Below are 53285 nucleotides of genomic sequence, written 5' to 3'. Positions count from 1 at the left end.
AAGCGGAAATACTCGCGTGCACTTGGGACCAGCCCGCCGGTCATGCGCTCGCGCTGCAGCCGCAGCATCATCACCGCGTCGACGCCGTCCAGCCCCTTGTCCATGTCGTGGAACACGGTGACGCCGAGCCGCTCGATCTCGGCCGGGATCAGCGTCGGCGGCCCGATCACCCGCACCTGGCTGCCCATCGCGGTCAGCAAATGGATGTTCGAGCGCGCCACCCGGGAGTGCGCCACGTCGCCGCAGATAGCCACGGTCAGACCCGCCAAACGGCCGCAGCGACGGCGGATGGTCAGCGCGTCAAGCAGCGCCTGGGTCGGGTGCTCGTGGGTGCCGTCGCCGGCATTGATCACGCTGGCCTCGACCTTCTGCGCCAGCAAGGCGGGCGCGCCGGACTGCGCGTGACGCACCACCAGCAGGTCCGTGCGCATGGCGTTCAGGGTGGCGGCGGTGTCGAGCAGGGTCTCGCCCTTGTTCACCGAGGAGGTGCTGACCGACATGTTGATGACGTCGGCGCCGAGCCGCTTGCCGGCCAGCTCGAAGCTGGTGCGGGTGCGGGTGCTGTCCTCGAAGAACAGGTTGATCAGGGTGCGGCCACGCAGCAGGTCGCGCTGCGTCTTGCGCTGCCGGTTCAGCAGCACGTAGCTCTCCGCCAGATCCAGGAACGGCTCGATGCGGGTCGGGTGCATGCCCTGCAACCCGAGCAGGTGCCGCTCCTCGCCGGTGGCGAACATGCGCTGGCCGTCAGGCATCGAGCATCATCCTAGAGCGGGTCCATCGCGCGCTTCCAATCCTCGTCCGCCGCCGAACTGTCCTTCTCCGACAGGGCAGCGCCAATGCGGGCCAGGGTCTCGTCGCGCCCCAGGGCGGCGATGGTGACGTCGATGCCCGGGCTCATCGAGCTGCCGGTGACCGCGGCCCGCAGCGGCTGGGCGATCTGTCCGAGCTTGCGGCCGTGGGTCTCGGCGAACCGGCGCAGGGCGGCCTCGATCTCGGCGGCGCTGAACGGCTCCAGCACCGACAGCTCGCCGATGAAGCCGCGCAGCAGCGCCCGCGCGTCCGGGGTCAGCAGCGAGCTCGCCTTGGCGTCGAACGGCAGCGGCACCGAGCGGGCCAGGAAGGCGCTCGCCTCGGCCAGCTCGACCAGCGTCTTGGCGCGCTCCTTCAGCCCGGGCATCAGCAGCCGGATGCGGGCGCGGGTGGTGTCGTCCAGCACCAGGCCGTCACGACCCGCCAGTCGGGCGAGCACGTCGCCGGTGAGCCGGTCGTCGTCGGCATCGCGCAGCCAGACGCCGTTCAGGTGGGTGAGCTTGACGTAGTCCATGCGGCTCGCCGAGCGCCCGACCCCGTCCAGGTCGAACAGCCGGATCTGCTCGTCGCGCGGCAGCACCTCGGCGTCGCCATGCCCCCAGCCGAGCCGCAGCAGGTAGTTGTTGAGCGCCTCGGGCAGGAAACCCTGCTCGCGGAACTCGACCACGCTCTGCGCGCCGTGCCGCTTGCTGAGCTTGGCGCCATCCGGCCCGTGGATCAGCGGCAGATGCGCGAACTCGGGCCGTTCCCAGCCCATCGCCGCGTAGATCTGCGACTGCCGGAAGGTGTTGGTCATGTGGTCCTCGCCACGGATCACGTGGGTGATCGCCATGTCGTGGTCGTCGCACACCACCGCGTGCAGGTAGGTCGGGCTGCCATCGCCGCGCAGGATGATCATGTCGTCCATCTCGACGTTGGCAACGCGGATCTCGCCCTGCACCAGGTCGTGCACGACGGTCTCACCCTCCTGCGGCGCCCGCAGCCGGATCGTGTAGGGCGCACCGGGCGGCGCCTCGGACGGATCGCGGTCGCGCCACATGCCGTTGTAGCGGGGCGGGCGGCCCTCGGCGACGGCCTGCTCGCGCATCAGCTTGAGCTCGTCGGCGGTGCAGTAGCAGCGATAGGCGTGCCCGGCCTCGAGCAGGGCCAGCGCCACCTCGGTATGCCGGGCCTGGCGGGCGGACTGGTACACCGGCGGCTCGTCCGGGTTCAGCCCCATCCAGTCGAGCCCGTCCAGGATCACGTCCACCGCATGCTGGGTGGAGCGCTCGCGGTCGGTATCCTCGATGCGGAGCAGAAACTGGCCGCCATGGTGGCGGGCGAACAGGAAGTTGAAGAGGGCGGCGCGGGCGTTGCCGATATGCAGCAACCCGGTCGGGCTGGGTGCGAAGCGCGTGCGGACGGTCATGAGGCGCTGCTCTAACACAACCGTTGCGGGGCTGTAGAGCGGCAAGCGGCTCGCCGGCTTCCGGAAGCGTCGAAGCTGCCGGCAGCAAGCCCGGAACGTGACCGCCAGCAACTCCAGACGCTACATGCCGCCGGAAGGCAGGAGGAAATGGATCTCCCCGGTTGGCACGTTCAAAGACTAAGCGGGCGGGGCGCCGGACGTTACCCACTCCGAATGGCGGCGAAATGGCGGATCACGTTTGGATGGGAGAACGGCAACGCGATCGCTCTCGACTTCGAGGATTATCATTAATCGACAAGCCGCTCCCAAGGGGCGGCCGCACGAGGACACCATGGACACCCTGATCGCCGCCTCGCCGCTTCCGGCGTTCGAACCGACGCATCCCGGCGCCGTCATCCGCGACGTGCTCGCCACCTGCCGCATCTCCGTCACCAAGGCGGCCGCCCGCATCCACGTGACGCCGCCGACCCTCAACAACGTCGTGCGCGGCACCGCGTCGATCAGTCCCGACATGGCGCTCCGGCTTGGCCGGCTGTGCGGCAACTCGCCCGAGATGTGGCTGCGCCTGCAGGAGCATTACGACCTCTGGCACCGCCAGCGCGCGCTGGCCGACGACCTGGCCACCATCCAGGCGCTGCAGTTCGAACCGGCCTGATCGTCCAGGCACGCCGGGAACGTATCGCTCTGGCAATGACCTCCGCCGGCGGCTATACCTCCGGATGTGGAACGACTTGCCGGTCCTGACGCTTTGGCCGGCCCCGACGCCGGTGCGATGCCGCCGGGCCCGTACCCATCGCCACGCCGCGGCGCCGAGACCGGTCAGGCATGGCTCCGCGCTGCACTTAAGGCGCTGGTTTGGGTGTGGCAGCACCTGCTGGCGGACTTCACCGCCGATCGTGATCGCCTGGTGCTGTGGCTGCCGGTGTGTCTGGGCGCTGGCATCGCGGTCTATTTCTCCCTGAGCACGGAGCCCGGCCTGGCAGTCGGGCTGGCGCTGACCGTCGCGTCGGCCGTGATGTTCGCCGCCGCCCGGCGGACGATGCCCCTTCGGGCGGTCACCGCGGCGCTGCTGCTGGCCTCGCTCGGCTTCCTGGTGTCCCAGCTCGAGACCCGGCACCTGCCGCCGATGCCCGAGCTGCCCCGCAAGGCCGTGCTGGCCACCGGTCGCGTCGCCGCCATCGACATCATGTCGGACGGGCGGCGGCGGATCACGCTGGCCGCGACAACGCTGGCGCCGGCACCACCCGTGAAGGGCAGGGGCAAGGCTGCCACCCTCCCGATCGACCAGGCGCCGGTTGCCGAGACGCAGACCACCCGGCGACTGCGCATCCGCCTGCGCGAAGACGATCCCGTGGTGCTGGCGACCGGCGACCTGGTGCGCATCCGGGCGCTACTGCATCCGCCATCGCCGCCGGACTATCCGGGCGGTCGCGATCCCCAGCGCGACGCCTTCTTTGCCGGCACCGCGGGGGCCGGCACCGCGCTGTCTCCGGTGGTGGTGCTGCCGCGCGTCGACACCCCGGGCTGGCTCTCGCTGTGGGGCTTCTCGCTGCGGGGCTTGCGCGAGGCGATCGCGCTCCGGATCGTGGCGGTGCTGCCGGGCCCGCGCGGTGCCGTCGCCACCACCCTGCTGACCGGGCTTACCAGCGCCATCCCGCAATCCGATCGCGACGCCTTCGCCGCCTCCGGCCTGGCGCATCTGCTGGCGGTCGCCGGGCTGCATCTGGGCATCGTCATGGGGCTGACGCTGGTGATCCTACGTGTTCTGCTGGCGACCTGGGAGTGGGGCTCGCTGCGGCTGCCGATGCGCCAGATCGCCGCACTCGGAGCGCTCCTCGCCGGGGCTGCCTACATGGCGCTGACCGGGCTGCACCTGCCGGGCATGCGCAGCCTGGCGATGGCGTCGATCGGCCTGCTCGGGCTGCTCGCCGGCCGCCGCGCGATGACGATGCGCACCCTGGCCGCAGCGGCGTTGCTGCTGCTGCTGATCGATCCGGCAACCCTGCTCGAAGTCGGCTACCAGATGAGCTTCGCCGCGGTGATGGCGCTGATCGCCGGCTACGAGGCGCTGCAGCCACTGATGCGCCGGATGCTCGGCTCGGGCGGCGGCCGTTGGCGCCGGAAGTTGGCGGTGCACGGCGTGCAGCTGTTCTTCACCAGCCTGATCGCGGGGTCCGCCTCGCTACCCTATGCAGCCTACCATTTCGGCCGGGTGCAGTTCTATTTCGTGCTGGCCAACCTGGTTGCGGTGCCGCTGACCGCGTTGTGGGTGATGCCGCAGGGGGTGCTGTCGCTGCTGCTGATGCCGTTCGGGCTGGAGTGGGTGACGTTGCGCCAGATGGGTGCCGGCATCGACCTGATCCTGTGGCTGGCGCGCACCGTGGCCGCATTCCCGGCCGCCAGCCTGGCGGTGCCGGCCGCACCGATGTGGGGGTTGCTGATGGCGAGCTTCGGGCTGCTCTGGCTCTGCCTGTGGCGGCGGCGCTGGCGTCTGCTCGCGGTGGTGCCGCTGACGGTCGGGTTGGCCTCGCCCTGGCTGATCCGCGCCCCCGACCTGCTGATGTCCGGCGACGGCCGCCTGATCGCCCTGCAAGATGGGGGTGCGATGCTGGTCCGGCAGGCAGCGTGGGCCGACCCGGTGACGATGGGCGATTGGCGCCGTGCCTGGGCGGTGACCACCCCGGCCGTCCCGCTCGGCGACACCACGACACCCGCCGGCGAGCGGAAATTCGATCCCGATGCGGCAATGGAGGTGGAGCCGGCACCCGTCCCGCACGCGACGGTCCCACATGCAACCGGCGCGATCGCCTGCGATGCCGTCTCCTGCCTGGTGACGCTGCATGGCCGGGGGGTGCGGGTGCTGTTGCGCGAGCTGACTGCGCCGTCCGAAACGCCGCCCACCTGGCAGGTGGCCGCCGTGGCCTTTCCGGCGACCCGGTGCGCCGGGCTGGCCCTGCTGGTGTCGGCATCGCCGCTGCACGGCGCCTGTCATGGGGTGCCGCAGATCGATCGGTTCAGCGTCTGGCGCGACGGGCCCGCGGCGGCGTGGATCGGACCGGCCGGGGTGCGGATCGAGACCGCGCGATCGTTGCGCGGCCAGCGACCCTGGGTGCCGCCGCCGCCAGTCGCCGGGGGGCGTCGCCCGACGCTGCCGATGGCCCTGGCGGAGTAGGCCCCCCGCCGGCCGGGGCTGGTTCAGGTTCCGCTCACCCAGGCGGCTGCAGCCGTTTCTCCGGGTAGTGGCACCACTCCCGCGCGACGCAGTGCCAGCATTCCGGGGCCCGCGCCTTGCACACGTAGCGCCCGTGCAGGATCAGCCAGTGATGCGCCGGCCGCAGCATCTCGGCCGGGATCCGCTTCACCAGCTGGTCCTCGACGGCGCGGGGGGTCTTGCCCGGGGCCAGGCCGGTGCGGTTGCCGAGCCGCAGGATGTGGGTGTCCACCGCCATGGTGCTCTCGCCGAACGCCACGTTCAGCACCACGTTCGCGGTCTTGCGGCCGACCCCAGGCAGCGCCTCGAGAGCCTCGCGATCGCCCGGCACCTGGCCGCCATGCTGTGCCAGGAGAGCCTGCGACAGCGCCACCACGTTGCGCGCCTTGGCCCGCCACAGCCCGATCGTGCGGATATGCCGTGCCACCCCCTCCTCGCCGAGCCGGACCATCGCGGCCGGGTCCGGTGCCTCGGCGAACAGCCCGACGGTCGCCTTGTTCACCGACAGGTCGGTCGCCTGCGCCGACAGCACGACCGACACCAGCAGGCTGTAGGCGTCCGTGAACACCAGTTCGCTCTCGGCGTTCGGGTTGGCCCGCGCCAGCGCCTCGATGAACCGGACGACCTCCTCGCGGGTCATCGGCCTGACGCGTTTCAGCTTCGCTCGTGGTTTGGTCGACACCAGCCGACGGGGCCGGTCGGACGTGTCCTGATCACTCATCCTGCACGCTTCAAGTTTCTGATTTTCACACCCAGGTTTAAGCGCATATGTCAACTCACATTTAAGTATTTACGGTAGCTTAACAAACGCGCAGGGTGCGGACGCTTGCTCGATGCTGCCTTGTAGGACAACCGAGGTGAACATGACGGCCTGGCTCCCCGAACAAGCCTCCCGCCTCGCCCGCGCAGCTTTCGTTTTGTTATCGAAATCCCGTGTTCGCAGGGGCAGCCGGCCCCTGCCTCGCCGGAGTGCCGACGAGATCGAGGCAGTCGCCATTGCCCGCCTGGGAGCCCTCTCATCCACTCCGGCGCACGCGGGTGTCGGTCGCATGGTGCACCGGCTGGCCACCCGGGCCGGCTCCGGACCCGACCAGGCGAACCTGCTGCAGGCGATCATGCCGGTGTGCAATATCGGCCGGCTTGCGGTTCCGGACGCGATCCTGAACCGGGCCGGTCCGCTCGACGAGGAAGAGCGCCGGATCATGCAGGCCCATCCCCGGATCGGCGCGCGCCTGCTTGCCGGCAGCGCCTCGCCGCTGGTCGCGCTGGCGGCCGAGGTGGCGCTCTGCCAGCACGAGCGCTGGGACGGCAGCGGCTATCCGGCCGGTCTGGTCGGGCAGCAGATCCCGCTCGGGGCCCGCATCGTCGCCATTGCCGAGAGTTTCGACGCGTCCCTGTCGGCCCCCTCGTGCGGACCCGGCCGGCGGCTCGGGCGCGCCGTCGAACACATGCGCCGCGACGCCGGCGCGCGCTTCGACCCGATGCTGACACGGGTGTTCCTCGACGATCTGCCCGCCATGATCCGGCTCCGTGAGCAGCCGGGCGCGCTGCAGCCGGGCGAGCCTGCCGGCCTCGGTCGCCGGGCTCGCCCGTCCGCACCCGCATCCAACCTGCCGGCACTGGCCAACCGGCTCCGGCTCGGCCTGCGCGCCGCCCTGCGTCCGGCCTGACGCCGGCATTCCGACCGCCCCGGGCATCCGGAGAATCATCACAGCCGCGTGTTCCGGTTCCATGCCGGGCCGATCCGCCCTAGATGCTGACGCTCCGATCGCGGCCGTGCGCAGAGCCGTAGCCGAAGGATCGACGTGAGCACCGAGCCAGACCCCGCAATCGCGCCCGAAGCGGCCGCGACGACGACCCCCGACGCTGCCATGGCGGTGCCCAGGCGCACCGGCCGCGGCGTGTTCATCGACGTGCTGCGGTTCCTGTTCCAGCGCTGGGCCGGCTCGCCGCGGCTGGTGCTGCTGGTCGGCGGCGGCATGGTGATCGCCACCCTCACCGACGTGGTGACCCCGGTGCTCGCCGGCCGGCTGGTCAACGACGTCACCCATCTGCCGGCACAGCTTCCCGGCAGCCTCGGGCCACGCGGTCCGGCCGCCCTCGCCGCCGGTCACGACACGCTGCTGATGCTGGGCGGGCTGACCCTGCTCGGCCTGGTCAGCGTGCTCGGCCGCCGGCTCGCCTTCATCTCGATCACCTACCTCACCACCCACATCATGAGCGGCATCGCCCGCACCGGGTTCGCCCGCATCCAGCGCTTCTCGACCGACTGGCACGCCAACCACTTCGCCGGATCGACGGTACGCAGGCTGACCCGCGGCATGTGGGCGGTCGACATCCTCAACGACACGCTGCTGCTGATGCTGCTGCCCGAGCTGTGCGTGCTGGCCGGCACCACGATCGTGCTGGGCCTGCGCTGGCCGCTGATGGGGCTGCTGCTGGGGCTCGCCTCGATCGCCTTCGGCACGATGTCGGTGCTGCTCACCCTGAACTACGTGGCGCCGTCCGCGCGGCTCGCCAACAGCTGGGACACCCGCATGGGTGCGGCGCTGGCGGACGCGATCACCTGCAACGCCGTGGTCAAGGCGTTCGGCGCCGAGAGCCGCGAGGACGGCCGCCTCGACCGCGTGCTGGATCGCTGGTCGCGGCGCACCCGGCGCACCTGGCTGCGCGGCACCAACAGCGGCAACGCGCAGAACCTGAGTCTGGTGAGCCTGCGCATCCTGATGGTCGGCTCGGTGCTGTGGCTCTGGTGGCACGGCCGCGCCGGCGCCGGCGACATCGCCTACGTGCTGACCATGGTGTTCCTGGTGCAGGGCTATCTCCGCGACATCGGCCAACAGATCAGCATGGTGCAGCGCTCGGTCAACGAGATGGAGGAGCTGGTGGCGCTCTATCGCGAGCCTGCCGGCGTGCAGGACCGGCCCGCGGCGCCTCCGATCCGCATCGACGAGGGCGGGATCCGCTTCGAGAACGTCGGCTTCCACTATGCCGGCCAGCCGACGCCGCTGTTCGAGCATTTGTCGATCGACATCCCCGCCGGCGGCCGGGTGGCGCTCGTCGGCCCGTCCGGCTCCGGCAAGACCACGCTCACCAAGCTGGTGCAGCGGCTGTACGACGTGACCTCCGGGCGCATCCTGATCGACGGACAGGACATCGCGTCGGTGTCGCAGGAGAGCCTGCGGGCGCAGATTGCCATCGTGCCGCAGGAGCCGGTGCTGTTCCATCGCAGCCTGGCCGAGAACATCGCCTACGCACGCCCCGGTGCCAGCATGGAGGAAGTCGCCGAGGCGGCGGCGCTGGCCAACGCCGACGGCTTCATCGCCCGGCTGCCGAAAGGTTACGCGACGCTGGTCGGCGAGCGCGGCGTCAAGCTGTCCGGCGGCGAGCGCCAGCGCATCGCCATCGCGCGCGCCTTCCTGGCAGGCTCGCGGGTACTGATCCTCGACGAGGCGACCTCGAGCCTGGATTCCGAGTCCGAGGCGCTGGTGCAGGAGGCGATGCAACGGCTGATGGTCGGGCGCACCGTGATCGTCATCGCGCACCGGCTGTCGACGGTGGTGGCACTGGACCGCATCCTGGTGTTCCAGCATGGCCGGCTGGTCGAGGACGGCTCGCACCACATGCTGCTCGCCAACGATAACGGCCTGTACCGCCGCCTGTTCGAGCGCCAGGCCCTCGGCCTCGCCGCCGAATGATGGAGAACCTGCGTCATGGAGAGATTGGCATGAGCCGCCTGTTCGAACCGCTGTCACTGGGCGGGTTGCAGCTGCCCAACCGCATCATCATCGCGCCGATGTGCCAGTATTCCGCGGAGGCCGGCTCGGCGAGCGACTGGCACATGATCCATCTCGGCCACCTGGCTTTGTCCGGCGCCGGCCTGCTGATCCTCGAGGCCACCGCCGTCTCGCCCGAGGCGCGGATCTCGCCCGGCGACCTCGGCCTCTACTCCGATGCGAACGAGCAGGCCCTCGCGCGCGTGCTCGGGGCGGTCCGCCGCTATTCCTCGATCCCGCTCGCGATCCAGCTCAACCATGCCGGGCGCAAGGCATCGAGCCGCGTGCCATGGGACGGTGGTGCGCAGATCCGCCCCGACGCGGCGGATGGCTGGCAGACCGAGGCGCCGTCCGCGGTGCCGCACAACCCGGGCGAGGTGGCGCCCACAGCACTCGATCGGGCCGGCCTCGATCGGATCCGATCGGATTTCGTGGCCACCGCGCGCCGCGCCGCCCGCCTCGGCCTCGACGGCATCGAGCTGCACGCGGCGCACGGTTACCTGCTGCACCAGTTCCTCTCGCCGCTCGCCAACCACCGCGACGACGACTACGGCGGCAGCCTCGAAAACCGGATGCGCTTCCCGCTCGAGGTGTTCGATGCCGTGCGTGCCGAATTCCCCGCGGGGCGCCCGGTCTGGGTGCGTGTGTCCGCCACCGACTGGGTGCCGGGCGGCTGGGATATAGACGGCACGGTGGCATTGTCGAAGGCCTTGGCGGGCCGCGGCTGTGCGGCGATGCATGTCAGCAGCGGCGGCGTCTCGCCCGCCCAGGAGATCCCGCTCGGGCCCGGCTACCAGGTGCAGTTCGCAGCCAGGGTGAAGGCGGAGGCCGGGCTTCCCACCATCGCCGTCGGGCTGATCACCGAGCCCGACCAGGCCGAGGCGATCATCGCGGGCGGCCAGGCGGACGCCATCGGGCTCGCCCGGGCGATGCTGTACGATCCGCGCTGGCCGTGGCACGCGGCGGCAAAGCTCGGGGCCCGCGTAAGTGCGCCGAAGCAGTACTGGCGCTCGCAGCCGCGCGGCCTCGCCGATCTCTTCTAGACAGCCTCGTTCGGACAGCGCTGAACGATAAACACCTGGCAGCATTGCGGGCTGCCGACGACAGCGCGACGCGCGGCTTCGCAAGCCCTGGGCCAGCACTCAGGCACCGCGAGCCGACCGCGCTCCCGGCGATGAAACCGCCGGCGTCGCACGCCTGTGTCGAAGGCGCTCGACGCGTCCCTGCAGCCTGACGCAATCGCATCGGTGCAAGCCGGTGGGCGCTGTGACATTCCTGCCGACAGCGCATGCAATGCGATGGCCGCGGCCGGGTGCCGTGGCCGGCAGGGACGCGCGAAGTGGCGCACCGGCAACCGACAACTGTGACTTTCCGCAAAGTTATCAGCGCATTGCGCCATGCCGGCAGCAGTCTGCTCCGCAAATTCGAGACTCTCTCCGTTAACGATCTGTTTACTTCGTTACGCTAGGAGATCATTCAGCGAACGCCAGTTTCACATCGGGACCGGAAGTCTCCGAACGGGAGTGCACATGCCGGCCAAGATCCAATCCCTGATGTCCCGCACGAGAAGCATCTGCATTGCTTCCAGCGTGGCCGTCATACTTTTCCTGCCGTTTCTCGCACCCGCCGCAACAGCAGCGACGATGTCGGCCAAGGATGCGCAGATCATCGCCAAGGCGATCGGCTTCCTGGATCCATCGCCATCGGGCGGTGTGGTCGCAGTCGCCTATGATGCGAGCAACCCGGCCTCGAAGACAGATGCCGACGCGATCGTCGGGCTGTTTGCGGGCGGTCTTGCCGAAGGCTCGAACTCGGTCACCGCAAAGGCCGTCGATGCCGGCACGCTTGGAGACGGCAGCGGCTACATCGCGGTGATCCTGGCGCAGTCGGCGAGTGCGGACAAGGTGATGGCGGCCGCGAAGGCGCATCACATCCCCTGCATCAGTGCGGAGGCATCGCAAGTGCAAGCTGGCACCTGCGTGATGTCGGTGTCGTCCGATCCGAAGGTCGACATCACCGTCAACCACGCGGCCGCACAGGCCACCGGTGTGTCGTTCCAGTCCGCCTTCCGCATGCTCATCCACGAAATCTGATCTTACACAGGACGTTATGAAAATGTTGAAACGCTCCCACGTAAGAACACTCCTCGCCAGCGTATCGATGCTGTCGATGAGCGTCGGATATGCCCGCGCGCAGTCGGTCGACTACAGCACCATGGAACAGATGTTCGGCGAACCGATCACCACGTCGGTCACCGGCAAGCCACAGCGTGCGTCGGACGCTCCCGGCGACCTGACCATCATCACCCAGGACGACATCCGCCACTCGGGTGCCGACAACATCCCGGACATCCTGCAGTTCATCCCCGGGATCGACGTCCGCCAGTACAGCTTCGGCGACACCCAGGTCGGCGTGCGTGGCTATGATACAGGCCTGAATCCGCGGCTGCTGGTGCTGGTGAACGGCCGCCAAGTCTATCTTGACGACCAGGGCTATGTCGCCTGGAACCTGATCCCGGTACAGCTCGACGAGATCCGCCAGATCGAGGTCCTGAAGGGCCCGAACTCTGCCTTGTTCGGCTTCAACGCCGCAAGCGGTGTCATCAACATCATCACCTACGATCCGGTGCTGGACACCGTGGACAAGGCGACCGCGCGTGGTGGAACCCAGGCTTACGGCGCCGGAGACGCAGTTGGAACCTGGCATATCAGCAAGACCGCTGGTGTGCGCGTTTCCATCGGCGGCTGGACAGCGAACAATTTCAGCCAGCCAGGCGAAGGCGTCGTCGGACCGTCTCCCCGCTACGCCAGCGTCAATATCGATGGACGCTGGCAGGTTACGTCCAACATCGAGCTGCGGGCATCCGGCGGTTATACGGACGCGCACACCTTGCGGTTCATCTCTGATGGATCGCTCTCCGAAGCGCAGAACCAGGTGAACTTCTATCGGATCGGTGGCGCCGACGTAACCCGAGCAGGGACCTTCGACCTGGACTTCTATCGCAACCAGTCCCTGAACAACTACGGCCTGATCTCGGACAACAATGACTACATCGTCAGGCTCACCGATCTCCTGAAGCTGGATCCGAGTAATACTATCCGTGTTGGCCTCGAATATCGAAATAATAGCATCAGCGGACAGCTCTATGGCGGCACGGTCGGATACTCGAACTACGCCATGAACGGGATGTGGGACTGGCAGATCTCTCCGACGCTCGATATGACGAACGCTGCGAGAATCGACTACCTGACGCTCGACTATGCCGGCGACCTCATCACCCTTCCCGGACGCACACTGGACGCCTATAACGACCGCACCATCACCGCGCCAAGTTTCAACTCAGGCCTGGTGTACAAGCCTAATGATGTCGACACGATCCGCCTTACTGCGGGACGCGGGCTTCAGATCCCTTCCTTGATCGCCTTCGGTATCCAGTTGAACAATCCACCGCTCCTGCTGGCTGGCTCGCCGAGCCTTGACCCGACTGCGGTCTGGAACGCTGAACTGGCCTATGACCGGACGATCGCTCTGATCGGCGCAACCGTGTCCACGTCGGTATTTTTTCAACGCAACACCAACCTGATAGCTCCTGCCGGCAATTCGCCCTTCAGCTTCTCGAACGGTTCGATCATCTCGGAGTCCAATAATGTCGGCTCAAGCAACGAGATCGGCTTCGAGGTCGGCCTGAAAGGCAAGACCAAGGGCGGCTTCCGGTGGAATGCCAGCTACCGATATGCCTCGATCACGCAGGACCTGACCGCCGGAGCGACGGCCGACGCCAATGCCTATACGAACTACGTTGACGGAACGCCAAAGCACGAGGTCGTCCTGGGGGGTGGCTATACGCTCGGCAAGATCGAGATGGATATGCAGGGGCGCTGGCAGTCCTCATACACGGACTACTCCTTCGGCACTCCTGCCTCCCTGCCGCTGGTTGTCGGCGACTATGTCAGCCTAAATGCCCGGATCGGCTACAAGGTGACGAAATACCTGACCGTCGCGGGTACCGCCGAGCAGTTCAACTTGGCCCAGCAGATCGAGTCCGCGGGTGAGTATGTCGAGCGACGTTTCTTTGCTACCGCGACTTTCGGCTTTTGAGCCGAGAATTCAGACTTCGTTAAACTTCTACGGGCAGTCTGTGCCCGTAGCATGACGATTGACCGCTAGGATCGAAATACTGATGCGTGTTCTCCGGGTTTCCGACTGGCCGTTCATCATCAAGCTGTCGCTGGCGCCGGTCATGACGCTCCTTGCCCTGTTCATGATCGTGCTGATAGCGAGCCGAAGCCTGAACGGCAGCGCCTCGACCATGGACATGATGCTGGATGCGGGTAGCTCGTCCCGGGAGCTCAGCCAGGTTGCCAGCGAGGTCCAGACGATCAACGGCGAGCTGTTCCACGTTCTGACCCTGAACGCCGCCAAGACCAAGGGACTCGATGCGACGGCCGCGCTGAAGCAGCTGCTTCCGGCCATCGATAAGGCCGCTGCCAATCTCAAGGCTTGGGAATCGAGGCACGCCACCGTTGCTCAGAAACCTCACGTCGAGGAGTTGATCGCCGGTATCGTAAAGTATCGTGGCGCGATCGACTGGGTGGACCAGATGCTCGACATCGATTTCGCGTCGAGCGTCTCGTTCCTCAGCCCTTTCGACAGCAACTACCGGCTTCTCATCGACGGCCTCGACGGCCTCGTCAAGGAGCAGACCCATATGGCGCAGATCGCGGCGGACACCGCCCGGAAGCGGGGCGAGCATTCCAAGCATGTCTTCACGACCACTGCGGTCGCCGCGTTGCTGGCCGTGCTTTTGGTCACCGGCCTGCTGATCTGGACGACCTTGAAATCCGTGCGCACCATCGCCGAAGCGACCTCGCGCCTGGCGGGCGGTGATACCGCAACCGAGCTCGACCAGCTGAAACGCCGCGACGAACTCGGCGCGATCGTTCTCGCCCTTTCGGTGTTCCGTGACAATCTGCTCAATGTCGGCGCGCTGAAGAGCGAGCAGGAGCAACAGGCACGCGCCAGCGAGATCGATCGCCGTGCGGGCCTGGCGCGAATGGCCGATAATTTCGAGAGCAGTATCGGCAGCATCGTCCGCGATGTCGTCCTGGCAGCCGGCGAGATGCAGGAAGTCGCCCAGGGCATGAGCGTCGCCGCCGATCGAACGAACCGGCGTGCCAGCGACGTTGCCACCTCGGCTGCCACGTCGAGCACCGGTACCCAGGCGGTCGCCGCCGCGGTGGAACAACTCGCCGCGTCCAGCCGCGATATCGGACGCCAGGTCAGTGCCTCGAGAAAGGCCAGCGACCAGGCAGTCGAGGAAGCCCGTCGAACCGACAAGAGCGTACAGTCGCTGACCCAGGCGGCGGTGCGCATCGGTGAGGTCGTCGAGCTCATCTCCGGCATCGCCACTCGCACCAACCTGCTCGCCCTGAACGCAACGATCGAGGCCGCGCGGGCCGGAGAGGCCGGCCTCGGGTTCGCGGTCGTGGCAGCCGAGGTCAAGACGTTGGCCCAGCAGACCAGTGGCGCAACGGCCGAAGTGACCGCGCAGATCATCCAGATCCGCGCAGCCACCGATGGTGCCGTCGCCGCCCTGCGCAGCATCACCGGCACAATCCAGGAGAGCAGTGCCACGTCGGTCTCGATTGCCAACTCGGTCGGTCAACAGAGTGACGCGACGGCGGATATCGCCCGCAACGTGCAGGAAATGGCGTTGAGCACGCATGACGTCACGCAGACCATGGCTGAGGTCAGCGTCGCGGTGAACGATACCGGGCGCTCTGCCGACCGGGTGCTCAACTCAGCCCGCAAGCTCACCGTCCAAGCCAACGACCTCACCCTGAGAGTCGATTCCTTCGTCAAGGAAGTCAGGGCGAGCTGACCCGGTCGCCCCGGGGCCCGGTGGATGCGTACCGGCGGCGTCCGGGAAGGGCGGTGGCACACGGCTCGACTGTACCCGGCACCTCGCCGGCGGCTCGAATGGCGTTTGCCGAAGCTGCTGGCGTTGCCCCCCGGATGACAGCATTCTCATTCAGCCGTCATTGTCGCGCAGGAGCCGCAGGTGCAATGAAGCCTCATTGGCCCCGCGCAATGATGGCGCTGGCACGGTCGCGCCGACGATCGGTTCATCCTGGAGAAGCTCATGCGTCACACCATGCTGGTCGGGTTCACGATGGCGCTGCTGTCCGGCATCGCAACCGCAGCGCCGGCGCTTGCGGTCGAGCCTGCGCTGCAGGCGGCGTTGCAGGCGCCCACGCGCACTCCGAAATTCGTCGCCCGGGACGCGAGTCGGCACCCGGCCGAGGAGCTCGCGTTCTTCGGCGTAAAGCCCGCGTCGACGGTGGTCGAGATCTGGCCCGGCGGCGGCTACTGGACGCAGATCCTTGCACCCTATCTGCATGACCACGGCACCTACTACGTCGCGATGGGCGACCCGAGCAGCAGCGACGAGGCGGAAGCGGGTTTCGCGATGTCGCCGAAGTTCCACCAGATGCTGGCCTCCGACCCCGCCGTGTACGGCAACGTCAAGCCGACCATCCTGGCGTCCCACCATCCTGACCTGGCGCCCCCCGGCAGCGCCGACGTCGTGCTCACGTTCCGCAACCTGCATAACTGGATGAACCAGGGTGACGCGCCCGAGATGCTCGCGGCGATCCGGCAAGCTCTGAAGCCGGGCGGCATCCTGGGCATCGAGGACCACCGCGCCAACACCCGGACCCCGCAGGATCCGACCGCGGCAAGCGGCTATGTGCGGCAGGATTACGCGACGGCGCTGGTCGAGAAGGCCGGGTTCAAGCTGGTCGGGTCATCTGAGATCGACGCCAACCCGCGCGACACCGCCGACTGGCCGAAGGGGGTGTGGACCCTGCCGCCGGTGCTGGCGATGGGCCAGACCGACCGCGCCAAGTACCAGGCGATCGGAGAGGCCGACAACTTCGTGCTCAAGTTCCGGAAGGTCGGAAGCTGATCTCGTCCCATCCTGCCGTGATCGGGTCACGCGCGCGGCCGCCATGCGTCAGCGACTGGCGAACGACGCGGGCTGCCCGGCGTTTGGCCCGCGCAACTCGAGGGACTGGTGAGTATGAGCAAGGACGTGACGACCTGGTATGTGGTGGCCGACGGTGGCAAGGCTCGCATCCTCACGCTGGAGGGCGGTGCCATGCGCACGCTGCAGCATTTCGACAATAGCGGTCATGGCGATACCGACATCGATCCGAGTGCCGGCACCAGCCAGCTCAAGGCGCCGAAGGCCGATCCGCACGACCAGGCCAAGCAGCACTTCGCCAAACAGGTCGCTGCCCGTCTGAACGAGGCGGTTCGCACCGGCCAGGTCGACGAGTTGGTGCTCGCAGCGTCGGCGCATGTCCTGCACGACATCCGCGAGGAGCTGAACAAGGCGGCAACCGCCGCGCTGAAGACCTCCCTCAGCAAGGACCTGACGAACATCTCGGATCACGATCTGGCGTCACACTTCGCCTGATCGCTCCGGCCGCTGTGAGGCACATACGAGGCGGTGGCGGGCGAACCGAACCGCAGCCGCCTCGTTCCTGATTTCGTTCGGCGATCGGATCGATCGCCCCACCATCCGGAGGTTCATGATCTTGAGCTTGTCGTCGATTTCGGTCGCTCTCACCCGTCGTAGTGGAATGGCTCTGGCGTTGCCGTTGCTGATCGCTGCGTGCGGCCAGGCTGACGCTCCGACCAAGGCGGACATCCAGCAGGTGATCCAGACCCGCATGCAGGCGGCCAACCAGCAGACCTCCAACAGCACCCTGGGCTTGTTCAGCGGACCGTATGACGTGAATGATTTCAGCGTGACCGGTGCCGACTGCACGGCCAAAGATAACGGCGTCTATGCCTGCGTCGTGACCGCGGTCACCAAGAAGGGCACCAACACCGCCCAATTGCAGTTCAAGAAGGTCAACGGCAGCTGGACGCTCGTGGTGGCCTGATCATCGAACTGGGGCACCGGTCCACTCGATGACATGATCAGAGAGCGCCGGCCGTCGCGCCGGCGTCACCGGCTCACGTGGCGTGCCGACGAACAGGAAGCCAGCGAGTGAATGGGGCGGCTCGAAACCGAGGGCAGCCTGCACGTGACCATCATATGAATTTGCGCCGGTCACCCAGATCGCCCCGAAGCCCTCGGCGTGAATCGCATTCAACAGGTTCATCGCGCCGGCCGCCACCGACATCAGTTGCTCGATCTCCGGCACCTTGTGGTCCGGCCGCAGGTGCGCCCCAAGCCCGATGATCAGCGGCGCGCGCAGGAACTTCCCCCGCTGCTTCTCGATCATCGGCGGCGTCACGTCGGGATCACGATACTGCAGGGCCTTGGCGACAATATCCGCCAACACGATACGGGCCTGGCCCCGGATCAGCACGTAGCGCCACGGTGCCAACCGCCCGTGGTCGGGAGCGCGCAGTCCGGCCTCGAGAATGCGCTCCAGCACAGGCCCGTCCGGCGCCGGATCCTGCAACGACGAGGTGGATACACGGTCAAGCAGGGCGTCGATCGCTCGCATGCGGGGCTCCCGGATCTGGGCGGTGGAGACAGCAGGTCCAGGCGGTGCGGGCCCAGGACGGGCGGACGGATGTCAGTCCCGCGGCGGCCAGGCGATCTCGACATGCCCCAGGTCATGACCGTGCAACCGGGCCACCGTCAGCGCCGCCGCCGGCAACGACCAGGCGAGCACGCCCGGCTTCAGAATACGAGGACTGGCGAGCGACCGGCCCGACATGGTGAGCACCCGTGCAAATACCCGCAGTGCCTCGGCCAGCGCCCCCCGCATCTCGCGCGCCGGCATCAGCCGCGATACCGCCTGGTCCAGCAGTGGATCCTCGGCATGCTGCGCCGCCGCCAGGGCGCTCAGCAGCACACGTTCATCCGGGGTCACCGCTTCGTCCCCGGGCATCGCCACGTCGATCGGCCGGGAGGCGAGCACCGGACCGGGGTCGACCGCCTTCTGGATCAGCAGCGCTGCGTGATCCATGGCGGGGATGTCGTGGAAGTTCGCCGGGCTTGTGCCACGCGGTGCGAGGATCCGGCGGAGCAGCCTGATCGCGACCCGCTCACCCTCTGCCATCGCCGCCACCCGGAGAGGCAGTTCGGCACCACTGAATTCGTCCTTGGCCACATTGTCACCAGTGCCACTGGATCGGTTCATGCGGATGCCTGCCCCAGATCGAGAGCCCGCATTCAGAACCGCTCGCAACCAGGAGGCAAGCCGAAACTTGCCCCTGCTGCGCGCAGCCTATCCGGCGTGGGCGAGTGCAGCGTCGAGGCTGTCCCGCAGCGGCGATTCCTCGACCGTCACGTCGGGGGCAAACCGGCCGATCACGCGACCGTCGCGGCCGACCAGGAACTTCTCGAAATTCCACAGGATGTCGCCGTCACTGGACTCGACGCCATGCTTGGCCAGTCGTTCGCGCATGGTGCCGTCGGGCTTCTCCTGCGCCTTCGGGGCCGCCCCGAGCAGCGCAGCGTAGAGCGGATGACGCTCCGGACCGTTGACCTCGATCTTGGCGAACAGGGGGAAATCGACACCGTAGGTGGTGCTGCAGAATTCCTGGATCTCGGCCTCGGTGCCGGGCTCCTGGCCGCGGAACTGGTTGCAGGGGAATCCCAGCACCACCAGCCCATCCGCCTTGTGTGCGCTGTAGGCGCGCTCGAGCGACTCATATTGTGGCGTCAGCCCGCACTTGGAGGCGACATTCACCACCAGGACAACCTTGCCGGCATAGTCGGCCAGCGTTTCGGTGGTTCCGTCGATGCGCTGCAACGCGATGTCGCTGAGTTCGGCCAAGGTCGTGCCTCCATGCAATGAGGGCCGGAAGGTGGCGCGCCCGGGCTCGACCTGCAAGCGCGGGTCGCCTGACTAGTAGAACCCCGGACCGAATCCGGCGCCGAAGCCCGGACCCCATGGGCCACCCCAGGCACCGAAACTCCAGCTCGGATCGCTGTACATCTCAGCCGTCAACTGCTGCTGGTTGGCCAGCTGCTGCTGGAACATCTCCTGCTTGTACGTCGAGTACGCCTGCGCCGACCCGACATAGAGGCAGCCGCACACCAGCGGGTCGGAATAGAGATAGATGTAGTTTCCGCCAGCCGGCCGCATCACGAACTTGTCGGGCGGCAGCTTCTGCAGCATCGCCTGGCGGGCAGGGGTGTCGGCCGGACGGGCCACGAACCCGGCAGCGGCGAGCTTGTCCTCCTTGTCGGCCACGCGTTCCTGTTGCGTGGCGCAGGCGGCCAGTAGGAGCGGCGCGCCGAGGGCAGCGGCACAGAGGCTCGCGCGGAGAGTCCGGATCATCGGGGTGTCCTCATGCCAGGGGGTGCGATGTCCTCACCGACCACCGATCAAGACGCCGCAGCAGGGCTCGCGTTCCACGCGGGGAGTGGCCTCGCTCTGGTCGATCCTGTAGGGAATGGCGTCATGGACGTCGTAGAAACCCACCCGGAAACCACGTCGCACGGCGTGCAGCAGACTGGCCGGCAGGCCTCGGTCCATCGCGTCACCGGCGAGACCGACATCGCGCTGTCGCTGTCGCTGGACGGCACCGGCCGCTCGCAGATCGAGACCGGCATCGGCTTCCTCGACCACATGTTGACGGCCCTCGCCCGGCACGCCCTGTTCGATCTCGAGATCAGGGCGATCGGCGACCTGCATGTCGATTTCCACCACACCACGGAGGATATCGGCATCGTGCTGGGCCAGGCGCTGACCCAGGCGATCGGCACCAAGGCCGGCATCCGTCGCTACGGCCACGCGGTGGTGCCGATGGACGAGGCGCTGGTCGAGGCGGCGATCGACATCTCCGGCCGCTCGTTCCTGGTGTGGGACGTGCGCTTTCCCCGCGACAAGATCGGCGAGATGGACACCGAGCTGTTCGAGGAGTTCTTCCGCGGCTTCTCGTCGAACGCCGGCCTGTCGCTGCACGTGACGCAGAAGGCCGGCCACAACAACCATCACATCGCCGAGGGCTGCTTCAAGGCCGTCGCCCGTGCCCTGCGCGCCGCGACCGAGCCGGATCCGCGCACCGCCGGCGTGATCCCCTCGACCAAGGGCGTGCTGTGAGGCTCTTCAGCACGCACTTCCCCATCCCCGACCAGGCCCGTCCGGAGCAGCCGCCGGTGCTGGTGCCGGAGGGTTTCTCCTGGTCTGGCCTGGTGTTCAGCTGGGTCGTGCTGCTGCGGCCGGGCAGCTGGCTGGTGGCGATGCTGGCTGGCCTTGCGGCTGTGCTGATCGGGTTGCTGATGCGTGTCGTTCCCGAAGCGTGGGTGCTGCTTCCTGGGCTGCACCTGGTGGTGGCCCTGTTCGCGAATGACTGGCGGCGGTGGGAACTGGGCCGCGCCGGCTACGTGGCGGGCCCGATCGTGGCCGGCCCCGACCAGGGCGCGGCGTTGCTGCGACTGCTCGATCTGCGCCCGGACCTGGTCGGATCGCCTGCTGCCGCGTCATGAGCGGGACATCCCAGGCCAGGCGGAGTTTCGGCGGCCGGGTCGCCGTCATCGATTACCAGGGCGGCAACCTGGCATCCGCGTCGCGTGCGCTGCAGGAGGCCGCTGATCGCGCCGGGATCGCGGTCGAGGTGCGGGTCACGTCCGACCCGGCCTGGGTGCGCGACGCCGACCGGATCGTGTTGCCGGGGCAGGGCGCGTTTGCCGACTGCGCGCGCGGGCTCTCCGCGGTTTCGGGCCTGCGTGCGGCACTCGAGGATGCGACAGCGGCCGGCGTCCCGTTCCTCGGCATCTGCATCGGCATGCAGCTGATGGCCGAACGCGGGCTCGAGCACGGCGAGACGCCCGGCCTCGGCTGGATCCAGGGCGAGATCGCGCCGATGCTGGTGCCCGGCCTGCGGCTGCCGCAGATGGGCTGGAACGAGCTGGTGTTCACGCCGGGCGGCCATCCGCTCACCGAGGGTCTCAAGCACGGCGACCACGGCTATTTCGTGCACTCGTACGCGCTGTCCGGCTTCGATCCGGCGGATCTGGTCGCCATCACCCGATATGGCGGCGACGTGCCGGCCCTGGTGGCGCGTGGCAACCGTGCCGGGACGCAGTTCCACGTCGAGAAGAGCCAGCGCGTCGGCCTGCGCATCCTGGCCAATTTCCTGCGCTGGGATCCGGGCCACCCGGCCGGGCGCGCCTGACCATGCAGGGCGACGAGCACACGCCGAAGCGGCCCGGCCTTCCGGGGGAGCGCACACTGTCGGCGGACCGGGTGTCGACGCTCAGCGACGACGACATGCAGGCGCTGTGCGAGGCGACCAACGCGGCGATCCTGGATGGCGGCGGCTTCGGCTGGGTGACATCTCCCGGCAGACGTGTGCTGGAGCAGTATTTCCGCGGCATCCTGCTGGTGCCGGAGCGGGCGCTGTTCGTCGGCAGGCTGGATGGCAGCATCGTCGGCGCCACCCAGCTGCTGCGCCCGGCCCGCAACAACGAGGCGCAGGCGATGGCCGCCACCCTCATGCACAGCTTCATCGCCCCCTATGCGCGCGGCCACGGCCTGGCCCGGCTGATGACCGAGGCGGTGGAGGAGGCGGCACGCGCCCTCGGCTACCAGGTGCTGAACCTGGACGTGCGCGAGACCCAGAGCGCGGCGATCGCGCTGTACCAGAGCCTCGGCTACCACCATTGGGGCACGCATCCGCATTACGCACGGGTCGGCGGCGAGACAGTCGGCGGCTACTTCTTCACCAAGCTGCTGCAGGAGGCACCTTTGCCGCCGCTGGAGACGCCGGTGGTGGCGAAGCCCGAGCAGGTGCCGGCGCTGCCCCCGACCCGGGCGCAAACCAGGGCGCACACCAAGTCCCGGAACAGACCGAAAGCCGACAAGCACGTGCCGATCCCCCGCCCGCTCACCTTGTATCCCGCGATCGACCTCAAGGACGGCGCCTGCGTCAGGCTGCGTCGCGGCGAGATGGACGACGCCACGGTCTATTCCGACGATCCCGGCGCGCAGGCGCGGGCCTGGGTGGCGGCCGGGTGCCGCTGGCTGCACGTGGTCGACCTCAACGGCGCGTTCGCCGGCCACTCGGTCAATGCGGAGGCGATCGAGGCGATCATCGAGAATGCCGACGTGCCGGTGCAGCTCGGCGGCGGCATCCGCGACATGGCGGCGATCGAGCGCTGGCTGTCGGCCGGCATCGCCCGCGTCATCCTGGGCAGCGCCTCGGTCAAGAACCCCGAGCTGGTGCGCCAGGCGGCCCGCGCGTTCCCCGGTCGCATCGTCTGCGGTATCGATGCGCGCGATGGCCGCGTCGCGACCGAGGGCTGGGCGGAAGTGTCGGACCTCTCGGCGATCGAGCTCGGCGTGCGGATGCAGGATGCCGGGGTGGCCGCCATCATCTTCACCGAGATCGCCCGCGACGGCATGCTGACCGGGCTCGACATCGAGCAGACCTGCGCCTTGTCGGCCAGGCTGTCGACGCCGGTGGTGGCGAGCGGCGGCGTCGGCCGGATCGAGCATCTGCAGGCGTTGCGTGCGGCGTCGGTGCATTTCACCGGCATCGAGGGCGTGATCGTCGGGCGGGCGCTGTATGACGGCCGGATCGAGCCACGCGAGGCGCTGGAGGTGCTGGGCATGCCCGAACCGCGTCATCCGGAGCAGCCCTGAATGCTCAAGCTGCGGGTGATCCCGTGCCTCGACGTCAAGGACGGGCGGGTCGTGAAGGGCGTCAACTTCGTCAGCCTGCGCGATGCCGGCGATCCGGTGGAGCAGGCGGCGGTGTACGACGCGGCCGGCGCCGACGAGCTGACCTTCCTCGACATCACCGCCAGCCACGAGCAGCGCGACACCATCCTGGACGTGGTCAGCCGCACCGCCGCGCGGATCTTCCTGCCGCTGACCGTGGGTGGCGGCGTGCGTTCCACCGAGGACATGCGCCGGCTGCTGCTCGCCGGCGCCGACAAATGCAGCATGAACTCCGCGGCCGTTGCGCGACCCGAGCTGGTATCGGAGGCGGCGGCGAAGTTCGGCAGCCAGTGCGTGGTGGTGGCAGTCGATGCGCGCGCCGACGGCCATGGCGGCTGGCAGGTGTTCACCCATGGCGGCCGCACCGGCACCGGCATGGACGCGATCGCCTGGTGCCGGCGGGTCGCAGCGAGCGGCGCCGGCGAGATCCTGCTGACCAGCATGGACCGCGACGGCACCGGCCAGGGCTTCGACCTGGCGCTGCTGCGGGCGGTGTGTGACGCAGTTCCGGTGCCGGTGGTGGCGTCCGGCGGCGTCGGCGAGCCCGGGCATTTCGTCGAGGGCGCCGAGGCGGGCGCATCCGGACTGCTCGCCGCCAGCGTGTTCCATTTCGGCAGGCTCTCCATCGGCCAGGTCAAACAGGCGCTGCGTGACGCCGGCCTGCCCGTCCGACCACCCGCTTCCAGCCAGGACATGCCGGTTTGACCAAACTCCCGAAGCGCGCCGGCAAGACCACCAAGAAGGTGCTGCCACGCGAAAAACCAGCCGCCTCGCGCAAGGCCGTCGCCAAGCCGGCCGCGGTCAAGAAGAGCGTGCCGAAGAAGGGCATCCTCCGCAAAGCCGTGCTCCGGGAAGCGGGGCGCGCCGCCGCGGTCGACATGGCGGGCGCCAATGCCGGCGTGCTGGACCGGCTGTTCGAGGTGGTGACGTCGCGGCGCAATGCCGATCCGAACATCAGCCATTCGGCCCGGCTGCTGTCGCGCGGCACGGCGAAGGTCGCGCAGAAGTTCGGCGAGGAGGCGGTCGAGTGCCTGATCGAGGCGGTCGCGGGCAACAGCTCCAAGCTGATCGGCGAGAGTGCCGACGTGCTCTACCACCTGATCGTGCTGTGGGTGGATGCCGGTGTGAACCCGAGCGAGGTGTGGTCGGAGCTGGAGCGGCGCGAGGGCACCAGCGGGATCGCCGAGAAGGCGTCGCGGCGGACGGCACTTCCGGCGCCGCGTGGAGAGGGAGAGTAGCGTCATGCCGGTGAGCGGGCTCGGGGTCTATGACACGCAGAACATCTTCGCCCGCATCCTGCGCGGCGAGATCCCCTGCGCGACAGTGTACGAGGACGAGTACGCGCTCGCCTTCCACGACATCGCGCCGCGCGCGCCGGTGCATGTGCTGGTGATCCCGAAGGGCGCGTGGGTGTCGTTCGCCGACTTCTCAGAGGGCGCGCCGGAGGCCGAGATCGCCGGCTTCATCCGCGCCGTCGGCCGTGTTGCGCGCCAGCTCGGTCTCGAGGAGCCGGGCTACAGGTTGTTGTCCAACATGGGCGCGCATGGTGGCCAGGAAGTACCGCATCTGCACGTGCACCTGTTCGGCGGCGGACCGTTGGGGCCGATGCTGGTGCCGGAAGCGGCAGGAGTGGACTAGGGTCAAAACCCAATCAGCCGGACAGCCGGGTTTGGTGGTTAGCGGTCATTGGTCGATCTATCGCAAGACGATTGAGTCTGGTCCTCGCACCTCTCTCCAGGTTTCAATAGCTAAATGCTCAGACATCATATTGAGCAGGACTGTGCCGTTGATCGTTGCATCAACTGGGAAGATGACGTTCATGCCAGTTACGCCGCTCTCCCAGGTAAGTCCGTCTCGGATTTCTGCTTCTGTGACACCCTCTCTTTTGAAGGCTGTCACTATCTGCCACTCTCCGCCGGCAAGACGGTAAGAGCCCTCAATAAAACCCATGTCTTCCGACATGACGAGGTCCCAGGTAATCTCTGCATCCACGGTTTTGCCGCAACGTGGCGGATGTATGTCTCGGGCTAATGTTTCACCTATATGAGTGCAGTCGGCAATGGGTCGATTGCAGACCCGATTGAGTTTTGTCCCTAGGGACTGTTCGTGCCTGAATCTGCTCGGCGCCGTCGAGCATTATGCCGTCTCCCGGAATGCGGCCTGGAAACCGACGGGGAAGCATTGAGCGGCGCTTGAGCCGTTGATCGAGGCGTACAGGCCAGTGCGGAGTCTCCAGAATGGAGTGATTTGGCGTGCGTTGCTGAAGGCTTTGGTGCCGTGGCGGAAGGCCGTCCAGACGTTCATCCGGTGGTACAGGCTCGCCGTCTGGGAGCGGCTCCTGATCCTGGCGCAGAGACCAGGTGTGAAGCTGGGCATTATGTTCCTCTACGGAATCAACATCCGCTCCCATGAGAAGGCCGCAGGAGCGACGGGACCGCGGACACGCCAGCGCAACGAGATGAAGGTGAGGCAGTGGGCCAGTCTCAAAGCCGCTTCGGCATCAAAGCTTGGGTGACTACTGACGCCACCGGCAGGGCAGTCGCCTCCGTCATGTCGCCGGGCCAGCACCACGAGCTACCTTGGGCCATGCCGTTGCCGGACAAGCTCCCCGGCGCGACAGGGTGGGTGGTTGCGGACCAAGGTGCAGCAGCCATGCCTGTTGCAAGCACATACGGCGCCTGGGTGCGCGCCCGGTTATCCGAACCTCGTCGAAACGAGGAGGTGCTGTCCTGCCCGTCCTGGTTCTACACCAAGCGCAACCAGGTCGAGCGACCATGGGCTCGACTGGAAGAGTGGCGTGCAGTTGCAAACCGCCGGGCAAAACCGTGCAGATTCTTCATGCGGGTGCTCCGTCCCGCCGCTGCGTGCGATGGGGCAGGCTCTGGCAGAGTCAGATCAAAGGCCCGCGGTGTTCGTCTGCATCACAAGGGCTTCGGCATGTGCGGATTTGAAAAGACGTGATCTACATCGAGACAGAGCGGCTCGTGCTGCAGACCCCAGGCGCAGCAGATCTGCCCGCATATTTGGCATACCGAAACGAGCCGACGGCGCTAGCTGCGCAGCGAATGGGCGCAATCGAGAAAGAAGAAGCCCGAGCGTTCCTGCAAGCACAAGAGGAACTTCTGGAAGCGGCGACCGGATGGCGAATGCTGGGGATCAGGGAAAAGGAAAAGCTCGATGACGGAATTGTCGGTGAGGTCGGCGTGTTCCTGCACCCGGGGCAGCCGGAAGGCGACATGGGGTGGTGGCTGCATCCCCGGAAGCGCGGACTGGGAATAGCAACTGAGGCGGCGCGGGCATTGCTCGACTGGTGCTTCGCCGACCGTCGGCTGCACCGGGTGACCTCAGGCTGCCTGGTCGATAATGCAGAATCGTTCAGGCTGATGACCAGGCTGGGGATGCGGCTGGAGACGCGTTCAATCGAGAGCCGAAGGTTGGGAGAGGATTGGTACGACGAGATCGGGTGTGCGCTGCTACGCCGGGAGTGGGCGAAAGCCTGATGACCCGGCTCGTCGGACGTCACGGCGTCCCTCCGATCACGGAGAGCCCGCTGCTGCCGCCCGTAGCGCTGCCTGAATCGCACGCGTGAGCTCGATCTCGTCGTACGGCTTGCGCACGGTCACTGCGTGCGCCACCGCTCCGGTCAGGCTGTCCGTCGCGGTCTCCGCGCCCGTCGCGAACACCAGGCCGAGCTTGGGCTGCCGGGCCGCCGCGCGCCTGGCCAGGTCCACTCCATTGATCCCGGGCAGGCCGAGGTCGGTGACCAGCACGTCGATCGTCGTGGTCTCCAGGGTCGCCAGTGCGAGCTCGGCACTCGCCGCCTGCACCACCGTATGCCCGCGGCCGGCCAGCAGCTCGGCGGTGTTTTCGCGGATCAGCGTGTCATCCTCGACCAGCAGCAGCCGCAACGCCGTCTCGGCCGGGCGGGGCGAGGCGCCGGCGGGTGTCGCCGCGTGTGGCTCCGGACGCTGGTGCTCCGAGCCCTGTGACTCCGAACCCTGCGACTCCGACCCCTGGGGCGACGGCAAGACCTGCCGCAGCTTCCGTGCCAGGGCTTCGCGTGTGTACGGCTTGGACAGCAATTCCACGCCCGCATCGAGCCGGCCGCCATGCACGATCGCGTTCTCGGTGTAGCCCGACGTGAACAGCACCGCGAGGCGAGGCAGCAGCTGGCGCGCCCGGGCCGCCAGTTCCGGACCACGCATCGCCCCCGGCATCACCACGTCGGTGAACAGCAGGTCCACCGGCACGCCGCTCTCCAGCACGGTCAACGCGCCCTCGCCATCGCGTGCCTTCAACACGCGGTAGCCCAGCTCGGCCAGCATCGCGATCACCGTCTCGCGCACGCCGTCATGATCCTCGGCGACCAGGATGGTCTCGGTGCCACCCTGCACCGGCCCCGCGGCGGTCTCCTCGACACGGTCCTCGGCATCGCGGGTGCGCGGCAGATAGAGCCGCACCGTCGTGCCGTGCCCCGGTTCGCTGTAGATCTTGATGTGGCCGCCGGACTGCTTGACGAAGCCGTACACCATCGACAGCCCGAGCCCGGTGCCCTTGCCCTCCGGCTTGGTCGAGAAGAACGGCTCGAACACCTGCTCGACGATCTCGGGCGTCATGCCGGTGCCGGTGTCGGTGACCGCGACCATCACGTAGTCGCCGGGCTCGATTTCGCTGTGCCGGTCGGCGTACTGCGCGTCGAGCTGCGCATTGGCCGCCTCGATGACGAGGGTGCCATGGTTGTCCATCGCGTCCCGCGCGTTGATCGCCAGGTTGAGCAGCGCGTTCTCCATCTGCGCCGGGTCGATCAGGGTGTTCCACAGCCCGTCCGCCATCCGCGTGGCGATCTCGACGCGTTCGCCGAGCGACCGCCGCAGCATGTCGTCGAGGCCGGCGATCAGGTGGCCGACATTGACCACCTTGGGTTCCAGCGGCTGCCGGCGGCTGAACGCCAGCAGCTGGTTCGACAGCTTGGCGCCGCGAGCCACACCCTCAAGCGCGTTGCCGATCCGCCGTGTCGCGCGCTCGTTGCCGACCAGGTCGCGGGCCAGCAGCTGCAGGTTGCCGCCGATCACCTGCAGCAGGTTGTTGAAATCATGCGCGACGCCGCCGGTCAGCTTGCCGATCGCCTCCATCTTCTGCGACTGCCGGAGTTGCGCCTCGGCCTCCGCGCGCTCGGCGATGGCGGCCGCCACCTGCTGTTTCAACGAGGCGGAGCGGTGACGCTCCTCGGCGAGCACGCGGGCGGTCGAAAGCGATGCCGAGAGCTGGGCGGCCAGCAGCTCGGAGTAGCGGCGGTAATCGTCGGTCGGCCGCACCCGACGGTTCTTGGCCAGCACCAGAACACCGGCCGGATCGCGACCCGCATGCAGCGCCAAAAGCACCACCCGCTCGGCGGCGGCGGCGGGAGGATCGATCACGAACCGGCGCAGCAGCGTCTCCACCTGGCCGGTGCGATCGACCCGTACCAGCGCGCGCGCCCTCTCGTCCTCGCCGCTCTCCGCATCGGGCGGGATGACGCCGAGCCCGGCATCGACGATGCCGCCATGCGTCGCCGCCAGCCACAGGGTGCCGTCCTGCCGGCGCAGATACACCAGCGCATACGGGGTGTCCGACTGCTCGCCGCCCGGGAGCACGCCCACGAAGCTGCGGGCCGCCTCCTCGGCGGTCTCGACGCCGTGCCTGAGCGACAGCACCCGCAGCGTGTTCAGCCGGCGCTCGTCGGTGATCCGCCGGGTCTGGTCGCTGACGATGCAGAACACGCCCTCGACCTGGCCCCCGGCGCCGCGGATCGGGTTGTACGAGATGTCGAAGAAGGTGTCCTCGATGAAGCCGTGCCGATCCTGTGGGAACAGGTAGCCGCCCTGCTCGAGCGGCGTTCCGGTCTGCCGCACGCCTTCCAGCAGCGGCTCCAGCATGTCCCACAGCGCCGACCAGCCCTCGCGCGCCGGACGGCCGAGCGCTGCCGGATGGTTGGCGCCGATCGATGGGGTGTAGGCGTCGTTGTAGAACGCGACCAGCTCGGGGCCCCAGAACAGGCAGATCTGCGCGCGCGACGGCAGCAGCAGGCTGATCGCGGCCTTCAGGCTCTCGGGCCACCCTGCCGGCTCGCCGAGCGAGGATCTGGACCAGTCCATCGCCCGCAGCAGCATCCCGGCATCGCCGCCGCCGGCCAGGAAGTCGGTTTCGGTCCCGTCATGCGAGACATCGTTCGACGCGTGCATGACGGATCCGGTTCGGGCTGAAGTGTCCACGGACCATCATTCGGAGAAAATCCCGCGCCGGGCAACAGCCGGCGTGCCCGCGATGATCTGCCTACCGGGCAGTAACACGACTCGCCCCGCCGATGTCGTTACGGTATCGTTATGGGAAGCCGATCCCAGAGGAGCATGACCATGCGCCGCCTTGCCCTGACGATCGGCCTGCTGGTGGCTTTCGGCGCCGGCATGGGCGTGACGGTCGCGCTCTCCGACCCATGCGGGGACACCCAGTCGCAGTCGCAGGCGAACGCGCGCTAGCCGGGAATTCGTCGGCTGTCCGGTGAGCGCCTGCGTTTCGCCGGGAAACCCGTCATTTCGCCGTAGTCGGCGCCTCGCGTTCGCCGTTTGGTGCCTCGCCGCCGCCGCTTCAGTCAACGATAACCGCGTCACGTGAATCGCCAGGGGGTCGGCACATGCAGAATATCGCCATCATCGGGGCCGGCAAGATCGGGACGATGATCGCCGAGCTGTTGTCGGCCTGCGGCAGCTACGCGGTGACGGTGCTCGATCGCGACGCCGACCATCTTGCCAAGCTCGTCACCAGCCATCCGATCGAGCGCCACCAGATCGACATCGCCGACGAGACCGCGCTGACCGAGGCGTTGCGCGGCAAGTTCGCGGTGCTGAATGCCGGGCCGTTCCAGCTCACCACCAGGATCGCCAGCGCTGCCAAGGTCGCCGGCGCGCATTATCTTGACCTCACCGAGGACGTCGCCAGCACCCGCGTGGTGCGCGGGCTTGCCGAGAATTCGGCGACCGCGTTCGTGCCGCAATGCGGCCTGGCGCCCGGCTTCATCACCATCGTGGCGCACGACCTGACGCTGCGTTTCGACAGCCTGGCCGACGTCCGCATGCGGGTGGGCGCCTTGCCGCAGTTCCCGTCGAACTCGCTCGGCTACAACCTGACCTGGAGCACCGACGGCGTCATCAACGAGTACTGCGAGCCGTGCGAGGCGATCGTCGATGGCGTGCTGCGCTCGACCACGCCGCTCGACGATCTCGAGCATTTCGCCCTCGACGGCATCACCTACGAGGCGTTCAACACCTCGGGCGGCCTGGGCTCGCTCTGCGACACGCTCGCCGGCAAGGTGCAGAACCTCAACTACCGCACCATCCGCTATCCCGGCCACGCGGCGATCATGCGCACGCTGCTGAACGATCTCGGGCTGCGCCACCGCCGCAAGCTGCTCAAGGACATCCTGGAGACCTCGATCCCGATCACCATGCAGGACGTGGTGATCGTGTTCGTGACGGTGACCGGGCAGCGTGGCGGCCGGCTGATGCAGGAGAGCTACGCCAACCACATCCGCTCGGCCGAGATCGGCGGCGTGACCCGCAGCGCCATCCAGATCACCACCGCGTCCGGCATCTGCACGGTGCTCGACATGCTGGCGGAGGGTAAGCTCGCCAACCGCGGCCTGGTGCTGCAGGAGGAGATCGCGCTGCCGGACTTCCTGGCCAACCGCTTCGGGCGCAACTACCAGCAGCCACACCACGTGGCCTGAACCTGCCCGCGACACGTGCCGCCCGACTTCGACCAGGAACCATCCGCATGACCGCATCCGACCAGACCACCCAGGCCGTTGCTGCCGAGGTGACCCGCCTGCTGACCGGCTTCGGCGTCGATCCGGCGCGGCTCGCGGGCGGCACCCTGGTGGCACGCTCGCCGCTGACCGGCGGGGAAACCGCCCGCCTGGTCGAGACCGATCGCGCCGCCGCCGCCGCCGCCATCGAGCGTTCGCACGCTGCCTTCCTGGCCTGGCGGGGTGTGCCGGCACCGCGTCGCGGCGAGCTGGTCAGGCTGCTCGGCGAGGAGCTGCGCGCGGCCAAGGACGAGCTCGGCCGGCTGGTGACGCTCGAGGCCGGCAAGGTGACGTCGGAGGGCCTGGGCGAGGTCCAGGAGATGATCGACATCTGCGACTTCGCGGTCGGGCTGTCGCGGCAGCTGTACGGCCTGACCATCGCCACCGAGCGGCCGATGCACCGGATGATGGAGACCTGGCACCCGGTCGGCGTGGTCGGCATCATCTCGGCATTCAATTTCCCTGTGGCCGTCTGGGCCTGGAACGCGGCGCTGGCGCTGGTGTGCGGCAACAGCGTGGTGTGGAAGCCGTCGGAAAAGACCCCACTCACCGCGGTGGCCGTGCAGGCGCTGTTCGAGCGCGCCCGCCTGCGGTTCGGAGCCGAGGCGCCGGCCGACCTGTCGACGCTGCTGATCGGCGGGCAGGGTGTCGGCGAGGCGCTGGTCGAGCACCGGCGGGTCGCCCTGGTATCGGCGACCGGCTCGACGGCGATGGGTCGCAAGGTGGCACCTAAGCTCGCGGCACGGTTCGCCCGGCAGATCCTGGAGCTCGGCGGCAACAACGCGGCGATCGTCTCGCACACCGCCGACCTCGACCTGGCGTTGCGCGGCGTCGCGTTTGCGGCAATGGGCACGGCCGGACAGCGCTGCACCACGTTGCGTCGGCTGTTCGTGCAGGAGAATGTGTACGAGGCGTTCACGGCGCGTCTCAAATCCGCGTACGGCTCGGTGCGGGTCGGCGATCCGCGCGCGCCCGGCGTGCTGGTCGGACCGCTGATCGACCGCGCCGCGTTCGAGGGCATGCAGGCAGCCCTCGACGAGGCGCGCGCGGCTGGCGGCGTGGTGACCGGCGGCGAGCGCGTCGAGATGGCGGGCGAGGATGCGTTCTATGTCCGCCCGGCGCTGGTCGAGTTCACCGCCGAGACGGTGCAGCCGGCGGTCATGCAGCGCGAGACCTTTGCGCCAATTCTCTATGTGATGCGCTACCACACCGTCGAGGAAGCAATCGGCCTGCAGAACGACGTCGCGGCCGGCCTGTCCTCGTCGATCTTCACCCGCGACCTGCACGAAGCCGAGCGGTTCCTGTCCGTCGAGGGATCGGATTGCGGCATCGCCAACGTCAATATCGGGCCCTCCGGTGCGGAGATCGGTGGCGCCTTCGGAGGCGAGAAGGACACCGGCGGCGGTCGCGAGTCCGGCTCCGACAGCTGGCGCGCGTACATGCGCCGCGCCACCAACACGATCAATCATGGCAACGCGCTGCCGTTGGCGCAGGGTGTCGTGTTCGACGTCTGAGCATCGCCAGCCCGGGGCGACGTTTATGATGAAGTCATGACGTTGTTCACGCCCCGGTTACCTTCCGTCCCGCCATCGGCGATGCTGCCGCCTTCGAGGTGGAACAGTCCGGCAGGATCTGGAGGCGGCGCATGGCAATCGGTGGCGGCAATCGGGACGGCCTGCGGCGTGTAGCCGGACCCGGACGGCGATCAGTCCGTCATGGGTTCGCATCGTGAAGCTGCCCTCGCTCTCCGGCATCCCCGCACTTCCCAAGGGTCCGCAGCTGCCGGCGCAGAACTTCGCGTCGCCGTCCGGTCCGAAGTGGCTGGGGAGCAAGGCCGACCAGGCGAAGGCGCTCAAGGCGGCCGGCCAGGACAAGGTCGATAATTACGACATCGCGATGCAGGCGGTCTCGATCGTCCTGGGGACCGTCGATGCCGAGGCCTACAAGGAGCCGATCAAGACCATCGGCTACGGCCTGCAGGCGGGCGTCGACAGCATGAAGGGCATCGAGGCCAGCGGCGGCGAGGCCCTGAAGAAGCTGAGCAAGAAGCGGAACCCGTTCTTCGACCAGCACGACGTCGAGATTGGACAAACGAGCCCGGTGACGCAGGATTATCTGAGCAGCCGACGCTGGAAGAAGATGGGCGGCAGTGCGGTGCAGGCGTTCGGCACCCTGAGTTCGTTGATTCCGCACATGGTCGGCGTGAACGTGACCGGAGCGGTCTATCACGGCGACGCGACACGCCTGACTGCGCATCACATGGCCAAGGTCGGCTACATCGCGGCAAAGTACAGCGACCAGAAGGAGGTCCAGGATTTCTGCCGGCTGGTCGAGGCGGCCAAGGCGGCCAAGCTGTCGATCCGCGGCGCGCAGCTGGTCGGCTCGATCATCCCGCTGGCGTCGCTGCCCACCACGATCGCGGCGGCTGCCTTGAAGGCCGGCATCAAGCTGACCAGCGCCGGCGCCTGTTACGCCGCAGCCTCGGCGATCCACTGGAAGGCTTACGAGGAGCAGGGGTATTTCGAGGAGATCGAGCTGCAGGACTTCACCCTGCCGCCGGTCAGGCCGACGGCGCCGCTGACGATGGCTCCATCCGCGACAGGATCCACCGGGGCGCAGAAGCCGTTGCCGCCGATCCCGAAGCCGCTGCCGCCATTGCCGCCGAAGAAGTCGATCCTCGGGAGCCGCGGCGGCGCAGGGGCGGGGCCGGCCTCCGGCATCTTCTGGGAGATCTTCACCAAGCGCGGCGCAACCCGGGCGTTCGGGAAATATGACATCCAGGCCCTGGTGAAGGAGCCGGCGGGCTGGATGGCACTCGCCGACAAGCTGCTGTTGATCTGAGGCGTGTGCCCGGCCGGGCTGCTGCCTGCTCCGGCCGGGCCGCGGTTCTAGAGGCGGCCGCGCTCGTCTCGTTCGGCAGCCCGCTCGGCGTGTTCGCCATGCTGGTTGGTCAGGTCGGGCGCCGGGTCGGCATCGATCGCCTGCACGCGCTCGATATCGGGCCCGGACTGGACGCTGGTGGTGGCAGCCGGCTCGACGTTTTCCGCACCCGCGCGCGTTCCGCCCAGCTTGTCCACGCTCCCGGCATCCGGTGCGTCGGGCTTCTTGTGGTTGCCGGTGTTCTGCTGGCCAGCGGTGTGGAGGATGCCCTCCTCGGTGTGCTCTTCGGTCATCGCGGTCTCCTTCTCGGGAGTGGTAACGCCGCCCGGTCGGGGAGTTGCGGCGCGTGACCGGCGCTACCCGGGGGCGCTACCCGGGGGCGAAGCTCTGCACCAGGCTGCCGGCGACCAGGTGCCAGCCATCGATCAGAACGAAGAAGATCAGCTTGAACGGCAGCGAGATCGAACTCGGCGGCAGCATCATCATGCCGAGGCTCATCAGCACGCTGCTGACCACGATGTCGATGACCAGGAACGGCAGATAGAGCAGGAACCCCATCTCGAAGCCGCGCCGAAGCTCGCCGATCATGAAGGCCGGCACCAGCGTGCGCCAGGGCGTGTCGGCCGCGGTGGGCGGGACCGGCAGCTTGGCGATGTCGAGGAACAGCCGCAGGTCCGGCGGTCGCACGTTGGCCAGCATGAAGTGGCGGAACGGCTCGGCGGCAGCCTGCAGCCCGTCGAACTCGCTGACCTTGCCGCTCATCAGGGGCACGATCCCGCCGTCCCATGACTGCTGCAGGACCGGCTGCATCACGAAGAACGTCAGGAACAACGCAAGCCCGATCAGCACCGTGTTCGGCGGCGTGCCCTGGGCGCCGAGCGCACTGCGGAGCAGCGACAGCACGATGACGATCCGGGTGAAGGCGGTCACCATCACCATCAGGCTCGGCGCCAGCGACAGCAGCGTGATCAGCGCGGTCAGCTGCACCAGGCGCCCGGTGGCACCGGCCTCGCCCGAGTGGCCGAGATCGATACTCACGGCCTGGGCGTGCGCCGCCACCGGGAGCAGCACCAGCGACAGCCCGAGCAGGACCAATGCTGCGAGGATGCCTCTCACGATGACATCTCCAGCCCGGGCCATGACGGCGTCTCCGGCCCCGGTGGTGCCTGCGGCCAGACAAGCATCACGTCGGTGACGCCGCCGGTCAGCACGAGCACCTGGCCGGACCCGCATCCGACCAGATGCAGCCGGCGCCTGCCGTCGAGTGCCAACTGGCCGGCCAGGATCAGCGGCGTGTTCGCCGGACGCAGGCGCCCCATGCCGACGAACCGGCTGCCGAACCGCAGCAGTACGATCAGGCCGATCACGAGGGCGAGTGCGCCCGCTGCACTCAGCAGGTCGGTCATTGGCATGCGGGGCGGCCTTTTGCCGGTGGATGTGTCGAGCCGCACCATGACCCGCCGCAGCTTAAGAAAAGGTTAGCGGCGCCGGGATTCGCGGTTAACGGTTCAGCAAGGAGTTGCGGTCATTCTGCATCGACGGGCGCGATTGGCGCTGCGGACCGAGAGGAGTGTCCACCATGAGTGACGGTCAGACCGATCTCCTGAGCCTGGCAGCGAGCCGGCTCAGTTGGCTGGATGATCGTCAGCGCGTGCTTGCCCGCAACATCGCCAATTCCGATACCCCGGGCTTCGTGCCGCGTGACGAGATGTCGTTCAGCAAGAGCCTTGCCAATCTGCAGGTGGCACCGGTGCAGACCGACCCGAGGCACTTGGCCGGCAACATGGAAATCGCCAACACCGTTGCGGTGCGGCCGCGCCAGCGCTCGATCGACGGCAATGCGGTGGCACTCGACGACCAGATGACCAAGGTTGCCGACACCGAAACGCAGCAGCGCCTGGTGACCAATCTGTATGGCAAATACATGAGCATGTACGCCATGGCGCTCGGAAAAGGCTGATGGATATCTTCGATGCCATGGGCGTGTCGGCGTCGGGGATGGACGCGCAGAGCCTGCGACTTCGCGTCATTGCCGAAAACATCGCCAATGTCGACACCACCGGATCTACGCCCGGCGCTGATCCGTACCGCCGCAAGACCATCACCTTTGGCGAAACGATCGATCACGCAACTGGCGAACCGTCGGTCAACGTCAAGACCATCGGCAAGGATATGGCCGCGTTCCCCACGCGCTACGATCCGTCGCATCCGGCCGCGGATGCCGCGGGCTACGTCAAGACACCGAACGTGAGTAGTTTCGTCGAGATGATGGACATGCGTGAAGCCGAGCGGTCCTACAGCGCCAACCTCAATGTCATGCAGGCGACACGCTCGATGATGACGCGCGCGATCGATCTGCTGAAATGAGCGACCTGCGGGCACTCACCGCACCTTCCGCCGCTGCCAGTGCGTATGCGCGCGTGCAGGGCCAGTCCGGCCTCGGCGGCATCGGCGCGGATGGTGCGGGGGACGTCACGGGTGTCGGCAGCGCGGCCGGCTCCGGTTTCGGCGACACGCTGGCCAAGGCGCTGCAGGGTGTCGTGCAGACCGGGCAGGCGGCCGACGTTGCGTCGGCGAAAGGTATTTCCGGCGAAGGCAGCCTGACCGACGTGGTGATGGCGGTTTCGCGCGCGCAACTGGCACTGCAATCCACGACCGCGATCCGCGACCGCGTGGTGCAGGCGTACCAGGACATCATGAAGATGTCGATCTGAACACGAGGATCGGGCGCGGCCCGGTTCCGGCGGATATGCAACCAGGAGGGATGCGATGCAGGAAGGTGATGTCGGGCTGATCTTGCGTGACATGTTCATGGTGGTGCTGAAGCTTTCGGCACCGGCGCTGGTGGCGGCCCTGGTGGTGGGCCTGATCATCTCGCTGATCCAGGCAGTGACACAGCTCAACGAGTCGACGCTGGCTTTCGTGCCGAAGCTGCTGGCGCTCGGGCTCGCGCTGACGATCGCCGGTCCATTCATGTTCGTGACGCTGACCGACTACACGCACATGCTGTTCGACCGGCTGATCGCGTCCGGCGGCCAGTGATGCGATCGGGCGCGCGGCCACACGCCGATGCATGACGAGCTGCTGCTGGCATCACTGCCGGGCTGGGCGTTCGGCTTCGCCATCGTGCTGTCGCGCGTAAGCGCCGCGATCATGGTGCTGCCCGGGCTCGGCGAGAGCGATACGCCGATGGTGGTGCGGGCGGGTCTCGCGCTGTCGATCACCGCGTTGATCCTGCCGGCGGTCGCGTCGCTGATCCCGCCGGTCGGCGAGCAGCCGCTTCGAGTGCTGGCGCTGGTTGGCGGCGAGTTGTTGTGCGGCCTGCTGCTCGGCTGGCTCGCCAGGCTGATGGCGCTGGCATTGCCGATCGCCGGCCAGATCGCCGCAGTGCAGATCGGGCTGTCGAGCGTGCTGCAGCCTGACCCCGAGCTCGGTGCCCAGAGCAGCGGCACCAGCCGGCTGCTGGCACTCGCCGGTCCGGTGCTGATCCTCTCTTCGGGCCTGTATGCGCTCCCGCTCGGCGCCCTGGCCGGCAGCTACCGGGTTTTCGCGCCGGGCCATCTGCTGCCGGCGGGTGACGCGGCCGAGAGTGTTGCGGTCGCGACGACGGCCTGTTTCGCGCTGGCCCTGCGCCTTGCGGCCCCGCTGGTGATCGCCGGGCTGGTCTGGCAGGTGATGCTCGGGTTGCTGGCCCGGCTGGTGCCGTCGCTGCAGGTCTATTCGCTCGCCATGCCTGGGCAGGTGCTGGGCGGTTTGCTGGTGTTCGGCCTGGTGCTGCAGCGGATGCTGGAAGCCTGGATGTCGAGCATCTCGACCGCCTTCGCCTCGCTACCGGGCCTTTGACCTCGCATGGCCGGCGCCGACAGCGACGATCGGACGCAGGCCCCTTCGCAGAAGCGTCTGGAGAGTGCGCGTGCCGAGGGGCAGGTCGCGCTGTCCCGCGAGTTGCAGTCGGTGACGGTGATCGGGTGTGCGTTGCTGGCGCTGGTGATGACCGGCCCGTCCCGGACGATGCACTTCATCATCACGATGAAGCAGCTGATGAGCGGCGTCGGCGGTGTCGACATGACCGCCGGGGGCGCCGGTTTCATCCGCGAGATGCTGATGCTCGGTGTCGGACTGGGGGCGCCGGTGATCCTGTCGGCGGTGACCGGCCTGGTGCTCGTCACGCTGCTGCAGACCGGGTTCCTGCTCAACATGGGCGGGCTGATGCCGCAGCTCGGCCGGATCAGTCCGGCCAAGGGACTGAAGCGCATCGTCGGCGGCGACAACCTGATGGAAACGCTGAAAGCCTCCATCAAACTGATGGCGTTTGCGCTGGCGCTTCGCCAGGTGCTGGAAGGGCTTTGGCCGGTGTTCCTCGGCTCGACCGGCTGGGACGCGGGCACTCTCGCCAACCGCACCGCCGGGATCGTGCTGCACGCGCTGCTGATGCTGCTGGCCGTACAGGGGGTGATCGCCGTTCTCGATGTGGGTTGGGTCCGCTACCGGCACAGCTCCAAGCTGCGCATGAGCCGGCAGGAACTGCGCGACGAGCACCGGGAGAGCGACGGCGACCCGCAGGTGAAGGCCCGTCTCCGCCAGATCAGGCGCCAACGCTCGAGGCGGCGGATGATGGCGGCGGTTCCCAAGGCGACCGTGGTGATCGTCAACCCGACGCACTATGCGGTGGCGCTGGCCTACGACAACGGCGGCAAGGGCGCGCCGCGGATCGTTGCACGGGGCGTCGACGAGCTCGCTGCCCGGATCCGTGCCGTCGCCGAGGAGAACAAGGTGCCGGTGGTGACCAACCCGCCCTTGGCCCGGGCACTCTATACCGTGCCGCTCGATCAGGAGATCCCGCGCGAGCACTTCCAGGTTGTCGCCGGCATCATCGCCTATGTGTGGCGCCTGCAGCGCCCGCCGCCCGGAGCGCAGCCGATCCGCTAGCCGTAAGAAAGCCTGACAGGACAGTGAAATCCCTGGCAATCGGGAGGCTTGTGCACTATTTGTTCACGTAGTAGATCAGCTGGATCGCCCATCAATCGGAGGCGGACGATCATTCCGGCATGCGATTGATAACGTCGCCGTGATATGGGTGGCGTCAGCACGCACAGGTCACGTGTGCTGCCGCTTCGGCGCCTGCTGCGGTAAGCTTCGGCCAAACGACTCGTGGGCGGGTATGCGCCTCAAGGAGCAGACATGGACAAGAGCAAGGCGCTCGAAGGCGCTCTCACCCAGATCGAGCGGGCCTTCGGCAAGGGCTCGATCATGCGCATGGGGCAGCGCACCAACGACAATGTGGACGTCGTCTCGTCGGGCTCGCTGGGACTCGACATAGCGCTCGGCATCGGTGGCCTGCCGCGTGGCCGGGTGGTCGAGATCTACGGTCCGGAAAGCTCGGGCAAGACCACGATGGCGCTGCATGCTATCGCCGAAGCGCAGAAGAAGGGCGGCACCTGCGCCTTCATTGATGCCGAGCACGCGCTCGATCCGGGCTATGCCCGCAAGCTCGGCGTCGACATCGACAGCCTGCTGATCAGCCAGCCGGATGCCGGCGAGCAGGCGCTCGAGATCGCCGACACGCTGGTGCGGTCGGGTGCGATCGATGTGCTGGTGGTGGACAGCGTCGCCGCCCTGGTGCCGCGGGCCGAGCTCGATGGCGACATGGGCGACAACCACATGGGCCTGCATGCGCGGCTGATGAGCCAGGCGCTGCGCAAGCTTACCGGCACGGTGTCGCGCTCCAACACCATGATCATCTTCCTGAACCAGATCCGGATGAAGATCGGCGTGATGTTCGGCAGCCCGGAGACCACCACCGGCGGCAACGCGCTCAAGTTCTACGCCTCGGTGCGCCTGGACATCCGCCGCATCGGCCAGATCAAGGAGCGCGACGAGATCGTCGGCAACCAGACCCGCGTGAAGGTGGTGAAGAACAAGATGGCGCCGCCGTTCAGGCAGGTCGAGTTCGACATCATGTATGGCGAGGGCGTCAGCAAGATGGGCGAGCTGATCGATCTCGGCGTGAAGGCGAACATCGTCGAGAAGTCCGGCGCCTGGTTCAGCTACGACAGTACCCGGATCGGCCAGGGCCGCGAGAACTCCAAGCAGTTCCTGCGCGACCACCCGGAGATGGCAGCGGCGATCGAAGCCAAGATCCGGCAGCAGTCAGGCGTCGTCGCCAACGCGCTGATGGTTGCGCCGGAGGAGCAGGAAGCCGCCGACTGACGACCACCTTCAGGGCGGACGACGGACCTACTCGGCCGTCGATCCGTCCTGATGCTGGCGGTGCGCAGGCGGTCGAGCCAGCCGAAAGCTGCCCTTGCCCATCATCGCCAGCAAGCGCTCGAACGAGGGCTGGACGACCGGCTCGCGGGAATGGCGGTCTATGGTTCGGGTCGGCCGATCCGCGGCCATGAGTGCGCTGATGATTGTCGAGCCTGCGGCAAGGTGGCGTTGCATCGTCGATGGACTCCGGCTGGTTCCCAAACCTAGTCGGTATTGATACTCATTCGCAAGTAGCGTTCGGTGGGTTGCCGCCATGCCCGGCAGGTGCGATTTTCCGGCCTGCACGATTGCAGGCGTGCCGACGCGCGGGCGTCGGCCCAGCGGGATAGAGACATGGCCAAGATCAAGGTGAAGGAACCCGTCGTAGAGCTCGACGGCGACGAGATGACTCGGATCATCTGGAGCTTCATCAAGGAGAAGCTGATCGTCCCGTATCTCGACATCGACCTGAAATACTACGATCTCGGCATCGAGTATCGCGACCAGACCGACGACCAGGTCACCATCGACTCCGCCCACGCGATCAAGACCTACGGCGTCGGCGTGAAGTGCGCGACGATCACCCCGGACGAGGCCCGCGTCGCCGAGTTCAAGCTCAAGAAGATGTGGCGCAGCCCGAACGGCACCATCCGCAACATCCTCGACGGCACGATCTTCCGCGAGCCGATCATCTGCTCCAACGTGCCGCGCCTGGTGCCGCACTGGACCCAGCCGATCGTCATCGGCCGCCACGCGTATGGCGACATCTACCGCGCCGCCGAGACCAAGATCCCCGGGCCGGGCAAGGTGATGCTGACCTACCACCCGACCGATGGCGGCACCCCGATCGAGCTCGAGGTGCACGACTTCAAGGGTCCGGGCGTCGCCCTCGGCATCCACAACACCAAGCACTCGATCGAGGGCTTCGCGCGCGCCAGCTTCAATTACGGCCTGTCGCGCAAGTTGCCGGTGTATCTGTCGACCAAGAACACGATCCTCAAGGCCTATGACGGCATGTTCAAGGACGTGTTCGAGGAGATCTTCAACGCCGAGTTCAAGACCCAATTCGACGCGCTCGGCCTGACCTACGAGCACCGCCTGATCGACGACATGGTCGCCTGCGCGATCAAGTGGTCCGGCGGCTATGTCTGGGCTTGCAAGAACTATGACGGCGACGTCGAGAGCGACATCGTGGCGCAAGGCTTCGGCTCGCTCGGGCTGATGACCTCGGTGCTGCTCTCGCCCGACGGCAACACTGTGGAGTCCGAGGCGGCGCACGGCACCGTGACGCGCCACTACCGCGAGCACCAGAAGGGCCGGCAGACCAGCACCAACCCGATCGCCTCGATCTTCGCCTGGACCCGCGGCCTGATCTACCGCGGCCGCTTCGACGACACTCCCGACGTGACGCACTTCGCCGAGACGCTGGAGAAGGTGTGCATCGACACGGTCGAAGCCGGCTTCATGACCAAGGATCTGTCGGTGTTGATCGGCTCCGACCAGAAGTGGCTGACCACGCAGGACTTCCTCGCCAAGATCGACGAGAACCTGCAGAAGGCGTCGGCAAGAACCTAGACGGCGGCAGCCGGGACCGTCCTTGCACTGACCTGGAGCACGTCCTCGGCGGCGTGCTCCTCGTTTCGGATCTGTGCGAGGGCGGTCTGCCAGTACTGGTCGTTGTGGCCGTGCGGTCGCCCTTCCAGATCCCAGAGCCGGTAGGCCCGCAGCCTGACCCGCTCGTCGTTCTTCCTGGCTTCTTCGGACATGGTCAGCCTCACTCCCAGCGGCGCGACGTCATCCTGCGAATGCTCGGACAACCAGGCGGAACCGGCCCCGGGCACGTGTCAGGTCTCAGACTCGCCGCGTCGGTAGGGTGAGAGAGTGGCGAGCTCTTCCATTTCCTCGAGCCGCGCCGCACGCTCCTGCACCAGGTAGTCCGCCACCGCGTCACGCAGCCCCGGATGGCCGATCCAGTGCGCCGAGTAGGTCGGCTTCGGCAGGTAGCCGCGCTGGATCTTGTGCTCGCCCTGCGCGCCGGCTTCGACGCGCCTGAGCCCGCGCTCGATGGCGAAATCGATCGCCCGGTAATAGCACAACTCGAAATGCAGGAACGGCCAGTCGCCGACGCAGCCCCAGTTGCGGCCATACAGCGCGTCCCCGCCCATCAGGTTGAGCGCACCCGCAACGGGCACGCCGTCATGTTCGGCCAGCATCAGCACCACCCGGTCGCCGAGGCGCTCCGACAGCAGCGGGAAGAATTTCGCCGTGAGGTAGGCGCTGCCCCATTTGCGGTCGATCGTCGACAGGTAGAAGCGGTGGAACGCCGCCCAGTGCTCGCGCGTGATCTCGGCACCCTGGAGGGTGCGGAAGACCAGCCCACACGCATTGGCGTCACGCCGCTCACGTCGCAGCACCTTGCGCTTGCGAGAGCTCAGCGCGCCAAGGAAATCGTCGAAGCTGGTGTAGCCGTCATTCTCCCAGTGGAACTGGGTCCCGAGCCGCTGCAGCCAGCCTTGCGCGCCAAGCGTCTCATACTCCGCCTCGCGGCAGAACGTGACATGCACCGACGACAGCGACAGCTCCTCGCACGCCTGGGCCAGCGCCTGGCCGAGGGCCGCGGTCATCGCCTCGGGCGGGTAGCCGCTATCCGGATTGACCAGCAGGCGAGGGCCCGGCACCGGACTGAACGGCGAGGCCACTTGCAGCTTCGGGTAGTACCGCCCGCCGGCACGCTCGAACGCCTGCGCCCAGCCGCCATCGAACACGTATTCGCCGTACGAGTGCGACTTCGCATACATCGGCGCCACCGCCAGCAGCCGCCCGCCTTGGTCGCGCAACGCAGCATGCTGCGGCTGCCAGCCCGTGCGTCTCCCGGTCGAGCCGCTATCCTCGATCGCCGACAGGAAGGCGTGGCTGACGAACGGGTTGTCGTCGCCGGCACAGGCATCCCACTCGCCCGGCTCGATCGCGGAAATCGCCGCATGCAGGGAGAGCGAGAGAGAAGGTGCCTGATCAGCCATTACGCCGATATGGCACGCCGGGCGGCGGCTACCAGCTTTCGATCTCGAACAGGGCTTCGACCTCGACCGGCGCATCGAGCGGCAGCGACGGCACGCCGATGGTCGAGCGGGCGTGCCGGCCGGCCTCGCCGAACACCGCCACGGCCAGGTCGGAGGCACCGTTCATCACCGTGGCGTGCTGGATGAAATCCGGTGTGCAGGCGATGAAGCCGCCCAGCCGCACCACCCGCTTGACCGAGCCCAGACCGCACCCGCGACCGAGAGCCGCCTGCACCTGGGCCAGCACGTTGATCATGCATTGCCGGGCCGCCGCCGCACCCGCCTCGACGGTGATGCCGCCGCCGAGCTTGCCGTTTGCCGCGAGCCGACCCTCGATCAGCGGCAGCTGTCCCGACACCACCAGCAGCGAGCCGGTCCGGACCGTCGCGACATAGTTGGCGACCGGTGCGGCTGCGACCGGCAGCACGATGCCGAGCTCCGCCAGTCGTTCCGACGCGCTCCAGGATGCGAGACCGCTCATGCGCCGCCTCCGACGACACGCAACATGGTCCGGGATGTCCTTCCAGTTGTCGGCGAACGCGGCCGGGCGCCGGTCTCGGGCAGATCGAGCGGCAGCAATGGCCGATCATCGAGGGACGGGTCGGCGTCGACATGCGGAGCGTCCGGGAGTGGGCGCCCGAGATAGGCTTCCGAGAGCATTCGGAAGGCATAATCCAGCAGCGAGGTCGCGTGGGCGATGCCGGTATCGCCGTCCACCTGACCGGCCGGCCCGAAGCGGCTGTAGGCGAACGCCTCGACATACGCCTCGAGCGGCACGCCGTGCTGCAGGCCGAGGCTGACCGAGCGGGTGAACGCGTCCATCAGCCCGCGCATCGCCGGGGTCTCGCGGGGCGGCGTGATCACCAGCTCGCCGAGGCTGCCGTCGTCGAATTCGCCGGTCTGCAGGAACAGCCGGTGGCCGGCGATCGCCGCCTTCTGGGTGAAGCCGCGACGGCGGGCGGGCAGGTCGCGGCGTGTGGTCCCGGCCGGCAGCAGCGTCGGCTGGCGCTCGGGCAACGGCGGCATGCGATCGACCAGCCCGGCGAGTGCGCGGTGCATCGCGAGCCACGCGTCGCGGCCGGGGCGTGGCAGCACGCCGTCACCGGACAGGCTGAGGGCCAGCGCGGCTTCCGGGGTGAGGCCACGTCCGGACAGGCGGGCAAGGGTGCTCTCGGAAAGCCGTCCGTCCGGTCGCAGCGGCGAGAAGATCGGCGCCAGGCCGCAGCCCTCGACGCCGAGCAACGCATCGACCGGTCCCGGTGCCGAGAAGCCGGTCTCGATGCGCCGGCCGGGCGGTGCGGCCTCGCGCACCAGGGCGGCCAGCGATGACAAGCCGGGAACGGCGCAGCAGCTCGGCGGCCGCACCAGGGACAGCTGGTCGCCATCCTCGTCGCCGCGCATCACACCGGCAGCCGCGGCGGCAAGGCAGCGTGCGACGTCGCGGCCCGGTTCGGCGTCGTAATCCAGGCCCAGCCCGGCGAGGCAGGCATCCAGGTTGGTCAGCAATAGCTGCGGCGTCAGGCTCGGCGCGAACAGCTCCGGCTCGGCCAGTCGCAGCGCGTGCGCGAGGGTGTGCAGCGCGTCGGTGTAGCTCTCGGTCTCGAAGCCGCTCCCGGGCTTCACGAACGCGGCCAGGTTGATCACGAACGACGGCGCCGCGGCATGATCCGCGGCCCAGATCGCCGGACCAGGTGCGGCCTGCCGCAACAGCAGCAGCCGCACCAGCTTCCTGGGCAGGTCGCGTCCGGCGCCGGGCAGGTTGGCGAGCCGGTCGATCCAGCGACCGGCCGCTTCGGCGAGGGATGTCGCGCCGTTGCCCGAAACCAGCGCCGCCAGCGCTTCGGCGGCAGGGGCTTCCCAGTCGGTGGGCAGGCTGACGCGTCGAGGCGCTGCATCCGGATCGGCGGCCGCATCGGCGACACGCATCCGGACCCCGTTCCAGAGGCCGCGGCTGCCGGCGCTTCGGGTGCCGGTGCCGGCGTTCGAGGGGTCCGTGTTCATCGGCTGGGCGGCCGGATCGGGAAAGGCTGTCGCATGACCGGATGCTAGACCGGGCCGATCCGTCGAGGAAGCTGCATCCTGCGTCGGACGCATCCCGGTGCGGATGGACCGTCGGCTCGCCGGTGCGTATAGGTTGCGGCCATGAACAGCATCGGCACGCGCCTCTTCACCATGTTCCGTGGTCGCCTGGTCGGTCGCGATGCGGATGGCCGCGGCTATTACGAGTCGCGCAAGCCGGGCGGCTACACCCGCCGGTTCCAGCGCTGGGTGATGTACAACCCGGGCGATGACGCGTCCGCGGTGCCGGCCGAGTGGTGGAACTGGCTGCATCACGCCGACGACGCGCCGTTGCCGCAGAGCGCCCGCCAGCCCTGGCAAATCCCGTTCCAGGCGAACCGCACCGGCGATCCGGCAGGCTACCGGCCGCCGGGCAGCGATTATCGCGGTGGCCTGCGTCCGCCGGCCACTGGAGATTACGAATCCTGGACCCCGGACGCCTGAGCATGCCGACCCTGGATCCAGCCGCGCCTGCCATCGCCCGCGCCCGGCGCCCGAGCAGCCGCAGCTCCATCGAGTTCCTCGTCGGCCTGCTGGTGCTTGCCGGCCTGGCCGGCATGCTGGTGCTCGCCGTGATCGGGAGTGGCCGCCGGTCCGAGGACGGCTACCGCCTGACCGCCCAGTTCAGTCATATCGACGGCTTGTCGATCGGGTCCGATGTCAGGCTGGCAGGCGTGACCATCGGCCAGGTGGTCGCCGAGACCGTCGATCCGAAGAGCTACCAGGCGAAGGTTACCTTCACCGTGCGCCAGGGGATCCAGCTGCCGACCGACAGCTCCGCCGTGGTCACCAGCGACAGCCTGCTGGGCGGCAAATACCTGGCACTCGACCCGGGCGGTTCCGAGAGCATCCTGAAGCCGGGCGCCCGTGTCGACCTGACCCAGGGCTCGATCAGCCTGGAACAGCTGCTCAGCAAGTTCATCTTCAGCGTGACCGACGCGATGAGCGCGCAGAAGTCAAAGACCGCCGCACCGTCTGCGGCCCCAGGATCGGCACCGGCACCAGCCCCGGGACAGGCGCCGGCTCCCGCGCCGGCATCGACGCAGCCGTGACCACGTTGTGGCCGCAGCGCGACGGGTCGCCGATCGCCTGCCGCGAGAAGCTCCGTGTGCTGGCAGAGAACGAGGCCGAGCTGGCGTCGATGCTGCGCGACGTGTTCGACGACGCCGTGCTGATGGGTGTCGACGAGACCGCCATGCGCCGGATCCTGATCGAGACCATCGAGGCGCTCCCGAGCCCGTTGCAGGCGCGCGGTTCCGCCGGGACGGACCCGCCATGAAACGGCCGGTCGGGGCGCTCGCGGTCGGGCTGGTCATCGCGACCGCCGGACAAATTCAGGCGGCTGAATATATCGTGCCGCCGGTCATGCCGGTGCCGACCGCGTGGCAGGGCCGCTCGCAGGCGGTGGTGCGGGTGCTCGACAAGCTCGACGCGCATGTCGAGACGCTGACCCTGAAGGCCGGTGATACCGTCAACTACAAGAGCCTGAGCGTGACCGTGCGCAGCTGCATGGATCGCCCGGACGGGTTGCCGCACGACTCCGGGGCCTATCTCGACATCCAGGATCGTCGCGGCGAGGTGCAGCCGTTCAGTGGCTGGAGCTTCACCGGCGAGCCCTCGATCGGGGTGTTCGAGAGCCCGATCTACGGTGTGCAGCTGGTCGCCTGCGGAGGCGACCTGGTGGCGCCGGCAGCCCCGCCACTTCCGCCGCCGGTGCCACCGCCGGTGGGCATGGTGCTGAACACCCCGGGTCCGAGCGCGCCCGCCGCTGCATCGGATTCGCTGTCGAGTTCCGATACCGGGACCGAGGATGGGACCACCGGCTCGGTCGATGCGGTCTCCGGCGATCCGTCTGCCGCGGGCCAGGCGCCGCCCCCGATGCAGAGCCAGGGTAGCAACCCGGGCCGGGGAGTCGACCAGCCCGATCCGGTCTATCCGGCTCCGGCCCGGACGGCGCCCCAGGAGGCGCCCCAGGATCCGCCCCAGGACCGCTAGTCTGATGCGGTAGCATGGCGGGGCGGCGCGATCGCGAAGATGCCGGTGCAACCGTATCCGCTGCCACCGGTTCTGGTTGCATGGGTACAAGTTCCTCACCTCGATCAAAAATCGCAGCCATGCCACCGCCGCAGCAGGTTGCCTTCCTGCTCGACTTCGATGGCACGCTGGTCGATATCGCACCGACGCCCGAGGCGGTGGCAGTGGCGCCTGGCCTGATCCAGACCCTGGTCACGTTGCGGGACCGGTGTGGTGGCGCGCTCGCCGTGGTGAGTGGCCGGCCGATCGCGCAGATCGATCACTTCCTGGCGGGAATTCCGCACGCCGTGGCCGGCGAGCACGGCATCGCCGTCCGGCATGCGCCGGGCGAGCCGGTGCACCGGGCGGAGCTGCCGGAGCTGCCGCAGGGCTGGCTCGACGAGGCCGAGCGGATCGTGGCAGCCCACCCGGGCGCCCGGATCGAGCGCAAGCATACCGGGCTGGTGCTGCATTTCCGTGCCGTGCCGGAGGCCGGGTCGGCGTTGCGCGACGCCGCCGAGAGGCTGCTGGCCCAGGACCCGCGGCAGCTGTTCCACCTCCAGGCTGCCAAGATGGCCTGGGAGCTCAAGCCCTCCGGCATCGACAAGGGCACCGCGGTCCGCCAGCTCATGCAGCAGACGCCGTTCGCCGGTCGGCTGCCGGTGTTCGTCGGCGACGACGTGACCGACGAGGATGGGATCCGGGCGGCGGAGGCCCTGGGCGGCGTCGGCCTGCGAATCCCGGAGGATTTCGCGACACCCGCGGTCTTTCGTGACTGGCTGTCCGAGCTTGCACGCAGCGGCGCAGGCACATGGGGCGGCTAGTCATCGTCTCGAACCGGGTGCCCTCGCCCCGGGAGCGGACCCAGCCGGCGGGCGGCCTGACCGTCGGTCTGGCGGATGCGATCAAGGGCCAGCCAAGCTTGTGGTTCGGCTGGTCGGGCAGCGCGCAGGGCAAGGGAGTCGAGACACCGGCTCCCGAGCTGACCGAGCAGGACGGCGTCACCTACGCCACGATCGACCTCACGGCGAAGCAGCATGAGGGCTTCTACCAGGGCTTCTCGAACGGCATCCTGTGGCCGGTGTGCCATTATCGGCTCGGGCTGATGCAGTACCACCGCGATCAGCTGGAGAGTTACATCGCGGTCAATGCGATGTTCGCCCGCAGCCTGGCGACCCTGCTCCAGCCCGACGACGTGGTGTGGGTGCAGGACTATCACCTGTTCCCGCTGGGTGCCGCGCTCCGCCGAGAGGGTGTGCAGACCCGCATCGGCTTCTTCCTGCACATCCCGTTCCCGCCCGAGCAGCTGTTCCGCGCACTTCCCGGCGCCGACCTGCTGCTGGCCGATCTCGACGCGTACGACGTCGTCGGCGTGCAGACCGAGCAGGACGCCACCAACATGAACCAGTCGCTGGCGGCCCTGGAGTCGGGCGTGCGGGCGCAGGCATTCCCGATCGGCATCGATCCGGTGGCGTTCGGCAAGCAGGCGCTGAAGGGCGAGTCCAGCAAGGAGATGGGTCGCCTGACGCAGGCACTGGCCGGGCGTGCGCTGATCCTCGGCGTCGACCGGCTGGACTACTCCAAGGGCATCCCGGAGCGGTTCCGCGGCTTCGAGCGGCTGCTGCAGCGCTTCCCGGCGCATCGCGGCAAGGTGTCGTTCCTGCAGGTGGCGCCGGTGTCGCGCGGCGAGGTCTCGGAATACAAGTCGCTGCGCCGCGAGCTCGACGAGCTGTCCGGGCGGATCAACGGCAACTGGGCCGAGATCGACTGGATCCCGCTGCGCTACATCACCCGCGCGCTGCCGCGGAAGGTGCTGGCGGGGGTGCATCGCCGTGCGGCTGTCGGGCTGGTGACACCGCTACGCGACGGCATGAACCTGGTCGCCAAGGAGTATGTCGCGGCACAGGATCCGGCCGATCCCGGGGTGCTGGTGCTGTCCAGGTTCGCTGGTGCGGCACCCGAGCTGGGTGATGCGGTGATGGTCAATCCATATGACCCGGACGAGATCGCGGAGGCGCTGGACCGGGCGTTGACGATGGGGCTGAAGGAGCGGTCGACGCGCTGGCAGGCGATGAACGCTGCCGTGCATCGGGTCACGGCGGCCAGCTGGGCTCGAGATTTTCTCGGCGTGCTGAACGCGGCACCGGCTCGGCCGCACTCGAAAAAGGCGGCATGACGCGAGGCTGGGCGCCGATGCCCCGGCATGCGAGGCTCGCACCCATGGACACCGATCGCGCTCGCACCGACGGGTTGCTGCAGGGCGGCCTATGGGCGACTGCCGGGCTCTGGGCGATGGGATGGGTCTGGTGGGCCCAGGATATCGCCGGAATGGCGCCATGCGAGCTGTGTTTCTGGGAACGCTGGCCATACCGCGCGCTGATCCTGCTCGGGTTGGCCTGGATGATTGCCGGCGCGTGCGGGCTTCGTGTCGGGCGGGCGATGGCGGTCCTGATCACGCTGACGTTGCTGGCGGCGGTCGGCATTGCCGGGCTTCATGTGGGCGTCGAGCAGGGCTGGTGGCCAAGTCCGCTGCCGGCTTGCGCGGCACCCCACTTCAGTGGCGGCACGATGGCGCAGCGACTGGCCGCGATGCCGCTGCGGCCGGCCAAGCCGTGTGACTCGCCGAACCGGCTGCTGGGATGGCTGCCGGTGTCGATGGCGATGCTCGATTTCATCTATGCGGTGGTGCTGTTGACGAGCGCCTGGCTGATTGTCCCGCCTGTGCTGCGATCCCTGAGGAGACCACGATGAGCGATGTCCAACAGCCGCGCGATCAGGTCGGCGTGGCGCCACCACAGCCAGGCGACCGGCTCGGGCAGGCCCGCATGGCGCGGATGATCCGGGTGGACCATGCCGGCGAATATGGCGCCGAGCGGATCTATGCCGGCCAGATCGCGGTGCTGGGGAACACGCCGATCGGCGATCTGCTACGGCACATGAAGGAGCAGGAGACGCACCACAAAGAGACCTTTTCCGGTCTGGTGGTGAAGCGTCGCGTGCGTCCGACGGCATTGCTGCCGATCTGGCACGTGGCGGGGTTCGCGCTGGGCGCCGTGACCGCGGCCATGGGCAAGCGTGCGGCGATGGCCTGCACCGTCGCGGTGGAAGAGGCGATCGACGAGCATTATTCGGAGCAGGCTGCCTCGTTGTCGGACGAGGACGAGCCGGAACTGCGGGCGACGATCGAGCGGTTCCGGCTCGAGGAACTCGAGCATCGTGAGATCGGCCTGGAGAACGAGGCCGAGCTCACCCCGGGCTATCGTGTGCTGTCGCGGGTGATCAAGGCCGGCTGCAAGGTCGCGATCGCGGTCAGCGAGGTCGTCTGAGGCGACCTCGGCTGGGCGGCTTCAGAGGCGGGTGCGTCGGCCCCTGCCATAGAACAGGCTCACCACGAACAGCACGATAAAGACGAAGAACAGGATCTTGCCGATGGTGGCGAAATCCGCCGCCACGCCGCCGAAGCCGAACACGGCGGCAATCAGCGCGATCACCAGGAAGATCAGGGTCCAGCGGAGCAGATCCACGGACGAAACTCCTGCATTCAGGTTGGAGATGACAGAGGAACGCCGCTGGCATGGTCAGGCCAGCGGCGCGGTCGGCAAACGGAACTCAGTACGGGTGGTGCCAGCGGTGGTGGTGGCGCCAGAAGTGGTGGTGGTAGTGATGGTGATAGTAGCCGGGCGGTCCGAAGGGCTGGGCCTCGGCAGCCGGAGCCAGCAGCGGCAGGGCGACGCCGAGTGCCAGCCCGAGCAGGATGATCTTGCGCATCAGTGTTCCTGTTGGAGTGAGATTAGATCCGTTAACGCATCAGATCGCGGTTTCGCTGCATAAGGATCAGCGTTTCGAGCAGATTGGCGCGGTGGCTGCTGGTATGGCTCGCCAGGATGCGGGTGCGGGCTGCCCGGGCGATCGCGTCGCGACGGTGCGTGGGCGCTTCGAGGAGTGCCAGAACGGCGTCGGTGTCGTCTGCGAGGATGATCTCGGAGCCGGGGTGCAGCACGTCCTCGATCCCCTCCCAACGGTCGGATACCACCGGACAGCCACAGGCACCGGCCTCGAACAGCCGCACGCTGGGGCTCCAGCCGGCCCGGATCATGTCGGCGCGGGTGACGTTCAGGGTCCAGCCGCACGCCGAATAGAAATCCGCATGCGTATCGGGTGGCAGGTGCTCGATGCGCTCGACGTTGTCCGGCCAGTTGATGCCGGCCGGGTATTGCGGGCCGGCGACGACAAAACGGCGGTCAGGCGCGCGTCGTGCGACCTCGATCAGCAGGCGATCGAGGGTGGGTTGGCGGTCATCGCTGTAGGTGCCGAGATAGCCCAGGTCCCAGCGCCGGGCGGCTCCGGTCGGGTGGTAGCGGGCGGGATCGACCGAGCAGTAGAAGCCCTGGGCGTTGCGGGCGCCGAACTCGGCCTCCAGTCGGTTGAGCGTCGGGCCGGCGGTGAAGGAGAGCAGCAGGTCGAACCCGGGGATCACGGCGCGGGACAGGTAGGCGCAATCGTTGCGCTCCAGGGCGGCGAGGGTCACGGGCGTGTCGATGTCGTAGTACAGGATGACGCCGCGCGCCGTGGCCTGGACGAACCGCGCGACCTCGATGCCGTCGGGAACGTACGAGCCGACCAGGACCGCATCGGCGCCGGCGACGTCGGGAGTAAATGCCTCAACCCCGTCGAGGCCGTCATACAGCGCCAGGCGGCAGAAGCCGGGGTCGGGCAGGTCGCGATGCTGCGCGTACCAGGGCATGTCGCGCTCGAGGAACAGGATGTCGTGGCCACGCGCGGCGAACGCGGCGAGCAGGGCGCGGTAGGTGGTGGCGTGGCCGTTGCCCCAGCTCGAACTGAGGCTGAGGCCGAGCACGACGAGGCGCATCGGCTAGCGCTCCTGCTCGCGACGGCGGATCAGGGCGTCCGACAACACCTGCTCCAGCAGCACGGCACGACGCTCGTAGGTGTGGTCGGCCAGGATGCGGGCGCGGGCGGCTTCGCCGATGGTGCGGGCACGGTCGGGGGTGAGCGTCTGCAGGTGTTCGGCGACGTCGTGTCCGTCACGCGCCACCAGGATCTCGGCGTCGGGCTCGAGGAACAGGTCGATCCCCTCCCAATGGTCGGTGATCAGGCAGGCACCGGCGCCGGCGGCCTCGAATACCCGCGTGGCGGGCGAGAAACCAACCGCGGCCATGCTGTCGCGCGCGACGTTCAGCACCGCACGCGCCGACACGTTCAGCGCGTTGTGTGCGGCGGTCGGGACATGGCCGATGGCGCGCACGTTGGTGGGCATCGGCTTGTCGTGCCAGCCGGAGCCGCCGAGCAGGAAACTCTGCTCCGGGAGCGCCGCCGCCGGGCGCAGGAAGAACTCCTCGATGCGGGCCTCGCGGTCGGGCAGCCGGTTGGCGAGCAGCGAGAGACCGGCTGCGTAGGCCGGATCGTGTGGCACCGGATGGTGCGTGGCGGGGTCGAGCGCGTTGTAGATCGGCACGCAGTCGCGCGCCCCGAAGCCGCGATAGGCAGCCACCACGGGGTCGCCGCCACCGTAGGTCAGCACCAGGTCGAGCCGGGGAAGAGCCGCGTGGAGGGGATGCGCGTCCGATTGCCGCAGTTCGGCGAGTGTCGCCGGTGCGTCGACGTCGAGAAAGGCGCGCACGGCGTCGGGTCGGCCATGGTCGAGGATGCCGGCCAGGAGCTCGTCGTCGAACACGCCGACGCCGCTGCACTTGATGACGATGTCGGCCTCGCCGGCTGCACCGAGCACGCTGCGCACCGCCTCCGGGGTGGCGTCGTACACCACCACACGGGCCCAGTCCGGCGGCGCGATGTCGCGGTTCTGCTGCCGGCCGAAGGCGTCGGGTTCGAAGAAGGTGATGCCGTGCCCGCGTCGGGCCATCGCGCCGAGCAGGCCCCGGTAATAGGTGGCGGCCCCGTTCCAGTACGAGGACAGCAGGCTCGAGCCATACACGGCGATCTGCATCAGGCGGCTTCCTGCAGCGTGGCGACGATGGCGAGCAGCTCGGCGGCGCGGTGGGCACACGAGTGTCGCGCCCGGATGGTCTCGAGGCCGCGCTGCGCCAACGCCTCACGCAGTCCGGCATCGTTGGCGACGTCGCGCAGCAGGCGGGTCATGTCGGCGCCGTCGCGGGCGGCCAGGTAGTCCTCGCCTGGGGTGAACAGGCCCTCCGCGTCGTCCCACGGCGCGGACAGCAGCGGGATGCCGCAGGCCAGGGCCTCGAACACCCGGATGGTCGGGATGCCGGGCAGCATGGTGACGTAGAACCGGCGCGGCACGT

Annotated in this window: 62 protein-coding genes and 1 pseudogene (2 of these 63 cut by a window edge); 41 read left to right on the top strand and 22 right to left on the bottom strand. The window is 68.1% G+C overall.

What is annotated here, in order from left to right; all coding sequences use genetic code 11:
• Together ACOEQ2_RS05310 and gltX are read right to left on the bottom strand one after the other, a co-directional pair.
• A protein-coding gene (locus ACOEQ2_RS05310) for an aspartate carbamoyltransferase catalytic subunit (RefSeq protein ID WP_419730339.1) crosses the window boundary here: on the bottom strand, window positions 1-752 show its 5' portion. The gene continues 214 nt to the left of window position 1, outside the view; 752 of the gene's 966 nt are visible here — the first part of the coding sequence; the start codon lies at window positions 750-752; its stop codon lies off the left edge, out of view.
• Between the two features lie 11 nt (window positions 753-763).
• Entirely contained in the window at window positions 764-2218 is a 1455-nt protein-coding gene (gene gltX, locus ACOEQ2_RS05305; protein WP_419730338.1) for a glutamate--tRNA ligase, read from the bottom strand.
• Between the two features lie 75 nt (window positions 2219-2293).
• Between gltX and ACOEQ2_RS05300 the strand changes: the two genes are divergently transcribed.
• The 3 genes from ACOEQ2_RS05300 to ACOEQ2_RS05290 all read left to right on the top strand — a co-directional run bounded on the left by ACOEQ2_RS05300 (window position 2294) and on the right by ACOEQ2_RS05290 (window position 5390).
• Window positions 2294-2509 carry a type II toxin-antitoxin system RelE/ParE family toxin gene (locus ACOEQ2_RS05300; protein ID WP_419731142.1) on the top strand — a complete coding sequence of 72 codons (216 nt, stop codon included), beginning with the start codon at window positions 2294-2296 and terminating at the stop codon, window positions 2507-2509.
• A 40-nt stretch (window positions 2510-2549) separates the two neighbouring features.
• Entirely contained in the window at window positions 2550-2873 is a 324-nt protein-coding gene (locus tag ACOEQ2_RS05295; protein ID WP_419730337.1) for a HigA family addiction module antitoxin, read from the top strand.
• Window positions 2874-3077: 204 nt separating this feature from the next.
• Window positions 3078-5390 (top strand): ComEC/Rec2 family competence protein, encoded by a 2313-nt coding sequence (locus tag ACOEQ2_RS05290; RefSeq protein ID WP_419730336.1) that lies wholly within the window; start codon window positions 3078-3080, stop codon window positions 5388-5390.
• Between the two features lie 34 nt (window positions 5391-5424).
• Here the strand turns inward: ACOEQ2_RS05290 and nth are convergent, their stop codons facing one another.
• Window positions 5425-6069 (bottom strand): endonuclease III, encoded by a 645-nt coding sequence (nth, locus tag ACOEQ2_RS05285; protein WP_419730335.1) that lies wholly within the window; start codon window positions 6067-6069, stop codon window positions 5425-5427.
• A 409-nt stretch (window positions 6070-6478) separates the two neighbouring features.
• Here nth and ACOEQ2_RS05280 point away from each other — a divergent pair, with 409 nt between their 5' ends.
• The 9 genes from ACOEQ2_RS05280 to ACOEQ2_RS05240 all read left to right on the top strand — a co-directional run bounded on the left by ACOEQ2_RS05280 (window position 6479) and on the right by ACOEQ2_RS05240 (window position 17157).
• Window positions 6479-7099: an HD-GYP domain-containing protein gene (locus ACOEQ2_RS05280; RefSeq protein WP_419730334.1), complete on the top strand. Its 621-nt coding sequence runs from the start codon at window positions 6479-6481 to the stop codon at window positions 7097-7099.
• A gap of 201 nt (window positions 7100-7300) precedes the next feature.
• Window positions 7301-9127 carry an ABC transporter ATP-binding protein gene (locus ACOEQ2_RS05275; protein ID WP_419731141.1) on the top strand — a complete coding sequence of 609 codons (1827 nt, stop codon included), beginning with the start codon at window positions 7301-7303 and terminating at the stop codon, window positions 9125-9127.
• Between the two features lie 29 nt (window positions 9128-9156).
• A complete protein-coding gene (locus ACOEQ2_RS05270) occupies window positions 9157-10248 on the top strand; it encodes an NADH:flavin oxidoreductase/NADH oxidase (protein WP_419730333.1) in 1092 nt (363 codons plus the stop codon).
• A 354-nt stretch (window positions 10249-10602) separates the two neighbouring features.
• On the top strand, window positions 10603-11298 hold the full coding sequence (locus ACOEQ2_RS05265; protein ID WP_419730332.1) for a hypothetical protein: 696 nt from the start codon (window positions 10603-10605) through the stop codon (window positions 11296-11298).
• A gap of 22 nt (window positions 11299-11320) precedes the next feature.
• Window positions 11321-13303 carry a TonB-dependent receptor plug domain-containing protein gene (locus ACOEQ2_RS05260; protein ID WP_419730331.1) on the top strand — a complete coding sequence of 661 codons (1983 nt, stop codon included), beginning with the start codon at window positions 11321-11323 and terminating at the stop codon, window positions 13301-13303.
• A gap of 211 nt (window positions 13304-13514) precedes the next feature.
• Window positions 13515-15086 carry a methyl-accepting chemotaxis protein gene (locus ACOEQ2_RS05255; protein WP_419730330.1) on the top strand — a complete coding sequence of 524 codons (1572 nt, stop codon included), beginning with the start codon at window positions 13515-13517 and terminating at the stop codon, window positions 15084-15086.
• 261 nt (window positions 15087-15347) lie between these two features.
• A complete protein-coding gene (locus ACOEQ2_RS05250; RefSeq protein ID WP_419730329.1) occupies window positions 15348-16172 on the top strand; it encodes a class I SAM-dependent methyltransferase in 825 nt (274 codons plus the stop codon).
• Window positions 16173-16286: 114 nt separating this feature from the next.
• Window positions 16287-16685 carry a host attachment protein gene (locus tag ACOEQ2_RS05245; protein ID WP_419730328.1) on the top strand — a complete coding sequence of 133 codons (399 nt, stop codon included), beginning with the start codon at window positions 16287-16289 and terminating at the stop codon, window positions 16683-16685.
• A gap of 115 nt (window positions 16686-16800) precedes the next feature.
• Window positions 16801-17157: a hypothetical protein gene (locus ACOEQ2_RS05240; protein ID WP_419730327.1), complete on the top strand. Its 357-nt coding sequence runs from the start codon at window positions 16801-16803 to the stop codon at window positions 17155-17157.
• Here ACOEQ2_RS05240 and ACOEQ2_RS05235 read toward each other — a convergent pair whose 3' ends face one another.
• From ACOEQ2_RS05235 to ACOEQ2_RS05220, 4 genes are all read right to left on the bottom strand, one after another.
• Entirely contained in the window at window positions 17158-17730 is a 573-nt protein-coding gene (locus ACOEQ2_RS05235) for a nitroreductase family protein (protein ID WP_419730326.1), read from the bottom strand.
• A 72-nt stretch (window positions 17731-17802) separates the two neighbouring features.
• The gene (locus ACOEQ2_RS05230) at window positions 17803-18372 is read right to left on the bottom strand and encodes a hypothetical protein (RefSeq protein WP_419730325.1); all 570 of its coding nucleotides are present in this window, start codon (window positions 18370-18372) and stop codon (window positions 17803-17805) included.
• Window positions 18373-18459: 87 nt separating this feature from the next.
• Entirely contained in the window at window positions 18460-19011 is a 552-nt protein-coding gene (locus ACOEQ2_RS05225) for a glutathione peroxidase (protein ID WP_419730324.1), read from the bottom strand.
• Between the two features lie 72 nt (window positions 19012-19083).
• Window positions 19084-19518: a hypothetical protein gene (locus ACOEQ2_RS05220; RefSeq protein WP_419730323.1), complete on the bottom strand. Its 435-nt coding sequence runs from the start codon at window positions 19516-19518 to the stop codon at window positions 19084-19086.
• Window positions 19519-19641: 123 nt separating this feature from the next.
• On the opposite strand from ACOEQ2_RS05220, the gene hisB reads away from it, so the two are divergent.
• The 7 genes from hisB (at window position 19642) to ACOEQ2_RS05185 (ending at window position 24543) form a co-directional block, all read left to right on the top strand.
• Complete coding sequence (gene hisB, locus ACOEQ2_RS05215; protein ID WP_419730322.1) at window positions 19642-20283, top strand: imidazoleglycerol-phosphate dehydratase HisB; 642 nt, start codon at window positions 19642-19644, stop codon at window positions 20281-20283.
• Complete coding sequence (locus ACOEQ2_RS05210; RefSeq protein WP_419730321.1) at window positions 20280-20669, top strand: hypothetical protein; 390 nt, start codon at window positions 20280-20282, stop codon at window positions 20667-20669. The genes hisB and ACOEQ2_RS05210 overlap by 4 nt, the downstream gene beginning before the upstream one ends.
• On the top strand, window positions 20666-21358 hold the full coding sequence (gene hisH, locus ACOEQ2_RS05205) for an imidazole glycerol phosphate synthase subunit HisH (protein WP_419730320.1): 693 nt from the start codon (window positions 20666-20668) through the stop codon (window positions 21356-21358). Before ACOEQ2_RS05210 ends, hisH begins: the two co-directional genes overlap by 4 nt.
• A gap of 2 nt (window positions 21359-21360) precedes the next feature.
• Window positions 21361-22827: a 1-(5-phosphoribosyl)-5-[(5-phosphoribosylamino)methylideneamino]imidazole-4-carboxamide isomerase gene (gene hisA, locus ACOEQ2_RS05200; RefSeq protein WP_419730319.1), complete on the top strand. Its 1467-nt coding sequence runs from the start codon at window positions 21361-21363 to the stop codon at window positions 22825-22827.
• A complete protein-coding gene (gene hisF / locus ACOEQ2_RS05195) occupies window positions 22828-23610 on the top strand; it encodes an imidazole glycerol phosphate synthase subunit HisF (protein WP_419730318.1) in 783 nt (260 codons plus the stop codon). It begins immediately after the preceding gene.
• A gap of 137 nt (window positions 23611-23747) precedes the next feature.
• Entirely contained in the window at window positions 23748-24143 is a 396-nt protein-coding gene (locus ACOEQ2_RS05190; RefSeq protein ID WP_419731140.1) for a phosphoribosyl-ATP diphosphatase, read from the top strand.
• Between the two features lie 4 nt (window positions 24144-24147).
• Window positions 24148-24543: a histidine triad nucleotide-binding protein gene (locus tag ACOEQ2_RS05185; RefSeq protein WP_419730317.1), complete on the top strand. Its 396-nt coding sequence runs from the start codon at window positions 24148-24150 to the stop codon at window positions 24541-24543.
• A 57-nt stretch (window positions 24544-24600) separates the two neighbouring features.
• Here ACOEQ2_RS05185 and ACOEQ2_RS05180 read toward each other — a convergent pair whose 3' ends face one another.
• The gene (locus ACOEQ2_RS05180) at window positions 24601-24867 is read right to left on the bottom strand and encodes a hypothetical protein (RefSeq protein WP_419730316.1); all 267 of its coding nucleotides are present in this window, start codon (window positions 24865-24867) and stop codon (window positions 24601-24603) included.
• Window positions 24868-25105: 238 nt separating this feature from the next.
• On the opposite strand from ACOEQ2_RS05180, the pseudogene ACOEQ2_RS05175 reads away from it, so the two are divergent.
• Window positions 25106-25776: pseudogene (locus tag ACOEQ2_RS05175) on the top strand (IS5 family transposase); the annotation flags it as partial.
• 86 nt (window positions 25777-25862) lie between these two features.
• Window positions 25863-26405, top strand: coding sequence for a GNAT family N-acetyltransferase (locus tag ACOEQ2_RS05170; RefSeq protein ID WP_419730315.1), 543 nt, complete (start codon window positions 25863-25865; stop codon window positions 26403-26405).
• A gap of 36 nt (window positions 26406-26441) precedes the next feature.
• On the opposite strand, the gene ACOEQ2_RS05165 is transcribed toward ACOEQ2_RS05170, so the two are convergent.
• Window positions 26442-29126: a response regulator gene (locus tag ACOEQ2_RS05165; protein ID WP_419730314.1), complete on the bottom strand. Its 2685-nt coding sequence runs from the start codon at window positions 29124-29126 to the stop codon at window positions 26442-26444.
• A gap of 171 nt (window positions 29127-29297) precedes the next feature.
• Between ACOEQ2_RS05165 and ACOEQ2_RS05160 the strand changes: the two genes are divergently transcribed.
• From ACOEQ2_RS05160 to ACOEQ2_RS05145, 4 genes are all read left to right on the top strand, one after another.
• Window positions 29298-29420: a hypothetical protein gene (locus ACOEQ2_RS05160; protein ID WP_419730313.1), complete on the top strand. Its 123-nt coding sequence runs from the start codon at window positions 29298-29300 to the stop codon at window positions 29418-29420.
• Window positions 29421-29575: 155 nt separating this feature from the next.
• Window positions 29576-30667: a saccharopine dehydrogenase C-terminal domain-containing protein gene (locus tag ACOEQ2_RS05155; RefSeq protein ID WP_419730312.1), complete on the top strand. Its 1092-nt coding sequence runs from the start codon at window positions 29576-29578 to the stop codon at window positions 30665-30667.
• A gap of 47 nt (window positions 30668-30714) precedes the next feature.
• On the top strand, window positions 30715-32259 hold the full coding sequence (locus ACOEQ2_RS05150; protein WP_419730311.1) for an aldehyde dehydrogenase family protein: 1545 nt from the start codon (window positions 30715-30717) through the stop codon (window positions 32257-32259).
• Between the two features lie 214 nt (window positions 32260-32473).
• Window positions 32474-33586, top strand: a complete 1113-nt coding sequence (locus ACOEQ2_RS05145) for a hypothetical protein (protein WP_419730310.1) — start codon at window positions 32474-32476, stop codon at window positions 33584-33586.
• A gap of 47 nt (window positions 33587-33633) precedes the next feature.
• Here ACOEQ2_RS05145 and ACOEQ2_RS05140 read toward each other — a convergent pair whose 3' ends face one another.
• From ACOEQ2_RS05140 to ACOEQ2_RS05130, 3 genes are all read right to left on the bottom strand, one after another.
• Entirely contained in the window at window positions 33634-33918 is a 285-nt protein-coding gene (locus ACOEQ2_RS05140; RefSeq protein ID WP_419730309.1) for a hypothetical protein, read from the bottom strand.
• A gap of 76 nt (window positions 33919-33994) precedes the next feature.
• Window positions 33995-34765, bottom strand: coding sequence for a flagellar type III secretion system pore protein FliP (gene fliP / locus ACOEQ2_RS05135; RefSeq protein ID WP_419730308.1), 771 nt, complete (start codon window positions 34763-34765; stop codon window positions 33995-33997).
• Window positions 34738-35037, bottom strand: a complete 300-nt coding sequence (locus ACOEQ2_RS05130; RefSeq protein ID WP_419730307.1) for a hypothetical protein — start codon at window positions 35035-35037, stop codon at window positions 34738-34740. The genes fliP and ACOEQ2_RS05130 overlap by 28 nt, the downstream gene beginning before the upstream one ends.
• 167 nt (window positions 35038-35204) lie before the next feature.
• Between ACOEQ2_RS05130 and ACOEQ2_RS05125 the strand changes: the two genes are divergently transcribed.
• From ACOEQ2_RS05125 to recA, 7 genes are all read left to right on the top strand, one after another.
• A complete protein-coding gene (locus tag ACOEQ2_RS05125) occupies window positions 35205-35585 on the top strand; it encodes a flagellar basal body rod protein FlgB (RefSeq protein ID WP_419730306.1) in 381 nt (126 codons plus the stop codon).
• Window positions 35585-35992: a flagellar basal body rod protein FlgC gene (gene flgC, locus ACOEQ2_RS05120; protein ID WP_419730305.1), complete on the top strand. Its 408-nt coding sequence runs from the start codon at window positions 35585-35587 to the stop codon at window positions 35990-35992. The genes ACOEQ2_RS05125 and flgC overlap by 1 nt, the downstream gene beginning before the upstream one ends.
• Complete coding sequence (locus ACOEQ2_RS05115) at window positions 35989-36339, top strand: flagellar hook-basal body complex protein FliE (RefSeq protein ID WP_419730304.1); 351 nt, start codon at window positions 35989-35991, stop codon at window positions 36337-36339. Before flgC ends, ACOEQ2_RS05115 begins: the two co-directional genes overlap by 4 nt.
• A 55-nt stretch (window positions 36340-36394) precedes the next feature.
• Entirely contained in the window at window positions 36395-36667 is a 273-nt protein-coding gene (fliQ, locus tag ACOEQ2_RS05110) for a flagellar biosynthesis protein FliQ (protein WP_419730303.1), read from the top strand.
• A 27-nt stretch (window positions 36668-36694) separates the two neighbouring features.
• Window positions 36695-37468, top strand: coding sequence for a flagellar biosynthetic protein FliR (locus ACOEQ2_RS05105; protein ID WP_419730302.1), 774 nt, complete (start codon window positions 36695-36697; stop codon window positions 37466-37468).
• 6 nt (window positions 37469-37474) lie between these two features.
• Window positions 37475-38554 (top strand): EscU/YscU/HrcU family type III secretion system export apparatus switch protein, encoded by a 1080-nt coding sequence (locus ACOEQ2_RS05100; RefSeq protein ID WP_419730301.1) that lies wholly within the window; start codon window positions 37475-37477, stop codon window positions 38552-38554.
• 252 nt (window positions 38555-38806) lie between these two features.
• Window positions 38807-39835, top strand: a complete 1029-nt coding sequence (recA, locus tag ACOEQ2_RS05095) for a recombinase RecA (protein WP_419730300.1) — start codon at window positions 38807-38809, stop codon at window positions 39833-39835.
• A 27-nt stretch (window positions 39836-39862) separates the two neighbouring features.
• Here the strand turns inward: recA and ACOEQ2_RS05090 are convergent, their stop codons facing one another.
• Window positions 39863-40069, bottom strand: coding sequence for a hypothetical protein (locus tag ACOEQ2_RS05090; protein ID WP_419730299.1), 207 nt, complete (start codon window positions 40067-40069; stop codon window positions 39863-39865).
• Between the two features lie 159 nt (window positions 40070-40228).
• Between ACOEQ2_RS05090 and ACOEQ2_RS05085 the strand changes: the two genes are divergently transcribed.
• Window positions 40229-41449, top strand: coding sequence for an NADP-dependent isocitrate dehydrogenase (locus ACOEQ2_RS05085; RefSeq protein WP_419730298.1), 1221 nt, complete (start codon window positions 40229-40231; stop codon window positions 41447-41449).
• Here the strand turns inward: ACOEQ2_RS05085 and ACOEQ2_RS05080 are convergent.
• The 4 genes from ACOEQ2_RS05080 to ACOEQ2_RS05065 form a co-directional block, all read right to left on the bottom strand.
• Entirely contained in the window at window positions 41446-41640 is a 195-nt protein-coding gene (locus ACOEQ2_RS05080) for a DUF2934 domain-containing protein (RefSeq protein ID WP_419730297.1), read from the bottom strand. The genes ACOEQ2_RS05085 and ACOEQ2_RS05080 overlap by 4 nt on opposite strands.
• Window positions 41641-41718: 78 nt before the next feature.
• A complete protein-coding gene (locus ACOEQ2_RS05075; protein ID WP_419730296.1) occupies window positions 41719-42894 on the bottom strand; it encodes a GNAT family N-acetyltransferase in 1176 nt (391 codons plus the stop codon).
• 28 nt (window positions 42895-42922) lie between these two features.
• Window positions 42923-43414, bottom strand: a complete 492-nt coding sequence (locus ACOEQ2_RS05070; protein WP_419730295.1) for a RidA family protein — start codon at window positions 43412-43414, stop codon at window positions 42923-42925.
• A complete protein-coding gene (locus ACOEQ2_RS05065) occupies window positions 43411-44934 on the bottom strand; it encodes a vitamin B12-dependent ribonucleotide reductase (RefSeq protein ID WP_419730294.1) in 1524 nt (507 codons plus the stop codon). Before ACOEQ2_RS05065 ends, ACOEQ2_RS05070 begins: the two co-directional genes overlap by 4 nt.
• Window positions 44935-45075: 141 nt before the next feature.
• Between ACOEQ2_RS05065 and ACOEQ2_RS05060 the strand changes: the two genes are divergently transcribed.
• The 8 genes from ACOEQ2_RS05060 to ACOEQ2_RS05025 all read left to right on the top strand — a co-directional run bounded on the left by ACOEQ2_RS05060 (window position 45076) and on the right by ACOEQ2_RS05025 (window position 50330).
• The gene (locus ACOEQ2_RS05060) at window positions 45076-45435 is read left to right on the top strand and encodes an NADH-ubiquinone oxidoreductase subunit NDUFA12 family protein (protein WP_419730293.1); all 360 of its coding nucleotides are present in this window, start codon (window positions 45076-45078) and stop codon (window positions 45433-45435) included.
• 2 nt (window positions 45436-45437) lie between these two features.
• On the top strand, window positions 45438-46043 hold the full coding sequence (gene mlaD / locus ACOEQ2_RS05055) for an outer membrane lipid asymmetry maintenance protein MlaD (RefSeq protein WP_419730292.1): 606 nt from the start codon (window positions 45438-45440) through the stop codon (window positions 46041-46043).
• Complete coding sequence (locus ACOEQ2_RS05050) at window positions 46040-46270, top strand: hypothetical protein (protein WP_419730291.1); 231 nt, start codon at window positions 46040-46042, stop codon at window positions 46268-46270. Before mlaD ends, ACOEQ2_RS05050 begins: the two co-directional genes overlap by 4 nt.
• A complete protein-coding gene (locus ACOEQ2_RS05045) occupies window positions 46267-46986 on the top strand; it encodes a DUF2155 domain-containing protein (protein ID WP_419730290.1) in 720 nt (239 codons plus the stop codon). Before ACOEQ2_RS05050 ends, ACOEQ2_RS05045 begins: the two co-directional genes overlap by 4 nt.
• Before the next feature lie 119 nt (window positions 46987-47105).
• Window positions 47106-47828, top strand: coding sequence for a trehalose-phosphatase (gene otsB, locus ACOEQ2_RS05040; RefSeq protein WP_419730289.1), 723 nt, complete (start codon window positions 47106-47108; stop codon window positions 47826-47828).
• Window positions 47816-49180, top strand: coding sequence for an alpha,alpha-trehalose-phosphate synthase (UDP-forming) (locus tag ACOEQ2_RS05035; protein ID WP_419730288.1), 1365 nt, complete (start codon window positions 47816-47818; stop codon window positions 49178-49180). The genes otsB and ACOEQ2_RS05035 overlap by 13 nt, the downstream gene beginning before the upstream one ends.
• A gap of 44 nt (window positions 49181-49224) precedes the next feature.
• Window positions 49225-49755, top strand: coding sequence for a disulfide bond formation protein B (locus ACOEQ2_RS05030; RefSeq protein ID WP_419730287.1), 531 nt, complete (start codon window positions 49225-49227; stop codon window positions 49753-49755).
• A complete protein-coding gene (locus ACOEQ2_RS05025) occupies window positions 49752-50330 on the top strand; it encodes a demethoxyubiquinone hydroxylase family protein (RefSeq protein ID WP_419730286.1) in 579 nt (192 codons plus the stop codon). Before ACOEQ2_RS05030 ends, ACOEQ2_RS05025 begins: the two co-directional genes overlap by 4 nt.
• A 21-nt stretch (window positions 50331-50351) precedes the next feature.
• Here ACOEQ2_RS05025 and ACOEQ2_RS05020 read toward each other — a convergent pair whose 3' ends face one another.
• The 5 genes from ACOEQ2_RS05020 to ACOEQ2_RS05000 form a co-directional block, all read right to left on the bottom strand.
• Window positions 50352-50528 (bottom strand): DUF1328 domain-containing protein, encoded by a 177-nt coding sequence (locus ACOEQ2_RS05020; RefSeq protein ID WP_419730285.1) that lies wholly within the window; start codon window positions 50526-50528, stop codon window positions 50352-50354.
• A gap of 85 nt (window positions 50529-50613) precedes the next feature.
• On the bottom strand, window positions 50614-50772 hold the full coding sequence (locus ACOEQ2_RS05015; protein ID WP_419730284.1) for a hypothetical protein: 159 nt from the start codon (window positions 50770-50772) through the stop codon (window positions 50614-50616).
• Window positions 50773-50803: 31 nt separating this feature from the next.
• Window positions 50804-51874, bottom strand: coding sequence for a CgeB family protein (locus ACOEQ2_RS05010; protein ID WP_419730283.1), 1071 nt, complete (start codon window positions 51872-51874; stop codon window positions 50804-50806).
• Between the two features lie 3 nt (window positions 51875-51877).
• Complete coding sequence (locus ACOEQ2_RS05005) at window positions 51878-52969, bottom strand: CgeB family protein (protein ID WP_419730282.1); 1092 nt, start codon at window positions 52967-52969, stop codon at window positions 51878-51880.
• Window positions 52969-53285, bottom strand: the end of a protein-coding gene (locus ACOEQ2_RS05000) for a CgeB family protein (RefSeq protein WP_419730281.1). It continues 781 nt past the right edge of the window; 317 of the gene's 1098 nt are visible here — the last part of the coding sequence; its start codon lies beyond the right edge, outside the window — the gene reads right to left on this strand; its stop codon occupies window positions 52969-52971. The genes ACOEQ2_RS05005 and ACOEQ2_RS05000 overlap by 1 nt, the downstream gene beginning before the upstream one ends.

The organism is Lichenicola sp., assembly GCF_965198575.1.
Classification (GTDB): Bacteria; Pseudomonadota; Alphaproteobacteria; order Acetobacterales; family Acetobacteraceae; genus Lichenicola.
Note: the sequence above shows the minus strand (reverse complement) of the source record. Positions and strands in the feature narration are given on the sequence as shown.

What these genes read in the sequence shown, in the direction of transcription:
- hisA (WP_419730319.1), top strand. Translation starts at nt 21,361, where the DNA reads ATGCAGGGCGACGAGCACACGCCGAAGCGGCCCGGCCTTCCGGGGGAG.
- ACOEQ2_RS05070 (WP_419730295.1), bottom strand. Translation starts at nt 43,414, where the DNA reads ATGAGCGGTCTCGCATCCTGGAGCGCGTCGGAACGACTGGCGGAGCTC.
- ACOEQ2_RS05060 (WP_419730293.1), top strand. Translation starts at nt 45,076, where the DNA reads ATGAACAGCATCGGCACGCGCCTCTTCACCATGTTCCGTGGTCGCCTG.
- ACOEQ2_RS05100 (WP_419730301.1), top strand. Translation starts at nt 37,475, where the DNA reads ATGGCCGGCGCCGACAGCGACGATCGGACGCAGGCCCCTTCGCAGAAG.
- ACOEQ2_RS05085 (WP_419730298.1), top strand. Translation starts at nt 40,229, where the DNA reads ATGGCCAAGATCAAGGTGAAGGAACCCGTCGTAGAGCTCGACGGCGAC.
- otsB (WP_419730289.1), top strand. Translation starts at nt 47,106, where the DNA reads ATGCCACCGCCGCAGCAGGTTGCCTTCCTGCTCGACTTCGATGGCACG.
- ACOEQ2_RS05240 (WP_419730327.1), top strand. Translation starts at nt 16,801, where the DNA reads ATGATCTTGAGCTTGTCGTCGATTTCGGTCGCTCTCACCCGTCGTAGT.
- ACOEQ2_RS05180 (WP_419730316.1), bottom strand. Translation starts at nt 24,867, where the DNA reads ATGTCGGAAGACATGGGTTTTATTGAGGGCTCTTACCGTCTTGCCGGC.
- ACOEQ2_RS05115 (WP_419730304.1), top strand. Translation starts at nt 35,989, where the DNA reads ATGAGCGACCTGCGGGCACTCACCGCACCTTCCGCCGCTGCCAGTGCG.
- fliP (WP_419730308.1), bottom strand. Translation starts at nt 34,765, where the DNA reads ATGGCCCGGGCTGGAGATGTCATCGTGAGAGGCATCCTCGCAGCATTG.
- ACOEQ2_RS05255 (WP_419730330.1), top strand. Translation starts at nt 13,515, where the DNA reads ATGGACATGATGCTGGATGCGGGTAGCTCGTCCCGGGAGCTCAGCCAG.
- ACOEQ2_RS05030 (WP_419730287.1), top strand. Translation starts at nt 49,225, where the DNA reads ATGGACACCGATCGCGCTCGCACCGACGGGTTGCTGCAGGGCGGCCTA.
- ACOEQ2_RS05015 (WP_419730284.1), bottom strand. Translation starts at nt 50,772, where the DNA reads ATGCGCAAGATCATCCTGCTCGGGCTGGCACTCGGCGTCGCCCTGCCG.
- ACOEQ2_RS05025 (WP_419730286.1), top strand. Translation starts at nt 49,752, where the DNA reads ATGAGCGATGTCCAACAGCCGCGCGATCAGGTCGGCGTGGCGCCACCA.
- ACOEQ2_RS05280 (WP_419730334.1), top strand. Translation starts at nt 6,479, where the DNA reads ATGGTGCACCGGCTGGCCACCCGGGCCGGCTCCGGACCCGACCAGGCG.
- flgC (WP_419730305.1), top strand. Translation starts at nt 35,585, where the DNA reads ATGGATATCTTCGATGCCATGGGCGTGTCGGCGTCGGGGATGGACGCG.
- ACOEQ2_RS05250 (WP_419730329.1), top strand. Translation starts at nt 15,348, where the DNA reads ATGCGTCACACCATGCTGGTCGGGTTCACGATGGCGCTGCTGTCCGGC.
- gltX (WP_419730338.1), bottom strand. Translation starts at nt 2,218, where the DNA reads ATGACCGTCCGCACGCGCTTCGCACCCAGCCCGACCGGGTTGCTGCAT.
- ACOEQ2_RS05045 (WP_419730290.1), top strand. Translation starts at nt 46,267, where the DNA reads ATGAAACGGCCGGTCGGGGCGCTCGCGGTCGGGCTGGTCATCGCGACC.
- ACOEQ2_RS05130 (WP_419730307.1), bottom strand. Translation starts at nt 35,037, where the DNA reads ATGCCAATGACCGACCTGCTGAGTGCAGCGGGCGCACTCGCCCTCGTG.
- ACOEQ2_RS05165 (WP_419730314.1), bottom strand. Translation starts at nt 29,126, where the DNA reads ATGCACGCGTCGAACGATGTCTCGCATGACGGGACCGAAACCGACTTC.
- ACOEQ2_RS05035 (WP_419730288.1), top strand. Translation starts at nt 47,816, where the DNA reads ATGGGGCGGCTAGTCATCGTCTCGAACCGGGTGCCCTCGCCCCGGGAG.
- hisF (WP_419730318.1), top strand. Translation starts at nt 22,828, where the DNA reads ATGCTCAAGCTGCGGGTGATCCCGTGCCTCGACGTCAAGGACGGGCGG.
- ACOEQ2_RS05155 (WP_419730312.1), top strand. Translation starts at nt 29,576, where the DNA reads ATGCAGAATATCGCCATCATCGGGGCCGGCAAGATCGGGACGATGATC.
- ACOEQ2_RS05275 (WP_419731141.1), top strand. Translation starts at nt 7,301, where the DNA reads ATGGCGGTGCCCAGGCGCACCGGCCGCGGCGTGTTCATCGACGTGCTG.
- ACOEQ2_RS05140 (WP_419730309.1), bottom strand. Translation starts at nt 33,918, where the DNA reads ATGACCGAAGAGCACACCGAGGAGGGCATCCTCCACACCGCTGGCCAG.
- ACOEQ2_RS05220 (WP_419730323.1), bottom strand. Translation starts at nt 19,518, where the DNA reads ATGATCCGGACTCTCCGCGCGAGCCTCTGTGCCGCTGCCCTCGGCGCG.
- ACOEQ2_RS05080 (WP_419730297.1), bottom strand. Translation starts at nt 41,640, where the DNA reads ATGTCCGAAGAAGCCAGGAAGAACGACGAGCGGGTCAGGCTGCGGGCC.
- ACOEQ2_RS05295 (WP_419730337.1), top strand. Translation starts at nt 2,550, where the DNA reads ATGGACACCCTGATCGCCGCCTCGCCGCTTCCGGCGTTCGAACCGACG.
- nth (WP_419730335.1), bottom strand. Translation starts at nt 6,069, where the DNA reads ATGACCCGCGAGGAGGTCGTCCGGTTCATCGAGGCGCTGGCGCGGGCC.
- hisH (WP_419730320.1), top strand. Translation starts at nt 20,666, where the DNA reads ATGAGCGGGACATCCCAGGCCAGGCGGAGTTTCGGCGGCCGGGTCGCC.
- ACOEQ2_RS05230 (WP_419730325.1), bottom strand. Translation starts at nt 18,372, where the DNA reads ATGAACCGATCCAGTGGCACTGGTGACAATGTGGCCAAGGACGAATTC.
- hisB (WP_419730322.1), top strand. Translation starts at nt 19,642, where the DNA reads ATGGACGTCGTAGAAACCCACCCGGAAACCACGTCGCACGGCGTGCAG.
- recA (WP_419730300.1), top strand. Translation starts at nt 38,807, where the DNA reads ATGGACAAGAGCAAGGCGCTCGAAGGCGCTCTCACCCAGATCGAGCGG.
- ACOEQ2_RS05125 (WP_419730306.1), top strand. Translation starts at nt 35,205, where the DNA reads ATGAGTGACGGTCAGACCGATCTCCTGAGCCTGGCAGCGAGCCGGCTC.
- ACOEQ2_RS05245 (WP_419730328.1), top strand. Translation starts at nt 16,287, where the DNA reads ATGAGCAAGGACGTGACGACCTGGTATGTGGTGGCCGACGGTGGCAAG.
- mlaD (WP_419730292.1), top strand. Translation starts at nt 45,438, where the DNA reads ATGCCGACCCTGGATCCAGCCGCGCCTGCCATCGCCCGCGCCCGGCGC.
- ACOEQ2_RS05185 (WP_419730317.1), top strand. Translation starts at nt 24,148, where the DNA reads ATGCCGGTGAGCGGGCTCGGGGTCTATGACACGCAGAACATCTTCGCC.
- ACOEQ2_RS05005 (WP_419730282.1), bottom strand. Translation starts at nt 52,969, where the DNA reads ATGCAGATCGCCGTGTATGGCTCGAGCCTGCTGTCCTCGTACTGGAAC.
- ACOEQ2_RS05065 (WP_419730294.1), bottom strand. Translation starts at nt 44,934, where the DNA reads ATGAACACGGACCCCTCGAACGCCGGCACCGGCACCCGAAGCGCCGGC.
- fliQ (WP_419730303.1), top strand. Translation starts at nt 36,395, where the DNA reads ATGCAGGAAGGTGATGTCGGGCTGATCTTGCGTGACATGTTCATGGTG.
- ACOEQ2_RS05075 (WP_419730296.1), bottom strand. Translation starts at nt 42,894, where the DNA reads ATGGCTGATCAGGCACCTTCTCTCTCGCTCTCCCTGCATGCGGCGATT.
- ACOEQ2_RS05160 (WP_419730313.1), top strand. Translation starts at nt 29,298, where the DNA reads ATGCGCCGCCTTGCCCTGACGATCGGCCTGCTGGTGGCTTTCGGCGCC.
- ACOEQ2_RS05265 (WP_419730332.1), top strand. Translation starts at nt 10,603, where the DNA reads ATGCCGGCAGCAGTCTGCTCCGCAAATTCGAGACTCTCTCCGTTAACG.
- ACOEQ2_RS05235 (WP_419730326.1), bottom strand. Translation starts at nt 17,730, where the DNA reads ATGCGAGCGATCGACGCCCTGCTTGACCGTGTATCCACCTCGTCGTTG.
- ACOEQ2_RS05150 (WP_419730311.1), top strand. Translation starts at nt 30,715, where the DNA reads ATGACCGCATCCGACCAGACCACCCAGGCCGTTGCTGCCGAGGTGACC.
- ACOEQ2_RS05090 (WP_419730299.1), bottom strand. Translation starts at nt 40,069, where the DNA reads ATGCAACGCCACCTTGCCGCAGGCTCGACAATCATCAGCGCACTCATG.
- ACOEQ2_RS05260 (WP_419730331.1), top strand. Translation starts at nt 11,321, where the DNA reads ATGTTGAAACGCTCCCACGTAAGAACACTCCTCGCCAGCGTATCGATG.
- ACOEQ2_RS05010 (WP_419730283.1), bottom strand. Translation starts at nt 51,874, where the DNA reads ATGCGCCTCGTCGTGCTCGGCCTCAGCCTCAGTTCGAGCTGGGGCAAC.
- ACOEQ2_RS05270 (WP_419730333.1), top strand. Translation starts at nt 9,157, where the DNA reads ATGAGCCGCCTGTTCGAACCGCTGTCACTGGGCGGGTTGCAGCTGCCC.
- ACOEQ2_RS05105 (WP_419730302.1), top strand. Translation starts at nt 36,695, where the DNA reads ATGCATGACGAGCTGCTGCTGGCATCACTGCCGGGCTGGGCGTTCGGC.